The sequence below is a fragment of the Flavobacterium sp. MAHUQ-57 genome (genome assembly GCF_051908335.1).
Lineage (GTDB): Bacteria > Bacteroidota > Bacteroidia > Flavobacteriales > Flavobacteriaceae > Flavobacterium.
In genome coordinates this window covers 1,730,687-1,788,161 of record NZ_JBPZTE010000007.1, presented here as the reverse complement: position 1 = coordinate 1,788,161, position 57,475 = coordinate 1,730,687, and the positions used below count along the sequence as shown (strand labels likewise).

The window sequence follows — 57,475 nt, the reverse complement described above, 5'->3', positions numbered from 1 at the left end:
ACACAAAGTAGGCTTTTAGCAGGAGCGATGGCATGATTTTATATCCTTTACTAGTAGCCTAACACTACCTTAATATTACTTTGATACTACTTTGATATTACTTTAATATTACTTTGATACTACTTTGATACTACTTTGATACTACTTTGAACAATTCGATACAAACCTTATATCTTATTTAGGAATTATCATCATTGTAATTCTTGTGGCATGCTATTGAAATCACCGGCTTATCTAAGTTCTACTTTTGGAAGCAACCGCTGTCAGGGTTCAAAACCGCTGACAGGGTTAGCTACTTATTCGTTTCGAATTCTACACACCTATATATTTACTCCTATATATATAGGTGTACTTACTTTGAACCTAATGTTCGCGTGAGCGGGTGCAGTGGCATCCTTTTATCTATTGCCCAGAGTAGCGTTTGAACTTATCCAAATACAACCTATGGCAATAGATAAAAGATACAACGGAACACGCGACCCGGAGGAACGAAGGGGCACGCCATTATTTGGATTATACCTGTAGTAACTAGGTAAACTTGATTGCTTTAACTGGAGATATTTGGGTGATAATATACGATGGAATCAACAACACAAGTAAGCAGACAAAGATTGTTCCAAGGTTGAGTCCTATTATATAAAGAGGATTAATATCGACTGGCGCTACGTTTACGTAATAATTTTCAGGATTCAGCTTGATGATCCCGTAGTATTTTTGAATGAGAAGCAGACCAATTCCGATGACATTACCCCACAAAAGTCCTTTTGACATTAGATGAAACGCATTGTATAAGAAGATTTTTCGGACCGACCAGTTGTTCGCGCCCATCGCTTTTAGGATTCCGATCATTTGTGTTCGTTCCAGAATAAGCACCAATAATGCGACCACCATATTGATAGTTGCGACAATAATCATAATAATTAGGATAACTATAATATTCGTATCGAACAATTTGAGCCATTCGAAAATATAGAAATACTTTTCGGCGATAGTTTGCGTGTTGAGCGTTTTGGTCGGATCGATTTTGTTTTGTGTGTTATTGTACACTTCGGTTCCTTTTTCTTCAATTTGGTTGAAATCATTAAGAAAGACTTCGAAAGAACCCACTTGATCTGACTGCCATTTGTTGATACGTTGAATATGTCGGATATCACCGATTAAAAAAGTCGCATCGAATTCCTGGAATCCAGAGTTGTAAATCCCTACTATTTTGAAAACACGAAGGTTGGGCAGTTTGTTTTCGCCTTCCTTCATGAAGAACGTATTGCATTTATCACCCACTTTCAATTCCAAGCGATTGGCTAGGTATTCAGAAATAACAATTTCATTATTCAGTTCCGATTTCAGGTTAGGTATTTTCCCTACCTTAATATATTCTTGCAAGTTTTCCCAATCGTAATCTTTCCCCACTCCTTTAAAAACAATACCCTCGAATGATTTTTCGGTGCGGATGATACCTGCTTTGCTGGCTACCGCCTGAATATGTTTGATTCCGTCTACAGACGTAAACTTAGGATAAAAATCCTGATTTGTAGAAACCGGCTGAACACTGGCTTGGGATTGATTGTCTTCTAAGTTAGAGATAATAATATGTCCGTTAAAAGCAGAAACCTTTTGGCGTATTTTTTGCTGTAAACCAATACCGGTTGCTACAGAAACCATCATCATCGTTAGTCCGATTGCAATAGCAGCAATGGCAATTTTTATAATTGGCGAAGATATGCTACTTTTATGGCCTTTAGCTTTCGTTAATCGGTTAGCAATAAAATACTCTAAATTCAAAAGACAATGGTTTATAAATTGGTCCTCAAAAATACATTTTTATTCTTGTTTCTAACAATAGTGTCTTGCGGAAATTGCAAGAAGACAACAGAAACTAAAAAAGAAGCGATAGATTCTGCCTCAGTTGTTATCACAGAAAACGTTTCGATTGCAACTATACAAACCGGAGCCGACAATTACAAAGCCTATTTACCTGTATTGAAAGGTAAGAAAGTGGGCATTGTTACCAATCAGACCGGGATTTTGAGCAATAAAACCCATTTGGTTGATTTTTTGTTGGCACAGCAAGTCAATTTACAGAAAATTTACGCACCCGAACATGGCTTCAGAGGCACAGCTGATGCGGGAGAATTGATCAAAGACGGCAAAGACACCAAAACCGGATTACCGATAGTTTCCCTTTATGGCAACAACAAGAAACCGAAACCTGAGCAATTAGTCGGGATTGATATCTTGATTTTCGATTTACAGGATGTCGGTGCACGTTTTTACACCTATATTTCCTCATTGCATTATGTGATGGAAGCCTGTGCGGAGAACAACATTCCGTTACTAGTTTTAGACAGGCCTAATCCGAATGGCGGAATAGTTGACGGTCCGATATTAGAAAAAGAGTATACTAGTTTTGTGGGAATGCATGAAATTCCGGTATTGCATGGAATGACTATTGGTGAATATGCCAAGATGATCAATGGAGAAAGATGGTTGAAAAATAATGTACAGTGTAAATTGGAAGTAATACCATGTTTGAATTACAACCGAAACATGTCGTATAGCTTATTAGTAAAACCCTCTCCGAATTTACCGAATGACCAATCGATTAATTTGTATGCCAGTTTGTGTTTTTTTGAAGGCACCAATGTAAGTGTAGGGCGCGGAACGGAGAAGCAATTCCAAATTTACGGTTCGCCTTATTTAGAAAACCATGGATTTTCGTTTACACCGAAGCCAAATTTTGGTGCGAAAGATCCGGTGTGGAACGGAAAAGAATGTTTTGGAGAAGACTTAAGCCAAATTAAGAAAGTGAATCGTTTGGAATTACAATGGTTGATTAAAGCCTATCAAGAAAACAGTAAGACGAAAAATCCATTTTTCAATGACTTCTTTACCAAACTAGCCGGCACTAAAAAGTTGCAACAACAGATTGAAAGTGGTGTATCTGAAACTGAGATTAGAAATTCATGGACAAAAGGTTTGGAAGATTTTAAAGCGAAGCGAAAGCAGTATTTATTGTACCAATAACTAAAAATGCCTTTTACAAAGGCATTTTCTTTTTCATTTCTTCCACTATATTATAGGCTGCGGGACAGATAGCCACGTTTTTTAAAGTCAGATTGGATATTTGCTGAAACTTTTTACGGTCGGTATGCGGGAATTCTCGGCATGCTTTAGGGCGGACATCGTATATCATACAGTAATTTTCGGCATCTAGGAATGTACATGGAACGCTTTGCAACACATAATCATTGTCTTCATCAACACGCAAATACTGATCAATAAACTGTTGTGGTTTTTGACGGAAGTGTTTAGCAATGCGTTCGATATCGGCAGAAGTAAATAACGGGCCGGTTGTTTTGCAGCAATTGGCGCATTGCAAACAATCAGTACGTTTGAATTCGGCATCATGCAGCTCCTGCATAACATAATCGATATTCTTCGGAGCTTTCTTTTTCAGCTTGTCAAAATACTTTTTATTTTCGTTATGCTTATCTTTGGCTAACTTTTGTATTTCTTGTAATGAAGGCTTCAGCATTTAATTCAGTTTCAGAATGCAAAATTACTCAAATCAAATCAAGAAACAATCAAATTAACACATCAGCACCATGAAAGACCTTTTCGGAAAAGCCATATTAGATTACCAAACCAATAATTCGCCTGAGGATTTGATTACTGAGACCAACATTTCTGAGGCAGATGTAATGGATGTTGCATATTTGTTCAGAGATTTCTCGGAAATGCCAAAACTAGAACAAAAAGCGTTACAACTCGCTAAAGGAAAGGTATTGGATGTGGGATGTGGAGCAGGAAGTCATGCCATGTATCTTCAAGACAAAAGACAATTAGATGTACGTGCTATAGACATTTCTCCCAATGCGGTAGAAACCTGCAAACTAAGAGGAGTACAAAACGCGACAGTTTGCAATATTTTAGATCTTGAAGAAGAACGTTTCGATACCATATTATTATTAATGAACGGCACTGGTATTTTCGGCACCTTGAAAGAAACTACAAAATATCTACAGAAGTTAAAATCGCTACTCAATCCACAAGGTCAGATTTTGATTGATTCATCTGACATCATTTATATGTTTGATGAAGACGAGGATGGCGCATACCTGATTCCAGCTGATGGTTATTATGGCGAATTGGTCTTTACAATATCCTATAAAGAAGAAACCGAAGATATTTTTCCTTGGTTATATTTAGACTACAACACCTTACAAAATGCAGCTCATGCCAATGGTCTGAACTGCAAATTGATTATGGAAGGTGAGCATTTTGATTATTTGGCAAAAATCACACTATAATTAAATCGGTTGTTTCGATAATTTCTTTCAACGCATTATACAAACGATCTAAATCCTCTTGAGAATTATAAGCATTGATAGAATAACGGATATAAATTGCATCATTCAAAGGCATTACCGGTATTTGAATTTTATATTTGGTATATAAAACTTCTTTTAATTCTAAAGGTTTTGTTGTTTTGATGGGAATACTTGCCATTTGCCCCAAGAATTCTGAGGTAACTGGACAAATAGGATTCGTACCTACTAAATCGCAAAATTTTTGATAATTCTCCAATACAATTTGCTTACAAGTTTGTGAAATCTGTTTCCAATTATAGGATTCTAAAAAATCAACAACCTTAGGCGTACACAAATACGCCGAAATTTCATTAGTACCTTGATATTCGTGATAATCCAGAAACTGACTTTCACCCGGAGCTACACTTTCGTAACCCCAAGAAACCACTAAAGGTTCTAAGTCGTTTTGAAATTCCTTTTTCACATATAGAAAAGAACTTCCTTTGGGTGCCAACATCCATTTGTGCAACGTTCCTGTGTAATAATCAGGATTAAGATCTGTTATATTTAAGTCGATATGTCCCGGAACGTGGGCACCGTCAATAATGGTAATCAACCCTAGCTCTTGAGCCTTATCACAAATTTCTTTAACAGGAAAGATCAAAGCGGTAGCACTGGAAATATGATTTAAGAAAATAACCTTTGTTTTAGAAGTATAGCCACTCCAGAATTCTTCCAGTAGTTTCTCTTTAGAAACAATAGGTAGCGAAATAGACTGACGGACATACTTTGCTCCGACTTTCTTGAAATAGAAATTCCATGTACGATCCATGGCGCCATACTCGTGATTTGTACTTAAAATCTCATCACCAGGTTGTAGGTTTAGACTACGCATTATGGTATTTACTGCAAAGGTTGGATTGGGTGTAAAGTACAAATCTTGTGCATCACAGCCCACAAATGGAGCCAAATGTTCACGAGCTGTTTTTAAATATTGAGGTTGTTTTTTTTGGATAAAGACGACCGGATCAAATTCGAGTTCGGATTGAAACCTTTGGTATTCGTCGAAAATTGGTTTTGGACAAGAACCAAAAGAGCCATGGTTCAGAAAAGTAATGGAGTTATCTAACTGGAAAAGTGATTTCATTATATTGTTATTTCCAGTAAAAATAAAAAATCCCAACCGAAGTTGGGATGTAAATTATTTTATAATGATAGGAAAATTATATTCTACCGATACATTTTGCCCTTTCATACGACCGGGAGTCCATTTTGGACATTTCGACAGAATACGTTTTATTTCTTTACCTGCATTACCTACATCACGCAATATATTAACTTGAGATACAGAACCATCAGCACTAATAATAATACTAACCTGTACCGTTCCTGTTGGTATATTACCTTCTTCATCTTCTTGAATTTGGAAATTTTTCATCACAAACTGCATAAACTCAGACATGCCACCTGGAAACAATGGTTTCACTTCCACTGCGTCATACTGAATAGGAACTTCGATACCGTTAATTAGAGCTTTAGAAAAACTTAAATTAACACATAACATACTCAAGAATACTGCAATAATCTTTTTCATAATAATCTATTTTATGTGTTACTAATTGGGGACTAATCAAATAGCTTAAACAATAATACAAAATTGTCGTCAAAGGATGCAATAAAATCGATAAAGTGTTAAAAAAAGCTTAAAAAATACAACAATACGTACAAAAAAAACCTTTGCCATATTAAGCAAAGGTTTGATTGTCAGTATTTTATGTGTTATTTAATTTCGTAAAGTAATAGGAAGTGTATAAACTACACTTACTGGTTTTCCATCTTGATCTCCTGGAGTCCATTTAGGTGATAATGAAACCACTCTTTTGGCTTCTTCTCCAGTTCCGCTTCCAAGATCATTCAAGACTTTAATATCGGTTACAGCTCCGTTCGTATCGATTACAAAACTCACTTTAAGCACTCCACTCAGTCCTTCAACTTCAGGTGCTTTAAAATTTTTTCCGATAAATTTAATGAATTCATTAATCCCTCCAGGATAAAGTGGTCTATTTTCAACAGATTCGTAAGGAATTGGTGCATTTTTACTGATGGCACTGATTGGCGCTTGTGAAAACCCGAACTGAGTCACAAACAATACTGCGATTAGAAGTAGTTTTTTCATATTTACTGTGGTATTTTTAATTAGTAAAATAAACCAATACAGTATCTAAGTTTTTTGTTTTGGGACAAATAGCTTTTGAAAACTTCGCGTAAATGTATATAATTAATTTTTTATTAGCAAAATATTAACATTTATAATTTACACATCATTGCAATCAAAAGAAAACTTTAACAAATCATTGGTACGATAGTGAATTTTACATCTCTTTGAAACCATACTAAATAAAGGCTCTAGCTACTTCTACTCTCAACAACTATTTAGAATTAAAAAAAAAGGTTGAATTCTTGAATTCAACCTTTTGCTTTAGTTCACATTAATGTTAATAGGCAACAAAAATCTTGATCTGACTATACGTCCATTTTGTTCTCCCGGTTTCCAACGTGGAGATGCTTTTAAAACCCTAATCGCTTCCTCACCTGTACCATATCCAACATCACGTAACACCTTAATATCTCCAAGACTACCATCTCTTTCAACTACAAATTCGACAACAACCTTACCATTCAAGCCTTTTACATTTGGGTATTTGTAATTTGTACTTATATATTTACCGAATTCCGGAATACCTCCAGGATATTCAGGCATGACATCTATTCCAACAGAACTGTAAATGTTATCATCGTCTTTTGTATTATTTTCCTGAGCAAAGAAAGCAGATGAAAGAAATAGACATAGGATTAAGAACACAAACTTTTTCATTATGGTATATTTAAATATTTATGGGTTTGAAGTGAAACTCGCCATTTCGGGTTATTCATCACATAATCCACAATCAAAGGGGTTATCTCCTCTTTTTTACTCCATTCCGGTTGTAAAAATAAAATAGCATTCGGATTAACTTTTGCCGCTTGTTCTTCTGCAAAAATAAAATCATGTTTATTATACACTATAACCTTTAGCTCATTTGCAATATCGTAAGCCTCTTGAACAGGCAATTTGTTTTTCTTAGGTGACAAACAAAACCAATCCCAATCTCCCGAAATTGGATAAGCGCCAGAAGTTTCAATATGAACTCTTAAATTTTGGCTTTTCAAACGAGTGGTCAATTGGGTCATATCCCATGTTAATGGCTCCCCTCCTGTCACCACAACTGTTTCAGCGTATTTTTTGGCATTATCCACTATTTTGTCAATGCTTGTTGGTGGATGAAGTTCTGCATTCCAACTCTCCTTAACATCACACCAATGACAACCTACATCACATCCGCCGATACGGATAAAATAAGCGGCTGTTCCTGTGTGGTATCCTTCTCCCTGAATGGTGTAGAACTCTTCCATCAATGGAAGCATTTCACCTTTCTCTACTGCTATTTGTGTTTCTTTTGTAAGCATAATATTAAAATAGTCTGCAAAGATAAACAATTGATTTTAGTTTTATGCCGACAAAGTATTGCATAAATTGATGCCATCATAAGATAAAAAAACCGCTCCATATTGGAGCGGTTCATATTGCATTATAATTTAATATTATTTCAATGCTTTTTGAAGTGTTAACGCATCTGCATCAGCAGGATCTAACGCTAAGGCTTTTGTTACAAAATCCAAAGCTTTTACTTTATCCGTTTTACCGAAATATCTAGCCAATTCATTGTAAGATTCAACCATTTTACCTTTGAATTTCTCAACAGTTTCAGGACCTTTAGTGATTACCACTTTTGTGTACTCTTCATATGAAGCAGCCATTTGTTCTTTAGCTGTAGTCTCTGTCAACAATCCGTTTACTCTAGCTCTGTATAAATGAGCATCTTGAGTAGTTGGAGAAGCAGCAATCACATTTCCAAAAGCAACATCAGCTTTTTGTAATTCAGTAACATTCATATCTTTTGCATTCTTTTCAACGTTATTGAAATACAAAGAATACCCTAAGAAGAAATTATCATACAATCTGTTTTTTGATTCAGGATTCAACAAAGCAACTTCACAAACAGCAGCTGCTTCTGCATATAATTTCTTTTCAAATAATGCTTTACCATTATCACTTAATTCTCCAATTTGAAGTTTATCAATTGCAGCCGCTTTTTTGAAATTTTCCACACTCGATGCAAAAAGCGCTTGATCAACAACAGGCTTATCACTTGGAGTTGCACCATCTTTAATCGCTAATTTTTGTTGTGCAAAACCTAAATACATATAAGGACGTGCAAATTGTTTAGCTGCTGGGTTGTTAACATATTTTTCCAAATCTGCAACAGCTTCAGCATATTTTCCTTTTTCATACGCGGTATAACCTGAGAACAATACCACTTTAGGATCATTCACACCTTTACTTTTCAGATCAGCAGTCGCTTTTTCCAATGCATCAAATTCCTTAGTTACAAACAAGAAATCCATTTGACGTAATTTTGAAGACAAAGAGTAATCTGTAAGACTCATGTATTTTTCATAATTCTCCAAAGCTTTTTTCTTGAAATCTACACTATTCGCTCTATCGAAAGTTGACCATCCAAAATACGTTTCAGCTAATTCTCTATAAACAGGACCATAAGACGCATTGATTTTCACTACTTCAGCGAAGTTTTCAACTGCAGCGCTAAAGTTTTTAGAGTTTTTCAATAAAACTCCTTGTTGCATTTTTGCTCTAAGGAAACTGTTATTCGCGTCGAATGCATTTCTATAGTTTGCATAGGCGTCGTTTTGATTTTTATCAGCTGCATAAGCATCTCCTAAAGCTAATAAAGTTGCCGCATCATTTATATTAACAGCTTTTGCTTTATTCAAAACCTCGATCGCTTTTTTATAGTTTGGATTTGCTGAATTGGTATACGCTTGTCCGATATAAACCAACTGTTCAATATCTTTCTTTTTCATTCCGGCTGTAGCCTGATCAAAATTGAATTGCGCTGCTTGTGCATTTCCATTATCCAAATCAATCTGACCTAAACCAATATAGTTGAATACACCGCCTTCTTTAGCAGTTATCCCTTTTTGAAAAACAATTTTTGCAGAATCCTGCACATTTTGTTTTAGATAAATATTACCTAAGAAGAAAGCGGCACGTCCGTTTTCAGGAGATGTACTTACAATGTTTTTTAAAATAGATTTTGCTTTTTCATATTGTTCAGCATCAATGGCTTTTTTTGCTGACTCAACATCTTGAGCAAAAGCTGCATATCCTAGTGCTAAAAATGCAACGCTGAAAAATTTAGATTTATTCATTTTTATAACTTTTTTATTAGTTTTCTTTTACAATTTCTTTTCGGATGATTAGATTTCTGCTTGGCATTCTCACAGGTACTAAACCTGATTTAAGAATTATGCGTTGTCCAATCTCTCCTGCAACAAATGAAGCAAATCCCATGCCTAAACCGGAATAACCTTGATAATTTAACATTTTAATTTTTCTTGTTACAGGATAAAGTCCCGAAGCCATATGATCTTGAGTAGGCAAAGCAAATGTACCATTAATTGCTTTTACTTCCAAAACACTCACTTTATCAACAGTACTTTGAAAGTCAGGCAATGGTTGCATCAACCAATTCACACCAACAATCCCTATAGTACCTGGGTTCTCAGAGACAAATTTAATTACCTCATTATTTGTATTGAAAGAATAAATATTTTTAGTTGGCAAAGTAGTTACTTTGGCCATATCCATAAAATGCTTCACCGTACTTGAGTTGGCATTATCAAAAACCAAACCCTTAAATTTATTACTATCTCCCTTCATAAATTCAATTACGTCCTTCAAGTCAATTTTGGCACTCGAATTCCCTTTATCTGAAATAAAAGCAATTCCATCTGTAGCAAACGTTGTAACCTTAGGAGTTATTTTCTTTTGTTTGAAAAAATTACCTTCATTAGAACTTAGCTCTCTAGTCAAAATTGCCAAATCATTTTTCCCTTCTGATAAAAGTTTTACGATTTCGGTTTCCGATTTACCGATTAGAGTAACTTTAGCATCATATTGGTTTTCGAAAACCATCACTTGCTCTTCAATTACTGGTAAGATAGTTTCATCTACAAGTATAGACACTTTACCGGTTAAAATCGTATCCTTATCATTTTTAGCATTCTCCTTTAGATTACAGCTAAAAGCGCCGATAAATAGAACAGCTACAACAACCAGTACATATATTTTCTTCATATTATGATTTTTGAAAAAAGCGAATGAAACGCAGAAAAGCGTATCCTATAATAGCCACACCTAAAACCATACGGTAATTTTGAGGCATTTGTAACGGGAGTTTGTCCCAAAATAAAACAGCCAAGCCCATGGCAAGGTATATCAGAAAGAACAGTATACCTATAACGAGAAGAAATCGCTCTTTAAGCGATTTCTTCTCTAAATTATTTGAATAATTATTCATCTATTCAGCAGTAATAGTAACTGAGATTGGTAAGCTAAATCTTGCACGAACTTTTTTACCGTTTTGTTCACCCGGTTTCAATTTCGGCATTGTTTTTAAAACTCTGATTGCTTCATCTCCTGTTCCGTAACCTAAATCACGGATCACTTTAATATCTGTTAAACTACCGTCTTTTTCAACAACGAATTCAACGATAACTCTACCTTTCAAGTCCTGACCTGCTTTTTCAGCTATATCTTCAGTTCTATACTTAGAAGCTACATAAGCACCGAATTTACCCCAACCTCCTGGGTATTCAGGTTGTACTTCCAAACCAGCCGAGCTATATACGTTATTATCCACTACTTCTGCGGGCTTATCAGAATCTCCAGTTGGTTGATCGATAGTTACTTGTGCATCTTTATTCCCTTTTTGGTCTTTTTCTGCAATCGTTTTATCTTTCAATTCATCCATTGTTTTGATCTCTTCGGTAACCTTAGCAGCTTCAACTACTTTAGGTTTCACGAATTTCACCTCGTCGATTTTCGGTTTAGGTGGCTCCACTTTTTTAGGTGGTGGCGGTGGTGGAAGATTTTCTTTTGGTTTATTCAAGTCAATCAACACCACTTTTTCATCTATAGTGTTATCAGCAGAATCGCTACTAGGTAATAAATCTACTAATTTTGGTGCGCTTACAGCAATTGCAAACACAAATCCACCTAACAATAACGAACGTAATGCCGTTTTAGGATTATCTTTACGTAATTGGTATGCACCATACTTTTTATTACGTCCTTCAAACACCAAATCCAACCACTGCGTTTTAAATAAATCTAATTTCATTTTAAATAGTTGTTAGGATTATTATTTAGAAAGCAAATCTTTCTCTTCTGGTGATATATCTACTAGTGCATAAGTAGGCACTTTTGCAATTGCCATCTCATCCAAGATATCCACCATGTTTTTATAATTGGTTTTCTTGTCCATCTTGATGATAACAATTAACCCTTTCTTAGGATCGCCTGTCTCTACTGGAACAGATTTAACTTTTCCTAGTATCTCTTGACGAATACCTCCTTTACCGTAAGAAGAATCTTTTGGCCCTTCAAGAGGAGTTCCAAACTGCCCCATATACCACTTTACTTTGTTGTTGTCTCCCAACAAAATAGTCATGGTTCTATTATCAGCAACTTCGATATCCTGCTCTGGTGTATTTTTATCTTCTTTATCAGGCAAACCTAAATCCATTGATTGTGGCTTTGATAACGAGGTGGTTAACATAAAGAACGTAATCAAAAGGAAAGCTAAGTCAACCATCGCTGTCAAGTCCACCTTGGCATTCGACTTTTTACTTCTTACCTTCTTGTCGCCTTTTTTGCCACCACCGGCGTCGGTATTTAATTCTGCCATTTCTTAATTTTTATACTGTTAGAAATCTTTCCCACGTAAACCAGTTACCAAATTGAAACTGTTTACATCTTGGTCTTGTAAAATATCCATCACTCGTTTGATTTGAGGATATTCTAATTTAGCATCACCCTTGATTGCGAACTTCATGTCAGAGTTTTTTAACTCTGCACTAGCCGAACGGGCGTTATAAATCCATCTTGACAACTCATCCTTTTTCTTGTCAATAGAGTCCATTGGAATACCAGGTTGAAAACCTTCTTTGTTTCTGTCTGATCCACTCATTGCGATAATTTGTTTCAAACTACCCACTGGAACACCGAAACCATCGATTAAAGAAAAACGTTTTTTCTCTTCCTCAGAAAATTTTATATTGTACTCTTGTCCCATAAGTTCAAGAGTTCTTACTCTGATATCTCTGTCAACTAATCCAAAGAATACTTTTCCTTTACCTACTGTTAACGTAGCTAATCCTGTTTCAGGTAGTTTTGTTTGCACAGTTGAATTTGGCGTATCTACAGCCAAAGGCTCAGGTTGTTTTGCAGTAGCAGTCAAGATAAAGAACGTCAACAAAAGGAATGCTACGTCACACATAGCAGTCATGTCGATTGCTCCTGCTTTTTTTTGCGTTTTTACTGCCATATTATTTTTTTTATAATGCCGTCAAATAAATAACGACAAAAACTTGTTAGTTATTATTTTAAGCTTCCTTTGAAACGTCTGTAAGTATTTACAATCGTGTTTGCTGCTTCATCAATTGAATACGTTAATGTATCAATTTTAGAAGTAAAGAAGTTATAAACAACAATCGCCAAAGACGAAGTCGAGATACCTGTAGCTGTATTGATAAGTGCTTCTGAGATACCGTTTGCTAAGGCAGCCTGGTCAGGAGTACCTGAAGTTGCTAACGCACCAAACGCCTTGATCATACCTGTTACAGTTCCTAATAATCCTGCTAACGTACCTAAAGATACTAAAGTAGATAAGATTGTTAAGTTTTTCTCTAACATTGGCATTTCTAATGAAGTAGCCTCTTCGATTTCTTTGTGAATAGTTTCAGTAGCTTCTTCTGAAGAGAAACCTTCTGCTTTCACTTGGTTGTATTTTACTAAACCTGCTTTGATAGCATTAGCTACAGAACCTTGTTGTTTATCACAAGCTTCGATAGCAGCATCAATATCACCACCATTAACAGAAGCTTGCACTTTTTTCATGAATGTATCTAAACCACCTTTACCAGCAGCTTTGTTGATAACGAAGAAACGCTCGAAAGAAAAAACAACTACCATTAATAATAATCCCATCAATACTGGTACGATACTTCCTCCTTTGTAAACCATTCCTAAATAATTCCCTGGTAGTGGATGACCTTCTGGATTACCACCTTCGAAGTTAGAAGGGTCTCCCATAACGAATTTCCATATTAACCAACCTACGAAAATACATGCTACGATTACAAGACCAGAGAAAATATCTCCTCCATTTGAACCTTGTTCTTTTTTCTTTTGAACTTTAACGTTGTTTGCCATTTTTAATAAAATTTAAATTTTTTTTAATTGATTAATTCTATTGCTTTAAATAGTATAATGGGAGCAAATTTAACCTAATACTTGTAATAAAAAAATCTTTTTTAAACTTTTATAACACTTGAAATTATGATTTATCAAATAAAACATACTGCTTTATTGAGAATAATTAAATTTTAAATCGAAAAAAGAGAAAATAACAGATTTTTTTATTGTTCAAAAACCACATCACTGAAAATTTTTCAAGAAAGGCCTATTTAAAAACAATACAAATAAAATTTGTTTTATTTCTAAACACCCACAAAAATCAAGCCATTAAGCACTTGAAATACAAGAAAAACACTATATTGCATCTACTATTTTACATTATTTATGGAACGTATAAACGAATTTAAAAACGAAATAACACAAGGATATACCTGTAAAGGAGCATCAATCAACCTAGGAGGCGCCATCCTTGACAATGAAGCGCATGCAATTCCTGTTACTATCCCATTAAAAACAATGAACAGACACGGTTTAATTGCCGGAGCTACAGGTACCGGAAAAACCAAAACCATACAAGTGCTTTCAGAACAATTATCTCAAAACGGAATTCCCGTTTTAATGATGGATATTAAAGGTGATTTTTCCGGTATTGCCAAAGAAGGTGACGTTAAAGATTTTATTACTGAAAGACATTCTAAAATCAATATCCCATTTTCACCAAAAGCATTCCCTGTTGAATTATTGACACTTTCAGAACAAGAAGGAGTTCGACTTCGCGCCACAGTCTCTGAATTTGGACCTGTGTTGTTTTCCAGAATCTTGGATTTAAACGAAACACAAGCGGGTGTGATCGCTGTCATATTCAAATATTGTGATGACAAGAAAATGCCTTTATTGGATTTGAAAGACATTAAAAAGGTAATGAATTACATTACAGAGGAAGGAAAAGAAGAAATTTCAGAACTCTACGGAAAAATTTCAACCGCTACTACCGGTACTATTCTCAGAAAAATAATAGAATTGGAACAACAAGGTGCCGACATCTTCTTCGGAGAAAAATCATTCGAAATTGACGACTTGATGCGTATTGATGAAAATGGATACGGCTACGTTAATATTGTCCGTTTGAATGACATTCAAGATAAACCGAAACTATTTTCAACGTTTATGCTAAACCTTCTAGCAGAAATTTACAACCAAATGCCTGAAAAAGGTGATGTAGAACAACCTGAACTCGTCATTTTTATTGATGAAGCGCACTTGATTTTCAACGAAGCCAGCAAAGCTTTATTAGATCAAATCGAAACCATTATCAAATTGATTCGTTCCAAAGGAATTGGTGTTTATTTTATCACTCAAAATCCAACCGATGTACCAAAAGAAGTATTAGCACAATTGGGTCTGAAAATTCAACATGCTTTACGTGCTTTCACCGCTAATGACCGTCAAGCGATAAAACAGACATCCGAAAATTATCCGCTTTCCGATTTTTACAAAACAGACGAGATCATCACGTCACTCGGAATTGGGGAAGCTTTGGTCACTGCACTAAATGAAAAAGGAATCCCAACTCCTTTGGTTGCGTGCATGATGCGCGCTCCTGAAAGTAGAATGGATATTTTAACCGATAGTGAAATTGACAAAATCAATTCCAGTTCCAAACTTGTTGAAAAATACGAGGAAGAAATAGACAGAGAAAGCGCCTATGAAATTCTCAATAAAAAAATAGAGGAAATTTCAGAAGAGGTTGCCGAAAAAGAAGAGGAAAAAAGAGCCAGTAAAGAACCCGGCATGGGAGAAGTTATTGGAAAATCGGTGGTTAAGGTTGTAACAAGTGCCAGCTTTATTCGTGGTGCGTTTAATGTGTTAATGAAAGTCCTGAAAAAATAAAATGAAAGCATATTTAACTATTGGCCTTTTGGTTTTATCCAATATTTTCATGACACTCGCTTGGTATGGACATCTCAAATTCAAAGAACTGAAATGGTTTGAAAATGCAGGATTATTCACCATCATTTTAATCAGCTGGGGATTGGCCTTATTTGAATACTGCTTTCAAGTTCCAGCCAACAAGATAGGATTTCAGGGCAATGGTGGTCCCTTTTCATTATTAGAATTGAAAGTCATTCAAGAAGTGATCACCTTGATCATTTTCGTGATTTTCTCCTTGCTATTTTTTAAAAATGAAAGTTTAAGATGGAACCATCTGGTTGGCATGTGTTTTTTAGTGCTAGCAGTGTATTTTATTTTCAAAAAATGAGTCTATGAAAAAATTAACATTACTTCTAAGTACTGTTTTACTAATTAGCTGCAATCAACGAAGCAATACTGAAGCGGTTAAAGAAGAAATTAAAAATATCGAAAAAGCATTCAACGAACATGCTTCAACTAAAGGTATTGCAGCTGCCTTCTATGAATTTGCAGCAGAAGATGCAGTAATTAAAAGAGAAAACGATACCTTGATTAAAGGGAAAGAAGCCATTAAAAATTATTACAGTAATCCAAAGTATTCCAAAGCGAGTGTGACTTGGAAACCTGATTTGGTGGATGTGTCAGAAGATGCAACTATGGCGTATACTTATGGAAAATTCATCTGGGTAGCGACTGACTCATCAGGTACTAAAAAAGAATTTAAAGGCATCTTTCATACCGTTTGGAAAAAACAAACCGACGGAGATTGGAAATATGTTTGGGATTAAAAATCAACAATCATGAAAAAATATTTTATACAAAAATCACCTTTTGTGGTTCCTACCACTGACGGCAAACTAATTGAAGAACATCATGGTTTAGCGACTACCAATAACAGCGAGATATCCATAGCACATATGGTAGCACCTCCAGGTTGGAGCGAACCTTTTCAAACACCCGAATTTGACGAATACACGTATATCATTTCCGGCAAGAAACAATTTATTATTGAAGAAGATGTGGTAGTTTTAGAAGCTGGTCAATCGATCAAAATTGACAAGAACACACGAGTTCAATATTCCAATCCGTTTGATCAACCTTGCGAATACATCGCCATTTGCAAGCCAGCTTTTTCAATGGATTCGGTAAACAGAGAAGAGTAAAAAAAACTCCAAATTTCTAAATTGAGATTTGGAGTTTTTTTTTATGCATTTAGTAATTCAATAATTTTATCTTCTACTTCCTGGCTGTCCCAGATTTTTTCAATTTCGGGTATTGCCATAATTTGCTCCATAATTCTATTCTGAAACTCACCAATAGCTAAGGCTTCGGCATAAGGTTGTGTACTGAAAGTCACTCGGCTATACAATGGCATCCACTGCTCAGGATGTTTATCCGAAAATCTCTTTTCAATTTTTTTCTGAAGAAGAAAAGCAGAATCTGCAGTTTTGGTGCTCATTTCAATAAAGTTTCGCAATGATAATTCTGCGATTGCATCAGCATTGGGTTTTCTGGATTTTTCATACTCATTAAAAATAGTATTCCAATCATCCCCATATTGAGCAATCATTTCCATTAAAATGGTTATATCTTCAAAACCGGCATTCATTCCATGACCATAAAACGGAACAATCGCATGTGCGGAATCGCCTATTAATGCAACTTTGTCTTCAAATGTCCAAGGATAACACTTCATCATCACCAAGTAGCTCGTAGGATTCTTAAAAAAATCTTCCACCAAATCCGGAATTACATCGGCTGTATCGGGAAAATATTCAGCAAAAAACTTTACTAATTTGGATTCATCATTCAATTCATTAAACGAATTTTCTCCTTCAAAAGGCATAAAAAGTGTACAAGTAAAACTTCCATCTAAATTTGCCAAAGCCATCAACATAAAGTTACCTCTAGGCCATATATGTAAAGAATTCTTATCGATTTTATGCGTTTTGTCAGGATTGGCCGGAATATGCAATTCCTTATAGCCAATTTTCATAAACTCTTGCGAATAATCAAACATACTTTGTCGCTGCATGCGATGTCTGATTCGAGAGAAAGCACCATCTGCACCAAAAACCTTATCGTACTTTAACTCTGTCCACTCCCCTCTTTCCGAATCACCAATATGCAAGGTTGCATCCGCTAAAGTCACATCCCAAATTTTATGTTCAAATTTAAATTCGACTCCAGCTGCTTCAGCCAAATCAATCATTTTACGATTGAGAACACCACGCGATAAGGAAAATATGGCTTCACCTTCTTTACCATAGTTCTGGTAATTCAATTGACCGTCTTGCAAATGAATGGCTCTCTTATCTACAGGAATTCCGATTTGACGAATTTCCTCTTCCAATCCAATATCTTTCAACGCTTTCCAGCCTCTATTTGACATCACCAAATTAATGGAGCGGCCGGAAAACTCAACCGTTCTGATATCAGGACTACGATCGTACACATGAACAGTGTGACCTTTCTTTTTTAAATAGATTGCCAATAAGGTTCCAACCAATCCGGAACCTACAACAGCAATTTTCTGAGGACTTTGCATTGGTTTTTATTAAAGCGGTTTTGCAAATTTAGGGTTTCACAACGAATACGCACATGATTTTAAGTATTATTTTGGCTCAAAAACCAATTTCGTTGAAGAAGCTTCAATTTCTTTTTTATTCAATTTCATTTTTCGGAATTTCCCTTGAACATACAGTTCAGCCTGATCATTATAATGTGGACTCATTGGATTACCGGACTGCCCAGAAGGCAAAACACTCCATGAATTCTCAATATCCGAGAAATCAATTACACGTCGTGTGGACGGACCAGATTTCACCATATGAACGGGCTCATCCGACAATTCAAACATCGTATTATTGATTACCTCATTTCCTCCAGGAATTTCAAAAATACCAACATTGAACAAAGGACGAAGTATAGAAACACTACCCAAAGGATGCTTGTACTCTATTTTATGCACACGATTCCAAGTCCATCCATTCACATCATCACCTAGTTGATTTTGAAGACTTCCAACTGCTTCCTTAAAAGCTTTGGTCAAAATTTCAGCACGAGTTTCTTTTTTATCTTTGGTTGCGATGTTGTCCCACCATAACGACTTTTCATTTTTAGATTGATACGCAATCGTCTGTTTCATCACATAAGTCTTGATATATTGCTTGAAAGCATCGTCCCCCATCTCATCCTTAAATGTGTTAACCAAATAAAAATAAAGTAGTTTGTTATATACTGTTGGGGATACTTCCGACAAATCATTGTTTCCTTTCCATGACTTCAGCACTGACAAAGCTTCTTGTTCTTTTTGATTCAATTCAGAAACATTAATAGCTGAAACCATATTTTTAGCTACTTCTTGCGATTCCATAGAAGTATTGTCATTGATCATACTGCCTATTGATTCTTTATCCCATTCGTTCTTATTATCCAATAAATGAGTAATTCTTCGTGCTCTGTCTTTAGGCAAATAATATCCTTGATAGTTGTATCCATCTATAGCTTCTGGCATATTATTCGCAGAATACACATACCCCCAACTTGGATTTTGTGCATATGGGTTTTTGCTGAACTCCAAAAAGGTTTTCTTATCATCTCTTCCGTTAGTACCACTTAAAATGAAATTAGGATTCACTTCTTTCTCCAGTTTGTATAATTTTCCTGAGGTAAACCAACCCACATTATTCTTAGCATCTCCATACATAATATTCAATCCCGGAGCGGCAATCAATTCAATGTTTTTATGAAAGTCTTCGATATCTTTAGCATGACTTAAACTATAAACCGCTTCTAGAATATGATTCGGTTGCTGTGTATAAATCCAATGAAACGATACTGGTTTTTGTGGTTTGAAATCTTTCAAAATTCCGTTCATAACTGGCCCATGATCGGTTTCATTGATTGTCAATTTCACCTCAGCACTGTCTTTAATCTTGATTACTTCATTACGAACTTTAAAATCAGAATAACCTTTGGCTGTTTTGTATTGATTTACATTGGATGGATTATTTTCTTCTTGAAAAAAATCAGCATCGTCATTTTCGAACATCGTTAATCCATAAGCATAATCACGGTTATGCCCTAACAATGGGAAAGGTGTTCCTGCCAAATAATACCCATACATTTCATAATCCTGACATGATATATGCGCTTCATACCAGGTACCAGGTTGCGAATACTCAATGTGTGGGTCATTGGCAAAAATTACTCTGCCATTTTTGGTCTTTTGCGGACCTACCACCCAACTATTGCTTCCAATAAAAGGTGGCACAGGTGAACTTTCCATTAAAGCCGTTACCGCTTTTGAAGCCTCTATATACTGTTGTGTTTTATCTTCAGTAACTTTAATCTTTACCGTATTGAAGGAATAATCAATACCTAATTCTTTTAGATATTCATCACCCCATTTATTTCTCAAATCGGTCAACAATGGATCTGTACGTTGCGCCATAGCAAAACTAAAAGCCATATACCCGAATGTATTGTAAACATCTTTTAAAGTGAATGGTTTTTTCTCGATACCGAGTAGAGTAAACTCAACCGGAGTTTTACCGTTTTCAATGTATTGATTAATTCCATCCAAATAAGCATGAGCCAATTGATAGGCCGGACTATTCTTATCCAATTTTGCTATAGCTTCATCAGAATTTTTATCGATTCCCAAAGCCAAAAACAACTTATCATTATCCAAAGCTCTTGAACCAAATATTTCGGACAATTTTCCTGGCGCGATTCTTCGTAACAATTCCATTTGCCACAAACGATCTTGAGCATGAACATATCCTAAAGCTGTTAAAGCATCTTTTTGATTTTGGGCATAAATATGTGGTATACCGTAATCATCAAAATAAACCTGAGTTTCGGCAGTAAGGTTTTTCAATGACAACTCTCCTTCATAACTTGGTTTAGTGGAGTGTAAATAACCATAAATTCCGATGGCGATTAGTACAATCAAAGCCAACATCAACAGGAAAAATTGTTTAATTCTTTTCATTTGAAAAATTTTGTATCCAAATTTAACGAAATAAACATCGGTTTATAAAAAAAGTGTGCCTAATTTATTTAGACACACTTTTCCAACTTGGGTTAAAGTTTGTGGTAGTTATTATTTCTTACTTTCATCAATAATGGCACCTGTACCAGCACCTACACCAGCTCCAGCCAATCCGCCAATAATCGCACCTTCTCCTTTTTTATCACTAACAATCGCTCCGGTAACCGCACCTACACCAGCTCCAATCACTGCTCCTTTAGCTGCACCACTCCATTTTTTCTTCGCAGGCGCCTGATTCACAACAACAACTTCTTTCTCAACCGGACGTGCCTCTGTCGCACTTACCGCTTTCATCGAATCAATAATCCTTTGCTTTTCCATTTCCATTTTCATTGAATCAATGGTTGCTTGTTTCGCTTCTACTTCAAGATTTTCAACTGTTCCTTCCCTATTCGAATCCTTACATGAAATCATTGTCACTACTGTCACTATGGTTAAAGCTAAATTTTTCATAACATCTTGTTTTTAATTTATACCAACAAAGTAACTACGAATTAATATTCAGCGTGTTACACAATTTCAATTAAAGTTTACAGAATCTCAATTACATAAAAAAAGACGAGCAAAACTCGTCTTTCATTTATATTGAATCCTATCATCTATCCTCTTGGAAAACTGATTTTATTTCCGGTATTCAATCCATTGTTTTTGGCCAAAACTCCACACATGTGGAACAACATTCTTGCACCTACATTTCCATCCCAATCACTACCATCTTCACCTGGAGCAACCTCAACTAGATCGAAACCAATGATTTCTTTTCCGCTTTCTGCTAATTTATTGAATAAATAAGTTGCTTGTTCGAAAGAAAAACCACCTGGAACCGGCGTACCGGTATTAGGACAATACCATGGATACATTCCATCGATATCGAAAGAAATACATACTTTTTGCGGTAATGAAGCAATGATGGCCTCACATTGCTGTTCCCAAGTTTTTCCTTGGAATGCTTCCGCTTTTAAGTCGGCATCTGTGTTTACTAAAACTCTTCCGTTCGATTTTTGCACCACATCCACTTCCTGTTCGCAGAAATCACGGATTCCTACTTGAACAATTTTAGTCACTTGAGGAATTTGAAGTGTATTGTACATGATTGATGCATGCGAATACGTAAATCCTTCGTAGGCAATACGCAAATCCATGTGTGCATCTAAATGTAGGATACCATAGTTATCATGTTTTGAAGCCAATGCCTCATAATAACCAAGCGGCGTAGAGTGATCACCACCCAACAACACTACTTTTTTTCCTTTGTTCATCCAATACAGGACTTTTTCTTTCACCTCAGAGTGCAGTTCACGGCATACTTTGTTGATTTTATCCAAATCCGATTGCAGTGCAGGAAACGTTTCAATGTCTTCTCCACCTTCTAAAGCTTCAATGATAGGCTGTGCCAATGATTTGTATTTATTAGAATTGGATTTCCAATGTTTAGGCGCTTCGTCCATATAGATACCCAACTTCCATAATTCAGGGAAATCCTGATGATTCAAATCAACTTGAAAAGAAGCATCCATAATGGCATCCGGGCCTTCTGATGCGCCGGCACCATAACTTACAGTTACTTCCCAAGGCACAGGGATTACAATAATTTCAGAATCTTCAGTTGAGAAAGGCAATCCGAAAACGGTAGCATCTGCCAAACCCGGTTGAGACGGATCGAAGCTTTCTATAATTTGTTGTTTGTTCATTGTATTTTAAAATTTATTTTTTACCAATTTAAAATTGCCCAAAAAAAGGTCACTAATAATAAACAAAAGTACTATATAAATTATTCCTTTCATAGTAACAAAATCAGAAGTAACTGCGTAATTGATTACCTCATAAGTATTAAAGAGTAAAATCAGTAAGTTGATAACAAAAAGTAATTTGTATTTACGATTTTCCCTTATCTGTTTGAACAATGGAAGCGAAAGCATTAGGGATTGAAATACGGAAAAAACCAATAACAAGGCAATTTCCCATGGAAATTCCTCTTGCACAGACATTCCTAATACAACTCCCACGACATAGAGAACTGAAGGTACTAAAAGGATTAGCATAACTAGGTACGCCAATTTATATTTCGCTCTGTTAAACATTTATTTTAACGCCAGGATTCCTTGTTTCAGGATTTGCCCAAAGTTGTACATATCTTCAAAAGAGCAGTACAAAGGCACCGGAGCCAGACGGATTACATTCGGTTCGCGCCAATCGGTAATAACGCCGTTTTTCATTAGGTAATCAAACAGGTTTCGGCCTTGTCCGTGAAGGAAAACCGACAATTGGCATGCTCTTTCCTTAGGTTCTTTCGGTGTGATTACTTCGAATTCGGTTCCTTCGATTTCGTTATCAATTTCGTGCAGGATGAATTCTAAGTAGGCTGTTATTTTATCACGTTTTGCGATTAGTTTCTCCATACCCACTTCGGCAAACATTTCGGCGGAAGCCAAATAAGGAGCCAAAGACAGAATAGGAAGATTACTTACCTGCCAACCATCGGCGCCGTGAACCGGATCGAAATCAGGTTCCATTTTAAAGCGGCGTTCCTTGTTATGTCCCCACCAACCTGCAAAACGAGGCAAGTTCGTTTGGTGGTGCTTTTCATGCACGAAACAACCCGAAGCATTACCCGGTCCGGAATTCATGTATTTATAACTACACCAAGCGGCGAAATCAACATTCCAGTCGTGCAATTCCAATTTGATATTTCCGGCAGCGTGAGCCAAGTCAAAACCAACGATTGCACCTTGTTTGTGACCGGCTTCGGTGATGGTTTTCATATCGAAAACCTGTCCGGTGTAGTAATTCACTCCTCCGAAAAGCACTAACGCCAGTTCATCGCCCACTTCATTGATTTTAGCCAAGATATCTTCCAGGCGGATATTATGTTCTCCATCGCGACGTTTGATTTCGACGATAGCCTCTTTAGGATCGAAGCCATGGTGTCTTACCTGACTTTGGAACATGTACTGATCTGAAGGAAACGCTTTTTCTTCGCAAATGATTTTGTAACGAGTCGCAGTTGGGCGATAAAACGACACCATCAATAAGTGAAGATTAATCGTCAAGGTATTCATTACGGTAATTTCGGAAGGTTTTGCCCCAACGATACCACTTAATGGTGCCGCGAAACGTTCTTGATAATCCCACCAAGGTTTTTCGGCATAGAAATGACCTTCCACGGCAAGGTTTGCCCAATCGTTCATTACCTCATCGACATATTGTTTTGTTCTTTTAGGTTGTAATCCTAGAGAGTTACCGGTAAAGTAGATTACGTTTTGTCCGTTGTGTTGCGGGAAAATGAATTCGTTGCGATAGTTTTTTAATTCGTCTTGTGCATCAAGTTGTTGCGCGAAAGCGAGTGTATTTTGAAATGTCATTTTGGTTGTGATTAGTGCTGTAAAAGTATTGAAAAGTTATGAATTATGAATTATGAGTGATGAATTATGAGTGATGAGTTATGAGTTATAAATTATGAGTGATTAGTGAGTAGTACCAAGTCCATAGTCCTTAGTACCGATAAAAAAATGATTAGTACCACTTAAATAGTTCATAGTACCACCTAAACAATCATCTGTACCACTTAAACAATCATCAGTACCAGTTAAAAAGTCTTTGGTACCACTTAAACAACGACCAGTACCACTTACATAATCATCAGTACCACCTAAACAATCATCAGTACCAGTTAAAAAATCTTTGGTACCACTTAAACAACGACTAGTACCACTTACATAATCATCAGTACCACCTAAACAATCATCAGTACCAGTTAAAAAATCTTTGGTACCACTTAAATAACGATCAGTACCACTTACATAATCATCAGTACCACCTAAACAATCATCAGTACCACCTAAACAATCATCAGTACCAGTTAAAAAGTCTTTGGTACCACTTAAACAACGACCAGTACCACTTACATAATCATCGGTACCATTTAAACAATCATCGGTACCATTAGGAATAAAAAAAATCCCAACCGTGATGATTGGGATTTTAACTATTTAGTTGATGAACTCTATTAAAGAATTAACATTGCGTCTCCGTAAGAATAGAAACGGTATTTTTCTTTGATCGCTTCATCGTAAGCTTTACGCATCAAATCGTGACCACAGAATGCAGAAATCATCATTAACAACGTTGATTTTGGAGTGTGGAAATTAGTTACCATACAATCGGCTACGCTGAAATCATACGGAGGGAAAATGAATTTATTGGTCCATCCTTCGTACGGGTTCAATGTTTTGTTTGACGACACCGAACTTTCCATAGCACGCATGGTTGTAGTACCGATGGCACACACACGTTTTTTATTCGATTTGGCTTTGTTTACCGTATCACAAGCTTCCTGAGAGATACGTACCTCTTCAGAATCCATTTTATGTTTCGACAAATCCTCAACTTCAACTGGGTTAAAAGTACCCAAACCAACGTGTAGCGTTACTTCAGCAAAATCGACACCTTTAATTTCAAGGCGTTTCATTAAGTGTTTCGAGAAGTGTAAACCGGCAGTTGGCGCAGCAACTGCACCTTCTTCTTTAGCATAGATAGTTTGGTAACGATCAGCATCTTCTGGAGTTACTTCACGGTTGATGTATTTTGGGATTGGCGTTTCACCAAGGTCAACTAATTTTTGGCGGAATTCTTCGTAAGAACCATCGTATAAGAAACGAAGAGTTCTACCACGAGATGTTGTATTATCGATTACTTCAGCCACTAATGAATCATCATCACCGAAGTACAATTTATTACCGATACGGATTTTACGAGCAGGATCTACCAAAACATCCCAAAGACGTTGTTCTGCATTTAATTCTCTCAATAAGAAAACTTCAATACGCGCACCCGTTTTCTCTTTATTACCGTACAAACGAGCTGGGAATACTTTCGTATTGTTCACCACCATCACATCCCCTTCGTCGAAATAATCCAAAATATCTTTGAATAATTTGTGTTCGATAGTTCCTTTTTTACGGTCAACTACCATTAAACGAGACTCGTCACGATTTTCTGCCGGGAATTCAGCTAGTAATTCTACCGGAAGATTGAAATTGAAATTAGATAACTTCATTCTTTACTATTTAGAAGATTAACGTTTAAAGGTTTTGCGGCAGAGCCACTTACTTTTAAACAAGGTGCAAATATACTATCGCAGGATAGGCGTTGTCAAGTGTTTTGCTATTTATTTATAGAAAAGTTGGAAAGTTAGAATGTTCAAATGTTGAAATGTTAGTATTCTCGGTACTTTCAGACCTCTGTCATTTTAAAACCCACTTGTTGTAAATCCTTCCAAAAATCAGGATACGATTTTGAAACTACTTCAGCTTCTTCGATGATAATTGGAATACGTAGAGCAAGTGGCGCAAAAGCCATGGCCATACGGTGGTCTTGATAGGTTTTGATTGCTACTCCTTTATTGATTTCACCACCAGTTTCAAGGGTTAGTGAATCATTAGTCACTACGATTGAAGCTCCCAGTTTTTCCAGTTCAGCCTTCACTGCTTCCAAGCGATCCGTTTCCTTGATTTTCAGCGTATGCAATCCGGTGAGATGGCATCCGACACTCAATCCGAAGCACGTAACCGCAATAGTTTGGGCGATATCGGGACAATTGTTTAAGTTGTATTGTACCGTTTTCAATTGATTGTGGTTTATTTTACGAAGTGTGATTTTAGTATTTTTAAAACCAGTTTCCACTCCGAAATCCCTATAAATTGTTGCCAAAGCCGAATCGCCCTGCAAGCTATTTTGTTTATAGCTTGATAACGTTACCTCTGTACCGATTTCAGATAGTGCCACCATGGAATACCAATAGGACGCCGAAGACCAATCGCTTTCAACAGTTAGCTGCTGATTGCTTTGCATTAAAGGCTTTGGAGCTACTGTGATTTTATTTTCCGCGAAAGAAGTTGCCACACCGATTTCGTTTAACAAAGCCAAAGTCATTTTGATATATGGGATGGACGTTATTTCACCATCGAGAGTAAGTTCCAAACCGTTTTCCAATTTAGGAGCAATGAGCAGCAAAGCTGAAATGTACTGACTACTTACATTTGCCGGCAACGTCACTTTATTTTGCGTGATTTTTTGGCCTGTGATTTTCAAAGGCGGAAACCCTTCGTTTTCGGTGTATTCGATTACAGCACCCAATTGACGTAAAGCTTCTACCAAGATACTAATAGGACGTTCCTTCATCCGGGAAGAACCTGTCAACACTACCTCTTTCCCTTCCTGTGTAGCATAATAAGCCGTTAAAAAACGCATAGCTGTTCCGGCGTGATGAATATCTTTTATTGAGTTGTCGCTTATTAATGCTTTAGTCATCACTTCCGAATCATCGGAGTTAGACACATTCTCCAACGAGATCGATTTATATAAAGCCTGTAACAATAACAATCGGTTCGTTTCCGATTTACTACCTGATATTGCAATAGTCGATTGTTTGTGAAGTTGCGAAAGTGGAAGAAACAGTTTCATTATTTGGATACAAATTTCAATCCGATGATGGAAAGAATTAAGGTTGATAAAAAGAAAACGCGCCAGAACGTTGCAGGTTCTTTAAAGATGAATATTCCAACTAGCACACTACCAATAGCACCAATACCCGTCCATACTGCATAGGCTGTACCGATAGGCAATTCTTTGGATACTTTCACCAACAAAACCATACTAACAGTCAAGCACAGTAAGAATCCAATGTACCATAATATAGCGCTGTTTCCTGAAGCTTCTTTAGCTTTGCCGAGACAAGTAGCGAAACCCACTTCAAAAAGACCCGCGATAAATAGTAGTATCCAGTTCAATTTATTTTAATTTTTCGTTGTTATGATGGCGGTCGTGATCCCGTTTTGTTTTCAGGTCCATTTTTTTATCGAAAGCGGATTGCAAATCGACTCCGGTTTGGTTGGCCAAACACAGCACTACAAAAACCACATCAGCAAGTTCTTCTCCTAAATCTTTATTCTTGTCGCTTTCCTTTTCCGATTGTTCACCGTAACGGCGGGCGATGATTCGGGCTACTTCCCCAACCTCTTCGGTAAGCTGCGCCATATTGGTCAATTCATTAAAATAACGAACCCCATGATTTTTTATCCAGTTGTCAACGTCAAGTTGCGCATTTTTCAAATCCATAATTATGCTTTTTTAAGTACTACTTTTTCGGTTTGTTTTTTGATCATTTCGGAGAAAAAACTTTTTAGTTCATCGTAATCCTGAGGAGCAACTATACTCGTATTAATATCGAAAGTTGAAGAAACTTGAAGTTGCTTTCCCGTATTACTAATCATAAACTTATACGATAACGATTTATCACTTAATGTCAAACTCAACGATTGAGGTATTGATTCAACGACATACCCTTCAGGCAGATCAATTGTAAATAACATTTTTTCCTGATTCGGGAAATTAAAATCTATAGGATAGACCCTTTTTTCTTCCTTAAATGGATTTTCAGTATATGCCATAAATCCCAGAGGCAAAAAATAAATTTTATCTCCAATAGATTCATAATATCCATCATTCTTAAAAGAATACATTTCCACTATCGGTTTATTAACATCCTGTTTATTCTCTATTTTATAATCACTAATCTCTGTACCTTTCCAATCTTTTTCTAATTCAGCCAGATATGCATCTTGACTTTTCAACCCTTCATTTTGTCTAAATACCAATGCATTATAATCTGCGCGTACTTGTCTGACTTTCCCAGACACCGAACCATCCTTTTGGAACGTTCCAATCAAACTAACACTTTCTTTTGAGATTATTTTTGGCATCAAGTCTATTTCAACACAAGTCCCATCCTTTTTGATTAATTGACCGTTCCAGTTCAAATTATTAACTGGAAGCGAATAAATCGTTGTGTATTTGTCCGTTGCGTCCAGAAGAAATCGTTCTGTACCAATTTCAACTGAGGCTATTACAAAATTAATTTTTGATTTGTTGGGAAATAATGCAATGCCGTTGTCTTTCGTACTCAATAAAACAGGATTCGCATTCAATCCTGCCGTTCGCAACATCGATACCAATATCAGATTGATTTCTGCTGCATTTCCAACTTTTGATTCGTAAGCGTAATTCAAAGGCTGTTTTGGCATGTAACCATAGCTTTTATTCCAATTCATTCTGGCTTGAAGAGTCGTAAAAATTTTTTCAAGCTTACTTTTTTCGGAATCCAATTGAGTTAGCCAACTTTTCAAATCAGTATTATAATACGATTGTTTTTCAATTTCTTTTCCGAATTCACGCTTTCCGTAAATGGACAAAGCAACGTCTCCCCAAGTTTTGGAAATTTGCTCCGGCTTTTCATTTGGCATTCTAACTGTTTGGAGTTCATGTTCGATTTTGCCATAGTAATTATGAATATTCGTAACAAAAGCCTCCTCTTTTAATGCAGGAATATTTTTTATCGTATAAACCGACTTGATTTGTTTGTGATAGAATCCTGCTGAACTGTTATGTGAATCAATATATTTTGTGGCCGTTTCTTCAATTGTCTCTTTTAGGTCGACTTGCAAACTACCGTTCTTAATTCCTTTATAGATATAAAACTCCGGAATCTCGGTTATATACTCCGCAAAATCTACAGGAATATCATACTGAAACTGAAAATCTGGCAGCACTGCTGCATTTTGTGATTTAAGTATATACTTCAATTCTAGAATTGAGCCTTCCTCTGCATTAGGAAACAATACCGTTTTCGCTTTCCAAAATTCATTAACCTTCTCTTCAATCTTTCCCGTCTTGGTTACTTTTTCTTTCGTAATCTGGTTGTTTTTAAAATTGTATGTAAATGCCTTAACAATTTCCACAGTTTCATCTTCTAAATTATCGTATCCAACAAAATAGGGAATTTTAAAATTTGCCCATTCTAGACCTTCTTTCTTAAAAATCTTAATTTTCAAATCAACTTCGGTAAAGCTTACATATCCTTTATCTGCAAAATATTTGAATTTAGTCGTCGCCTTTTTAAACAAAATCCCTGCAGGTGCATTTGTCTCAGTTTGGTGAACTTTTTGATTTAATTGTTCAACAGTAACGGCATCGAGCTCTAGTTTTTGAGCCGATAAAGATGGACAAAACGAAACTACTAATACTGCAATAATTGCTTTAAAATTCATTTTTACGCTTTTTTAAGCACCACTTTTTCGGTTTGCTTTTTAATCATTTCTGCGAAGAAACTTTTTAGCTCTTCGTAATCTTCTGGTGACAACACACTTGTTTTAACATCAAAAACGGAAGAAACCTGAATTTGTTTACCATTCGAACTGATATTGAACTTATAACTCAACAACTCATCTGAAAAAACAATGGCTACTGCAGTAGGCATAGATTCTACTACATACCCTTCTGGAATATTGATGATATTTAAATATTTTGACTGACTTGGGAATACAAAATCAATTGGATACTCTCTCGTTTCCTGTTTAAAAGGATTTTCAGTTTGGGAGAAAAACAATAACGGAGAAAAGTACAATTTATCACCAATTACTTCAACTAAATTGCTGTTTTTAAACGAATAAGTTTCAATAATAGGCTTATTCAAATCACCAGTGTTTTCAACTGTATATTCTTCAACGACAGATCCGTCCAGTTCCTTTTCTTTCTTCTCAAGGTAAGCTTCTTTGGCCAACTTCCCATCGTTTTCTCTAAATAGAAAAGCATTGTAATCAAAATTTTGTGTTTTGATTTTTCCTTCGAATTCTCCTTTCGAATTCATACTTGCCATCAAGTTTGTGATTTCTTTTGATATAATACTAGATGACAGATCAATTTGGGCTGAAGTCCCATCTTTTCTGATAATTCTTCCCACCCAATTTAAATCGCGAATTGGAAGAATATTAGGCAATGCATTTTTATTCGTTGCGTCCAACAAAAGAAGCATATCAGGCAATTCGACACCTGCAATAACATAGTTAAAAGCACTTCTACTTGGATACAATGCGATACCATTGGCACGTGTACTCAAAATAACCGGACTTACATCGATACCTGCATAACGCAACATAGCCACCAACATCAAATTGATTTCAGCTGAATTTCCAATTTTATCTGTATAGGCAGAAGACACCCCTTTATCACATGAATAAGAATGCATACCGTCCCAATTCATGCGTGACTTTACATAATTAAAAATAATTGCAATTTTTTCATTTTTATCTGTTATACCTTCTAACAAAGCTTTTACATCATTCTCAAAATAGCCTGTTTTGTTCAATTGCGGACCGAAATCAGTATCTTCATAAATCTTTTTCACCACATTATCCCAATCTGTAGCAAAAAACTCATATGGAGCCTGAGGAAACTGAACACTTTGCAATTCGTGCTGAATGCTTGACATATAATTTTCAATGTTGTTCACATACGATTCGTCTTTAAGTGCCGGAACATTTTCTGCGATGTATATCGTTTGATCTTCATTATAAACAAAATCATATGCATCTCTAGAAGAACTAGTTACACTTCCTTGAAAATTTGCATGGGTTCTTGATTTGGAAATAAGAGCAACTGTCTTACTTGTTTTATTCTTCGTTTCTATAAGTGGCACAGTTCCTTTTCTGTACACATTGTATTTATAATATTCTGGAATACCAACTTTACATTCCGAGTACAGTACTGGTATTTCTCTTTGAAAACTCCACTCTGGCAACGTTGAAATATAAGGTGATCTTAATGTATACTTGTACTCTATAATTGAGCCTTCTTTTACATTAGGCAACGTAATTTTTTTAATTTTCCAGAATTTATTTTTTTTCTCTGTGAATTCACCTTCCGACTTCAGTTTTGTTTTCTCAATTTTACCCTCAACCAAATTGTAGGTTACTGCTTTAGAAATCATTACCGACTGATCACTTTTCCCACCAACATAATAAGCAATTTCTTTGTTCGCCCAGTCATAACCTTCTTTTTTGTAGATTTTAATCTTAGCTTCTACCTCAGTAATTACATCGAAACCTTCACCTTGTTTGTATTCGAAATAGGTACGCCCTTTTTCAAAAATAACCGAAGCTACTGCCGATGTATCTTTCGCATATTTTGTCTCTTTTAATTCCTCAATGGTTACTTCACCCAATTCTCTTTTCTGCGAAAAAGCCTGAAGCGAAATGATCGATAGTACAGCGATAAAAATGTTTCTCATATGTGTATGGACTTATTGATTCTCTTGTAAAATTATTTTAGAATTGTCTTGTTTTGCTATTTGCTCTCTGAATTTTCTATACTCTTCATATTCAGTTGCGGTGTACATTCCTTTTTTAATTAAAAGTGTTCTTTTGTACTGTAATGTATTTGGATTCAAAATTGAAACTTCTGCCTTATACGTCCCAAACTTTGTCTCGATGGTAGTGTTTTCAGGTTTAGCAGTTAATTTATTAGAAACAGGAAATTCGATTTCGATGGTATCTTCATCATAGAATCCTCTTTTAATTTCGAATCCGTTTTTTCTATTTCTATAGCGTTGCGGAATGTTATGATTCTGATTAAGAAGATTAATGTTTACCATTTTTTCCGAGCCCACTTTCTGTACAAAACCTGCCGCACTCAATTTCACTTCCTCCTTGAATTCTACTTTTTCTTTATTATTTGATAATTTCACCTCATCAACGAGTAAATTATTGATGTGTGACCATCTTTCTTTATAATTTTCCTTAATCTTATCGGGAGGTAGTTTTTCAATAGGCGCAACGTTATTATACTGAATCCCAGTATAGTTTACAGTTGCAATGGTTTGCATTGAACCATCATTGTTGATTTTAACTTTACCTGTAGTAATTTGGGCATTATCTGTATTGCTATATTGATTCGTTTTCACGATTTCACCACCATCAGGTTTGATAATTAAAGCCAATCGATCATCCGTAAAATCCCCTTCAAAACCGAAAGCCTGCGTTTGACTGGTACATTCTAAAAATGTCAATTTTTGATTGTGAGGAATGGCTAGTACGGCATGATTTCCTTGCATCGAAACAAAATCTTCTAAAATATCTCTCTTCTCATCGTCTCCGTAAATAATCGCATAGTAGGATGGCACTCCAACCAATTCCAGTAATGATTTTGTATAATTACTCAATGCCTTACAGTCGCCATACCCCAATCTGTCGACATCTTTAGCCAACATGGGTTTCCAACCTCCGATACCCATTTGAATGCTCACGTACCGTGTTTTATCCTGAACGTATTGGTAAATTTTTCTAGCTTTTTTAATCGGATCGGTTTCATCGCCAACCAAAGCTTTGACTTTATTTTGTGTCTCTAAAGGAATTTCATTGCTCCCTTTCAACAATTTTTCATTCATCCAAAGACCGAAATCCTTCCATGTTTTCGCATTCCCTTCAACGCCCTCCAATTGAAACTTTTCCAATCCGAATAACACATGGGTAAACTTAAATGGCGCTTGTTCTTCTTCTCTTTCCGCAAGAAGATTTTCGACAACATATTCTATAGAATTTGCGGTTTGTTCTTTGACAATTTTTTTTCCATCAAAATTTACTTCCTTGAATTTGAAACCCAAATCAGAAGGATAATTTATTCGAAATTTTGATTTTTGGATACTTTCATTAAAATCATCAACGGGATACCATCTTGGTATAAAAGCCGTGTTCGATGTCTGCGTTTCACTTTGATAGACAATTGTAAAAGGATATTCAGTTGGCACATAATTTAGTGATAACCTTCTGGAATCGTTAATTACAGAAAAACCGTCAGCCACACTTTGGTCAAAGAAATCCTTACGTCGTAACTTTTTAATCTCTTTCCCAAAAGCATTGTAAATAGTTGCTTCAATAGCATTAATACTTTCCGTTTTATCATAATGTTCGTAGGCATCTACGTTACGCAATCCTTTTTCATTATAAACTGTTACCACTTTTTTGGTCTTAACAATCATATTGGAAATCGATTTGATTTCAATCGAAATTTCCTGAGAACGAACAACACTATTGGCATTTTGTGAGAGTTCGGCTGGAATTCCAATCACTAATAGATCCATATTTTGCGCACTGAGTCTATTAAAAGACAGCAGAACTATCAGTAAAAAAAAGGAATGCAAACTCTTCATCTATTCTTTATTTTTTGTGTCAATTATTATTGTTACGGGACCATCATTAATCAAACTTACTTGCATATCTGCACCAAATTGACCTGTTTGTACTGGCTTTCCGATTTCTTTTTCCATCTGACTTACGAATTGCTCATACAGTGGGATGGCAATTTCTGGTTTTGAAGCTTTACTATAAGAAGGACGGTTCCCTTTTTTGGTTTGTGCGTGCAATGTAAATTGACTCACCACGATTACTTCTCCATCACAATCTTTCAATGACAGGTTCATAACTCCATCAGTATCGGCAAATATTCTCAAGTTCGCAATTTTCGCAGCCAACCAAATGATATCTTCTTGATTTGATACATCTTCAATTCCGATTAAAATTAACAATCCTTTACTGATTTCAGCAGTTTTTTCCCCCGAAATCGAAACAGATGCTTCTGAAACTCTTTGAATAACTGCTTTCATTATTCTACCTCTTCGTTGTTTTTTCCTTCTCCATAAATATCGGTTCGATAATGTTCTTCATCTCCTTCCAAAATCTGAATATAACTCTTATATCGCGACCATGCAATTTCGTCTTTATCCAAAGCCGCTTTAACAGCACAATGAGGTTCTTCTTTATGCAAACAATTATTGAATTTACACTGCTCTTTTAATGCAAAAAATTCGGGAAAATAATCCCCGATTTCCTGTTTTTCCATATCGACTACACCAAACCCTCGGATTCCGGGTGTATCAATAATTCGAGCATCAAAACTCAAATCAAACATTTCCGCAAAAGTAGTAGTATGTTGACCTTGGCTATGTGAATCCGAAATCTGTTTGGTTTTCAGATTCAATGTTGGCTCTAAAGCATTGACCAATGTCGATTTTCCAACACCGGAATGCCCCGAAAACATGGAAACCTTCCCAATCATCATTGCTTTCAGTTCTTCCAAACCTTTCTTTTCCTGCGCTGAAACTCGTAAGCATTTATAACCAATTGTAGAATAAATGTATTGCAGGTACAGTTGTTCATCCAGAACGGCTTCATCAAAAGTATCAATCTTGTTGAATACCAAAACCGCTTCAATCCCATACGCTTCGGCAGTTACTAAAAATCTATCGATAAAACTAGTTGTCGTTACCGGATTATTGATAGTTACCAACAGAAAAACCACATCAATGTTTGACGCAATAATATGTGTTTGCTTCGACAGATTAACAGATTTACGGACGATATAATTTTTTCGGTCATGAATCGTAGTAATCACACCAACGGTCACATCGGCAGAGGTATCCAAATCATAATCCACAACATCTCCAACCGCAATTGGGTTGGTACTTTTTATTCCTTTAATTCTAAATTTCCCTTTAATACGGCATTCTAAAAACACATTGTCTTTGGTTTTTACAGTATACCAGCTTCCGGTAGATTTATATACGATTCCTGTCATGGGGCAAATATACAAGAAACAAATTTTTTATTATTTTTATTACGACTTAAAAACTAACTAACTATGAAAAAAATCGTATCACTCTTTGCGTTTATTTGCTTTGCTAATTCCATTAATGCACAACAATATGAATTTAAAGTTGTCACTTGTGTTGAATCTATTGTTCCAAACGGATTAGGAAGATCCCGATTGATCGATGTTGAAGACAAAAGAAACCACAAAGATTTTACTTCTCAACATAGCGAAGGAAGAAACAAAAGTGATCGAGGCGACATTCGTGTTGAAAATTTTGAAGAAACGAAACTTTTAAATTTTTACAACATAGGCGGTATTCGATTTGAAAACATCGCGGCAAATGATGCCTTAATCACCTCTAAACTTAATGAATTATCCAATGAAGGTTGGGAATTATTCCAAGCCTTAAGTGGCGTTGAAAGCGATTCAGGCGACAAAGACGGCCAAGGGATTTACATTACCCGATTCATTTTTAGAAAATTGAAAAAGTAAGATAAAGCCGCTATTGGCTTTATCTTATTTATAAATCTTTTCTTGGTGATTGATACTTTCTTGGTGTATTGCTTTGAAAATTTTCAAAACAAATTCTTCACTTAAGCCTTTTGCTTCACCATCTAAAATCATTTTTCCCAATATTTCATTCCAACGTGTATTTTGTAAAATAGCCACGTTTTTTTCTTTCTTGAGTAAACCAATTTGATCGGCAACTTTCATTCTTTTCCCTAGAATTTCTAAAAGCTTACTATCAAACTCATCAATTTGTGTTCTCAATTTTGAAATACGCTGGTTGTAGTCATCTGTTTTATCATCTTCCTTACGAACCTTTAAATCCAAAAATATTTGCTTCAAGGTTTCAGGAGTTACTTGTTGCGCAGCATCACTCCAAGCCTCATCCGGAGTACAATGTGTTTCAATCATCAAACCGTCATAATTTAAGTCCAAAGCTTGTTGTGACACTTCTTCGATCATATCACGACGACCAGCAATATGTGAAGGATCACAAATAATAGGTAAATCCGGGAATTTATTCTGAAAATCGATAGCAATTTGCCATTCTGGATTGTTGCGGTATTTGGATTTATCATAGGTCGAAAAACCACGATGTATAACTCCTAATTTCTTAATTCCTGCGTTATACAAACGTTCTAAACCACCCAACCATAAAGACAAATCAGGATTGACAGGATTTTTCAACAACACAATTTTATCTGTATTTGCCAACACATCGGCTATTTCCTGTACCGCAAATGGATTTACAGTAGTTCGCGCTCCTATCCACAACACATCAATATCGTGTTCCAGAGCCAATTTTACATGTTCCGCTGTAGCAACTTCGGTGGCAACTAATAGTCCGGTTTCCTTTTTTACTCTCTGCAGCCATGGCAATCCTATTGCTCCTACTCCTTCAAATCCCCCGGGGCGGGTTCTCGGTTTCCAAATCCCAGCTCTGAAAATAGACACGTCAGAAGCTTTCAATTCATTGGCAACAGCCATAACTTGTTCTTCGGTTTCTGCACTACATGGCCCGGCAATCACCAATGGATGTGCCAGTTTGAAATCATCTAACCAAGTATGTAGTTCTTTTTTATTTTCCATAATATCAAATGATTACACAAATGTAATCGGTTTTAAAATCTATTAATTACTTCTTTTATTTTTTCTTCATCGACACAAAGCGAAAAACGAATATACCTTTCCCCATTCGTGCCAAAAACAGTTCCTGGAACGATAAACAAATCGTTTTCTCTCAAAATTTTATCTACAAAAATTTCGGATGACTCTTCAGTTTCAGGAATTTTAGCCCATACAAACATCCCAACACTTTCTTTATCACAATTGCAACCCAATTTTTCTACCAATTCATAAATTAGTGTTCTTCTTTTCAGATAAATTTGATTTTGCTTTTCAAACCAATTTTTACCCAATTTCAATGCTTCGACCGCGCCTTTTTGAATACCGTAAAACATGCCACTATCCATATTGCTTTTTACTTTCAAAATAGCTTCAATCAACTTTTCACTACCCGAAACCATTCCCACGCGCCAACCTGCCATATTGAATGTTTTACTTAACGAATTGAGTTCCAAAGCCACTTCTTTTGCTTCTTCAATTTGTAAAATTGACATTGGATTGTCATTCAGTACAAAACTGTAGGGATTGTCGTTAACTATCAGAATATCATGTTTTTTGGCGAAAGCAATCAATTTTTCAAACAACTCTTTACTTCCTCTTGCACCGGTAGGCATATGAGGATAACTCACCCACATTAATTTCACCTTTGTCAAATCGCGTTGTTCAAGCGCTTCGAAGTCCGGTTCCCAATTATTTGCTTCATACAAATCATAAAAAACTGAAGTCGCTCCGACCAAATTGGATACTGATTGATACGTTGGGTAACCTGGGTTTGGAATCAACACTTCGTCACCTTCATTCAAAAAAGCCATAGAAATATGCATAATTCCTTCTTTGGAACCCATTAACGGTAAAATTTCCTTATTAGAATCTAGTGAAATCCCAAAATGCACTGCATAAAAATCAGCCATTCCTTTTCTCAATTCTGGCAACCCCTGATAACTTTGATACTCGTGTGCTTTTTCATCAAATAAAGCCTTCTGAATAGCCAAAATCACTTTATCAGAGGGCGCCAAATCTGGACTTCCAATTCCCATGTTGATGATGGGTTTCCCATCCAAAATAAGTTGACGAACTTCTTTTAATTTCTGAGAGAAGTAATATTCATTGATACTCTTCAATCGATTCGCAGTTGCAATCATACTCTTCCGTTTTTATATTCACCTAATACTTTAAATTCTTTCGTTTTCAACTCCAAAATGGCTTTCGCCTTTCTATACTGATCATATTTATCAAACGTCACATCAATAAAAAACGAATATGTCCAAGGTTTTTCAATCACTGGCATGGACTGGATTTTGGTTAAATTCAAGCCACATTGATTCATCTCATTAAGTATATACGCCAAATTCCCTTGTTCGTCTTCCAACTCAAATTTCAATGAAGCCTTATTAATTTCGGTTTCAGGAATGATTTTATTCGTTGTTTTGACAATTACAAAACGAGTCGTGTTATTTTTAATCGTATGAATATCTGATGCCAACACATCTAAATCATACAATTTTGCCGCTACCGGACTCGCTACTGCTGCAATTCCTTTTAACTGATCTCTTTGAATTCTTTGTGCTGTTTCAGCAGTATCGGCACTTTCAACCAATTTGATATGTGGATATTGACTGAAGAAAACACCACATTGCAGCAAGGCGATTGGATGAGAATGTACCTCTTTAATGTCGGCGATAGTTTGTCCACTTAAAGCCATCAGTGTCATATTGATTCGGAGATAATATTCACCAATAATGTGAAGGTTGTTCTGATCAATAAGCGCATAATTAGGAATGATTGAACCAGCGATAGAATTCTCCAAAGCCATCACTCCTTTTACTGCTTTTTGATGCAATAAACTTTTGACCAAGTCGCCAAATGACATACATTCCTCCAAAGCTACTTCACTATCGAAATAGTGCTCTGCCACTTGATGGTGAAATGAACCTTTAATACCCTGAATTGCGATTTTAGTTTCCATAGGACAAAAAAAAATCCCGATGTAGGTTTTACATCGGGATTGTATTGTATAATTAACTTTATTTATTGCTTTAATTTAAGTTTACATAATAACAATCCCGCATCTGATACCAGAAGTAAAAGAAAAAATTGTTAAAATATGTAAATAAGTTGTTCATTGCTTTCTTATTGTATTTGACAAATATATAAAACTAATTTATGAATCTTAAAAAAAAATTACATTTTAAGATAATTGTGTAATTCTGTGATTTTTTGATCATTTTGAAAAACACCATCATAAAAACTAGTTACTGTTGCCGAACTTTCATCTTTAATTCCACGGGAAGACACACATAAATGTTTGGCATCTACAATAACTGCGACATCTTCCGTTTCTAAAATTTTTTGTAACTCCAAACCGATTTGCATCGTCAATCGTTCCTGAACTTGAGGTCTTTGAGCAAAATACTGAACAACCCTATTAATTTTTGATAGACCAATCACTTTACCTTTTGAAATATAGGCGACATGAATTTTACCATAAATAGGCACAAAATGATGTTCACAATTGGAATAAAACGTAATGTTTTTTTCCACCAACATTTGATTGTATTGGTATTTATTTTCAAAAAGTGCTACTTGGGGTTTATTCGCGGGATTTAATCCACAAAAAATTTCATCAACATACATTTTTGCAACACGTTGTGGTGTTCCTTTTAGAGAATCATCGTTCAAATCAAGACCTAAAACCTCCATAATTTCCCTAAAATGAAAAGCAATTTTTTCTTTTTTTTCTTCATCAGCCATAACAAATGCATCAGGCTTCATGGGTGTCTCAACGCTAGTAAACAAGTGATTGTCTCCAATTTCATCAATTGAAAAAGAGACTAACTTTGATTTATCTATTTCTGGATTTTTTGTCATGGGATATAGATGTATTGGTTTATAATTAATTTTATCTTTTTGCTATTTTATTTCCTGTGATTTGTCTTTGCAGGCTGCATTTAAATCGGTTAATTTCTGGATTGCGTTTGCGCAAATGTTTTTGGCTTACTCCTGAGTTTACTCTCTTGCGCCATAAATTAAATGACGAACGTTTTAATTCTTTTCGCATCAATTGAATTACCTCTTTTTCGGGTAGTCCAAATTGATATTCAATGGCTTCAAATGGTGTTCTATCTTCCCACGCCATTTCAATAATTCGATCAATTTCAGCTTCCTTCAACTCAGAATTTATTCTAGGCGCAATAATTTTCTCTATATTCATTTCATTTAACAATTTCTGGTTTGAATTAAAAATTGTGCTCTTTGATTTATTTTTTCTAATTCGTTTTTATCCATTTTGTTCAACAAAGCATACATCATTTTCATGCGTTGATTGTTTTCAAATCGATTTCTATTTCGATCTAAGAAATGCCAATACAAACTATTCAATGGGCAACTATCCTCCTCAATTTTGGTTTTTTTATCATAGGTACAATCCAAACAATAATTACTCATCTTATCAATATAATTACCAGAAGAGATATAAGGTTTGGTCGCCACAATTCCACCATCTGCAAACTGGCTCATTCCTCGTGTATTCGGCAACTGCACCCATTCTATTGCATCAACATACACACCAAGATACCAGGCATCGACTTCATCCGGATGTGTTTCCATCAATAGCGCATAGTTACCCAACACCATCAGCCTTTGAATGTGATGTGCATAGGAATTGTCCAAGGAGTTTTGCGCACATGTTGATACACATTTCATTTTTGATTTCCCTGTCCAATACACTGAAGGTAATGGATATTTGTTTTCTAAAAAATTACTAGTTTTTACTTCTTCAAATTTATTCCAGTACACCATTCTTACATATTCACGCCAACCTAATATTTGGCGAATGAACCCTTCCACCTGTGCTAATGCGATTGTATCTTGATGTTGATAAAAATAGTTTTCGGTTTCTTGGACAACTTCTTTAGGACTTATCATTTTCACATTCAGCGCAAAAGACAAATTAGAATGAAACAATAGCGCTTCCTCCGAATGCATAGCATCCTGATACGTCCCAAAATGAGGTAATAGAAACTTAAAAAAATAGTCCAATTGTTCTAATGCTTGTTTTCTTGATTTAGGATAATTTGAAACGGTTAGTTGTTTTCCAAAAGTGATGATTTCTTTTTCCTTCAAATCATCTAGTATATCTGTCACTTCATTTTTAAAAAGTAATGCGCAAGGAACGGTCACTTGGTTTTTCCATTTGTTTCTATTTTCCGAATCAAAATTCCATTTGCCTCCTATAGGTTTATCATTTACCACTAAAACATGGAATTTCTTCCGTAAGTACCGATAAAAATTTTCAAGCAAATAGAATTTCTTTTCCGCACCTAAGTCCGCAATTTCTTTTAAACTGCAATAAAAATGTTCGCTTTCAAATGCTTTAACTTCAAATGGAAAAAGTCCTTTGAAACTTTTAAATTCCTGATACAATCTATATTCATCCGGCAATTGATAATGCAGCGCTTCAACTTGAAATTGGGATTGTAAAAACTGAATATTTTTTTCAAAAGAATGATGATTAACCGCATCGTTAATTTTAAAATAATATACTTGAAAACCTTTGGATCTCAATTCTTCGGCAAAATTGCGCATCGCGGCGAAAAAAGCCACCACTTTCTGATGATGATGTAGCACATACTCGGTTTCAGACTTTACTTCCATCAAAACATACAAATAGCGTGACACATCCTCTTCTTGAAACCAAGAATGGTTGCTATTCAATTGGTCGCCTAAAATCAATCGCAAAATCATACTTTGACTATTTTATTTAATAAATCAAAAATTTACTCCAAATGATTTATTACTTTCCTTTTTCTACATGCATCGCTACAATATTTGACTTCTTCCCAGTTTTTCTCCCATTTTTTTCGCCATGAAAATGGTTTGTCGCAAGAGCTACATATTTTGAAAGGCAAGTAGGATTTATTTCCTTTATGATAAGTATTTTTCAAAGTCGTTGATTTTAATTTTCGCTTTGATATCAAACATTAAATTGTACAAGCCAAAGAAAGTTCGGTTTACATAAATAAAATGTTTTGAACCTCTATTCCCGTTCATTTTACGAAGCTGTTTGTCATTAGCAAATTTTTCACTTAATGAAGCAATTTTTCCAAAAAACTCTGGATTGGCAAAGTCAAAATCTACTTTATGAATCGGCTCGGTAAACACCGTTAACAATTCGTGAAACATGGCCGTAAAAAAATCCATTTCTGTTGGCGTATCGGTTGACTTTAAAATTTCCAATTCGAATAATTTTTTCTTAAAATAGTCCATATCCGCTAAAGCACTTGGTGTGGAAACTTCAAAATAAGGTTTGTAAAACCCTTCTGGAATTTGTTTCATACAGCCAAAATCTATCGCAATTAAATTCGCTTCTTCATCTACCAAAAAATTACCAGGATGTGGATCCGCGTGAAATTTTTTCAATTGATGAATTTGGTACATATAAAAATTCCACAACGTCTGTCCCACTTTATTCCTTTTTTCTTGTGAAGTTTCAGTTGCACAAAACTCAGACAAATGCACTCCATTCATCCAATCCATTGTTATAATCTTATCAGAAGAAAATTGCGGATAATAACTTGGTAGTTTTAAATTTTCAATTTGCTGACATTCTTTGCGAACAGTTTCGCTTTGTTGCAGTTCCAACTGATAGTCAGTTTCTTCTGTTAGTTTATCTTCCACTTCCTGAAAATATTCATCAGATGTACCTTGCAAATTAAACATCCGAATGGCAATTGGTTTGACTAGCGCAATATCTGTACTGATACTCTCTCTGACTCCTGGATATTGAATTTTTACAGCGAGCTCTTTTCCTTCTTTTTTGGCTCTATGTACTTGACCAATACTTGCTGCATTGATAGAATCTGCAGAAAATTCATCAAACAAATCTTCTGGATATTTTTTAAAATAATTTTTAAATGTTTTACGGACTAATGGGGCTGAAAGCGGCGGTACAGAGAATTGTGACAAAGAAAATTTTTCCACATACGATTGAGGAAGTAAATTTTTCTCCATACTCAACATTTGCGCCACTTTTAGAGCACTACCTTTTAATTCTTTAAGTCCGTCGTAAATATCAGAAGCATTGTTTTCATGTAGTTTTTCTTTCGTTAAACTAGGATTAACCACTTTCTCACCGTAATATTTAAGGTAATTCCCGCCAACTTTTACGCCAGTAGTTACTAATTTAGCTACTCGTTCTACTTTGTTCGTTGGAATTGAATCTATTTTTTTCATTTTCTCGAATTAAAGTTTCCAAATTTTTCCTTCCAGATGAATTTTCCGAAATCCAAAATACTTTCAACAGGTACATTGTAAACCATGTCGAAACTTGCTTTTATCGATTTCTCTATGAAAACATCTGTCTTTTCGAAACTAGGCGATTTATCTTCCGTCCAATAATTGAAAATAGATAAAAATTGTAACCACACACCTTCATGTATCACCCTATTTTGAAGATCTGTAATTCTTTGATTTTCAAATTTAAAAGGTGTATCCAAAACTGTTTTGACATAATTCAAGAAATCTTTTCTTAGGGTTTTAAGCTTCGATAGATTTTTTAGTGGCATTTTTTCCTGATGCAATAAATTCATTACAAAGCTTCTATTTGCTGTAGCTACTTCGAAGAACGTAAAATAAAAACAGGATAATTTTTGAGGTGCGTCATATTGCTCATACTCCGAAGTAGTAGACAATAATTCCAATGTATATTGCAACATGTCGGAGAAAAACTGTTCTTCTAAAGCTTCAAATGAGGCAAAGTACTTATAGAACTCTGCTTCTTCCAAGCCGATACTTTTAGCAAAATCATAAACTGAATGCGGTTTCTTACCCTGCGTCAATACATAATCGGTGTAATTTGACACTATGGTATCCTTTGAAATTTCTACTATCTTTTTCTTTGCCATGATTTATTTATTTTGTTTAACAAATTTAATAAAACAATAAACAAAAAACCGTTAAAGAACCATTAATTTACAATCAGGCTATAATTAAAATTTATTACTTTTGCTCTAAATACATTTTCCATGTCAATTGAAGTTCAGAATATTTCTAAAAGTTATGGCGCACAAAAAGCGTTAGACAATGTTTCATTCAAAGTTAATAAAGGAGAGATTGTAGGTTTTCTTGGGCCAAACGGAGCAGGAAAATCAACTTTAATGAAAATTTTGACTACCTATATCAATGCTGACGAAGGCCTTGCCAAAGTGAATGATTTTGATGTAAAAGAGAACACAATCAATGTACAGAAATCGGTTGGTTACCTTCCTGAGCACAATCCACTTTATCTGGATTTATATGTAAAAGAATACCTCACCTTCAATGCCGACGTTTATAAAGTAGACAAATCCCGCATTGAAGAAGTAATAACCCTGACAGGATTGACTCCAGAATCGCATAAAAAAATTGGCCAATTATCAAAAGGATACCGTCAACGCGTTGGACTAGCCACTGCATTATTACACAATCCTGATGTTTTGATTTTGGATGAACCCACCACGGGATTGGATCCAAATCAGTTGGTTGAAATTCGAGATTTGATCAAAAATATCGGAAGAGACAAAACCGTATTCCTATCGACTCACATTATGCAGGAAGTAGAAGCCATTTGTGACCGAGTAATTATTATCAATAAAGGAAAAATTGTAACCGATAACACTATTGAAAATTTAGTTCAAGAAGTGGTAGAGCAAGTTATTGAAGTAGAATTTGACTTACCTGTGAATGCAACATTACTTGAAGAGTTACCCAACTTAAAGGCATCTACCAACACGACTGAAAACAACTGGGAATTGATATTTACTACTGAAAATGATATGCGTCCTGCTGTTTTTGACTTTGCCCAACAAAATGGTTTAAAAACTTTACAACTATCATTAAAAAGCAAAAACTTAGAAAGTATTTTTAGAGAGAAGACTAAATAATTTCATGAAGGAAAATCTCAGTAAAAACATAGCAATCACATTCTTGATTGAATTTTTATTTGGTACAGTATTGATTTCAAATGAATATACAGATTCTCCTGCTTTTACATTGTGGTTTTTTGCGACATTCGTAATCAATACCATTGCCTTATTTCTTTTAATCCGATTTAGAACCAGATTTTATATACCACTTGCTTTACTTTGTCTAGTAAGTATTATTACTCCTCCAGTCTTTATATTTTCGTCACTTATGCGAATGCAATGCTAGTACTCACAATCGCAATATCAAAAAAGGCTGCAACTGCAGCCTTTTCTATTTAAAAAATTTCTTTGGCTATCGCCTTAATATTTTCAGCTTTACCCATAGAATAGTAATGCAATACAGGGATTCCTGCTTTTACTAATTCTTTACTTTGATTGATGCACCATTCGATACCAATTTGCTTCACCGCTTCATTATCTTTAGCTTTTACCACAGCCATAATTAAATCGTCCGGTAAATCCACTTTGAATCGGTGTGGAATCAAATTCAGTTGCTTTTTGGTGGCAATTGGTTTTAATCCCGGTATAATAGGAACAGTAATTCCAGCGGCACGACATTTTTCAACATATTCAAAAAACTTTTGATTATCGAAAAACATTTGCGTGATGATATAATCGGCTCCATTCTTAATTTTTTGTTTCATGAAGTAAATATCACTATCCATGCTGGGTGCTTCCATATGTTTTTCAGGGTAACCTGCCACACCAATACAAAAATCGGTAGCATTAGAATTTTGTAAATCGGCATCTAAATATAATCCATTATTCAGATCACTGATTTGTTTTACTAATTCGGAAGCATAGGTATTTCCATCTTTTTCAGGTTTGAAATAAATTTCACTTTTTACAGCATCTCCACGCAATGCCACCACATTATCAATTCCAAGAAAATCCAGATCAATCAACAGGTTTTCCGTATCTTCTTTGGTGAACCCACCACATAAAATATGAGGAATAGCATCTACATTGTATTTATTTTGAATACCTGCACAAATCCCTACTGTCCCGGGGCGTTTTTTTACAATTTTCTTTTGCAATAAACCATTTTCCAGTTCTTTGAATTCGTATTCTTCTCGGTGATATGTCACGTCTATAAATGGCGGTTTAAATTCCATTAGCGGATCAATTCCGTCAAAAATGCATTGAATATTCTGACCTTTTAAAGGCGGTAAAATTTCGAAGGAAAACTGTGTTCTTCCGTTGGCTTTTTCTATATGTTGCGTTACTTTCATTCTTGATTTTGAATTATATTTTATAAGTTCTTCCAAATATTCAATCGGCGATATTTGGTGAAAGCCATTTCATTGCTTCCTCTTTACTTATATTTCTTCTTTTAGCATAATCTTCGACCTGATCTTCTTTGATTTTTCCAAGACCAAAATATTTACTTTGCGGATTGGCAAAATAATACCCCGAAACCGATGCGGCTGGCCACATCGCCATACTCTCAGTCAATGTAACCCCTATATTTTCTTCTACTTTCAATAGTTTCCAAATAGTCGGTTTTTCCAAATGATCCGGACAGGCAGGATAACCTGGCGCTGGTCGAATGCCCTTATAATTTTCTTTGATTAATTCTTCATTCGTCAGATTTTCATCGGATGCATATCCCCAAATTTCTTTTCTCACTTTTAAATGCAAGTATTCGGCAAAAGCTTCTGCTAATCGATCCCCCAAAGCCTTCACCAAAATTGAATTATAATCATCCAATTGTTGTTCGAATTCAGTCGCTTTTTCATCCACACCAAAACCGGTAGTTACACAAAAACAGCCGATATAATCCTGAACTTCTTCAATAGGTGCTACAAAATCGGCCAAAGCAATATTAGGTGCACCCGCCGTTTTTTGAGATTGTTGACGAAGCGTTAAAAATTGCACCAATTCTTTTCCATTTTCATCACTCACCAAGATATCATCGTCATTGACTTGATTGGCTGGAAAAATTCCTAAAATACCTTTAGCAGTAAACCATTTTTCGGCAATAATCTGAGACAGCATTTTTTGAGCATCTTCAAATAAGGAAGTCGCTTGTTCGCCCACTACTTCATCAGTTAAAATGGCTGGAAATTTACCATACAATTCCCACGATTGAAAGAAAGGTGTCCAATCAATGAAATCTACCAATTCAGATAAATCAATTGCTATCGTTTTAGCGCCAATGAAATTAGGTTTAATTGGTCGATAACTTTCCCAATCCGTTTTGAACTTGTTCTTTCTAGCCTCTGCAATTGACAGAAAGTTTTTCTCACGACTTCTGTTCAAATAGCCTTCACGCAAGGTATCGTATTCATCACGAAGAGATTTTGCATAAGTCAACTTTGTATCCGTTTGCAATAAATTAGTTGCAACTGTTACAGCTCGAGATGCATCATTGACATGCACGACTGTTTCCTTATATTCAGGAGCAATTTTCACCGCAGTGTGCGCGCGGGAGGTCGTAGCTCCACCAATCATCACCGGGATTTTTATATTCAGTTTATCCAATTCTTTGGCCAGATATACCATTTCATCCAATGATGGAGTTATCAAGCCGCTCAAACCAATGATATCCACCTTTTCTTTAACGGCAGTTTCAATGATTTTTTCAGGCGGCACCATTACGCCCAAATCAATGATTTCAAAGTTGTTACATGCCAACACCACCGAAACAATATTCTTTCCGATATCATGTACATCACCTTTAACCGTAGCCATTAATACACGTCCTGCGCTTGATGATTTTCCGTCTTTTTGTGCTTCGATAAATGGGAGCAGATATGCCACGGCTTTTTTCATTACACGAGCTGATTTTACCACCTGCGGCAAAAACATTTTTCCGCTTCCGAACAAATCACCAACCACATTCATTCCGTTCATCAAGTGATTTTCGATAACTTCTATAGGACGGCTTACTGAAAGGCGTGCTTCTTCCACATCGATTTCGATAAATTCATCCACTCCTTTCACCAAAGAATGCGTCAAACGTTCCTGCACCGAACCATTTCTCCACTCTTGTCCGGCACGTTCCGCTGTTTTTACTTCACCTTTTACACTCTCAGCAAAATCCAAAAGTCTCTCGGTTGCATCATCACGGCGGTCTAAAATAACATCTTCTACATGTTCCAATAAATCCTTAGGAATATCATCATAAATGGTCAACATTTCCGGATTTACTATCCCCATCGTCATACCATTTTGAATGGCATGATATAAGAAAACCGAATGCATGGCTTCGCGTACCGTATCATTCCCTCTAAACGAAAAAGAAACATTACTTACGCCACCACTAATATGTGCATGAGGTAAATTTTCTCTAACCCATTTCGTACCTCTGAAAAAATCCAAAGCATTCAAGCGGTGTTCCTCCATTCCTGTTGCTACAGGAAAAATATTCAAGTCAAAAATGATATCCTGAGGTGGAAAATTCACCTTGTTCACTAAAATATCATACGATCTTTGACAAATCTCGATTCGACGCTCGTAATTATCTGCCTGACCAACTTCATCGAAAGCCATCACAATAACTGCTGCACCGTATCTTTTAATCAATTTGGCATGTTCAATGAATGTTGCTTCTCCTTCTTTCAACGAAATAGAATTCACAACACACTTCCCCTGTACTACTTTCAAACCTGCTTCAATAATTTCCCATTTCGAGCTATCAATCATGATAGGAACTCTGGAGATATCGGGTTCGGCAGCAATAAGATTCAGAAATCGGGTCATGGCTTGTACACCATCCAGCATTCCTTCATCCATGTTAATGTCAATAATCTGAGCTCCCCCTTCCACTTGCTGTCTAGCAATATCGAGAGCCTCATCATATTTCTCCTCTTTTATTAATCGAAGGAATTTTCTTGAACCCGTAACATTGGTCCGCTCACCAACGTTTACAAAAACACTAGTTGGCGTAATAATTAAAGGCTCTAATCCTGATAATAGTAAATTTCTTCTTTCCTCACTCATTGTATCAAACTACTTCTTGTGTTGTTCTTGGCTTATAATTTTTAGCGATTTCTGCCATTCTTCTAATGTGATCTGGGGTTGTTCCACAGCATCCACCTATTATATTCACTAAATTTTCTTCCAGGTATTCTTTGATAAATGCCTGAGTTTGTTCTGGAGTTTCATCGTATTCACCAAAGGCGTTGGGCAAACCAGCATTGGGATGAGCAGAAACATTGAATGATGTATTGTGTGCTAACGTTTTCAGATAAGGTTTTAGCAAATCTGCTCCTAAAGCACAATTAAAACCTACGCTTAATAAAGGAATGTGCGAGACAGAAATCAAGAAAGCTTCAACTGTTTGTCCGGAAAGAGTTCTTCCAGAAGCATCAGTGATAGTACCTGACACCATGATAGGCACGTCAATATTTCGTTCTTCTTTAACCTCTTCAATTGCAAAAAGGGCTGCCTTTGCATTTAAGGTATCAAATATGGTTTCCACCAATAGTACATCGCAACCACCATCCAACAAGGCTTCTACCTGTTGTTTGTAGGCAATTCGCAAATCATCGAACGTTACCGCTCTGTAACCTGGATCATTCACATCAGGCGACATGGATGCTGTTCTGTTTGTAGGCCCGATGGAACCCGCTACAAATCGAGGCTTATCGGTAAACTCATCAGCGACTTCACGCGCTATTTTTGCGGATTGGTAATTCAGTTCGTAGACTAAATCCTCCATATGATAATCAGCCATACCAATAGTTGTACCGGAAAATGTATTGGTCTCAACAATATCGGCACCAGCCTGAAAATACAAACGATGCACTTCTTTTACAGCTTCAGGTTGGGTCAACGAAAGCAAATCGTTATTCCCTTTTAACGGATGTGGAAAATCTTTGAAACGTTCTCCGCGAAAATCATCTTCCTCGAATTTGTAACGTTGCAACATAGTTCCCATGGCACCGTCGAGCACGAGAATTCTATTTTTAATTTCGGATTGAATTTTTGACATAATTTGTAACATAATAGGCAATACATGCCTGATTTGGGGCACACAATTCCATTATGTTATCTAAAAAGAGAGAGAAAACTACTCTAGTTATCTTTGCCTTACTGTACTAAAAAATAGCATAGAGGCTAGAATGCAGCACCTTCTACAAGCGTAGGGTTGCTAAGCGTTCACAGGGTCTATTCCCTCCCGCTTTCTTGATAACGATACTAAAATTATGAACGATGCAAAAGTACTAATAAAAAATGGAAAAAGAAATATTTTCCGTTTTTTATTAGTAATATGATTTGAATTGGATTTTTATTCTATGCTTCTTTATTTAAACAGAAAATTACCCGTCAATTCTTTCGTATTCTAAAAAATGGTAAAAATACCATTTCTTGGAAGCACTACTTAAACAAAGTAGAACCAATGAATTAAGCATTACGAAAACAAGTAGCCAACTATCTATTTGATGACTGCAAAGCATCGTAAAGAAAAATAATCTGAAAATTTCAAGGTAGTAAATCCATTTTTTTTGTTCTAGCAATGCGCCGATATTAATTAACGTTACAATCACTATTCCTGTGAAATTAAATTTTTCAAAACCGTCCAAATCAGCAAAAGAAAATGTGATAAAAGTCAACAATAAGAACACAAAAAACAATTGGCTATTTACGTATTTCTTCAAATTCTCGCTCAAAGTCGTTTCCTTTCTTTCCTCAAAAAAAGTTTTCTCTAACTCTGGTCGAATATTCTGATCCATAACTTCCGGGCTCCCAAAAATTATTCTCAACTTACCTTTAATTGTTGCTTCCCTTCTAACACCTTCAATAATTTCAAGATAATAATGAAAATGCTGCCACAAAAAACTGTATCTGTTTAAAGGATGAGTAATACCATAAACTGGCTTTTCCTCTTCTTGTTGAAAAGTCCCGAAGAGTTTATCCCAAAAGACAAAAACATCGCCAAAATTTTTATCTAAATATTTTTCATTCGAGGCATGATGAACACCGTGAAGTGAAGGCGTAATTAAAACATATTCCAACCATTTAGGCGCATTGATTACCTGAGTATGTGTAAAAAAAGAATACATCCCATGCAAAACCAAAACCAGCATTACCTGATCCGGATGAAAACCCAACAAAGGCAATAAACACCAGAAAGGCGTTCTGATAAACGCCTGAATGGTGGTGATACGGGTTGCTGCTGTAAAATTAAACTCATCACTATGATGGTGAACAATATGCGCTGCCCAAAATAAGTTGATTTGATGCCCGAATCTATGGTACCAATACCAAACAAAATCGGCAATTACAAGCAACGGCAAACAAACATACCACATTTTGGTAATTTCAAATAAGGCAAAGTTTTCATAAACAAATACAAAAACAGCATAAAATAACCCACCAACAAACAAATTGATGAAACGTTCGGCAATTCCAATAGAAATATTCGAAACCGAACTACCATATTTAAACACTTCTTGATTTCTTTTTTTGGCGATATAATATTCCAATAGAAGAAAAACCAAAAACAGCGGCGCTGCAAGTATCACTAATTTTGAACCCATTTACATTATTTCATTTACAATTATTAACTTTTATCGGCGATTCTTAAAATATCACCAAAAACGCCACGAGCAGTAACCGAAGCTCCTGCACCGGCACCTTGAATCACTATCGGGCGTTCGCCGTACGATTCCGTATAAATTTCGAAAATCGAATCAGAACCTTTCAATTGGCCTAAAGCGGAGCTTTCCGGCACAGAAACCAATTTCACTTCCAAATTCCCTTTGTCCTGTTGCAAATCACCTGAAAGTTCACCCACATAGCGCAAAACATTTCCGGCACTTTGTTTATGCTTTACCTCTTCATAAAACGCATCCAATTCAATAAGATTGCCTAGAAACGCTTCGGTTGAAATAGCGCGCAAGGTTTCAGGGATTAAATTCTGAATCTGGATTTCGTCAAACTCATTTTGCAAATCCAATTCTCGTGCCAAAATTAACAATTTTCTCGCAACATCGTTACCACATAAATCTTCTCTTGGATCTGGCTCTGTGTAGCCATTCAAAATTGCACCTTTCAACACTTCACTAAACGGCTTATCTTCCACAGAAAAATGATTAAAAATAAAGCTCAGAGAACCTGAGAAAACCCCTTTAATTTTGGTGATATTTTCACCTGACAAATGCAGCAATTTTATAGTATCAATCAATGGAAGCCCGGCGCCAACATTGGTTTCATACAAATACGACTTTTGGTTTTTTTCAAGTGCATTACGAAGTTTTTTGTAAAAATCATAACTCAGCGTATTGGCCACTTTATTGGAAGAAACCACATCAAAACCATTTTCAATTAATTCTACATAGTTTCGAACAAACTCTTTGCTTGCTGTATTATCAACAACAATTAAGTTTTCCAAATGATTTTCATCGGCAAACTTGACCACGTCCTGAATCGTGTAAGATTTTCCATTTTCGGCAATTTCGGTTTTCCAATTGTCACTCACTCCATTTTTTTTCAAAATTAATTGTGTTGAATTCGCAATAGCAAAGACATTCAGTTTAATCCCTTTTTTCTCTTCAATAGCTTTGGCAGAAGACAAAATTTGATCAATCAATGTACCACCTACCAATCCGTGTCCGAAAACAGCAATATTGATTTTTTTGGAAACACCGAAAATTTCACCGTGAATTACATTCAGTGCACGTTTCAGATCGGGTTTTTTAATCACCAAACTGATATTTCTTCCCGTACTAGTATTGTTCAACAAAATGGGAACGATTTTATTTCGAATTAAAGCAGTATATGGCTTATGAAACGTACTCAAATCCTGCCCAATGATTGAAATTACCGAAACATTATCATCCACAGTAATAGCATTCACATCGCGGGTATAAAAATCGGTTTCAAATTCTTTTTTTAGTCCTATTAATGCATCCGAAGCTCTATCAGCATTAACCACAATCCCAATTCCTCTTTCCGAAGAACCTTGCGAAATGATACTCACGCTAATTCCGTAATCTGCCATTACCCTAAAAATACGAGCATCGATACCGGTTTTACCCAGCAATCCTCTGCCTTCCAAATTAATCAAAGAAACAGTATCTAAGATCGACAAAGATTTAATACCTTCATCGGTTTGTTCGGCAGTGATTAATGTTCCCTGATTATCCGGATTGAATACATTCAGTATACGCAATGGAATATTTTTTTCCACCAATGGAATAATCGTCTTCGCATGCAAAATATTGGCGCCAAAATTAGCCAGTTCATTGGCCTCACTGAATGACAGTCTTTCAATTTTTTTGGCATCAGCAACTAAATCTGGGTTCGCGGTATAAATTCCGTCAACATGTGTGAAATTTTGAAATTCTTCTGCATTTAAATAATTAGCCAACAAAGAAGCAGTATAATTACTTCCATTGCGTCCCAAAGTAGTTGTTTCACCATCGACTGTAGAGGCGATAAATCCGGTTACAATCGAAATCGCTTCGTTATTTTCAAACGATTTTTGAATGTTTCTTTGAGTTAAAGAATCAATAGGTTGTGCATTACCAAAATTCGCATCGGTTTTAATCAATTCTCTCGCATCGACAAATCTCGCTTTCAAACCTTTTTCATTCAAAACAGAAGTCACATATTTCGCAGATAGAATTTCTCCAAAAGCAACCACCTGATCTTTTATTTTCTCACTATAATCTCCCAACAAACTCACACCTTCGAAAAGTTTTTCCAGAGTTGAAAACTCCGAAATAAACAAATCAGCATTGGTAGCGTTAGTTTGATATTCTTTGAATTCGGCAAAACTTAGCGAATAATCATTTCCGTTTTTGGCATTCTCCAAAATAGCCAAAAGTTGATCTGTGGCATTACCTCTAGCAGAAACAACTACAGAAATGCGTTCTCCGTCAAAATATTTTTTGGCAATAATTGCAATTACCTGTTCAATTCCTTTTCCGTTTCCAAGAGATTTTCCTCCGAATTTTAAAATTTTCATCGTTGCATTGTTTTAAATAGCCGGTAAATCAAAAAAAATGAACTTACCGGCTTATTGTGTTGTGTTTAGTTATTGTGTATTATAAAAATCGATCTTAAAATAGCATTGAGCTGTTCGTATTCAATCAAAAAAGCGTCGTGCCCATGAATCGATTCAATTTCTGAATACCGAACCTTATCATTTACGGATCGCATTAATTGATGTGTATTTTGGTTTTCATCTGGCGTAAAAAAACAATCGGTTGTAATAGCTATTTGATGAATTACTGCATTCGTATTTTGTGCAAAAAACAATAAATCTTGCTTGTCGATATCCTGACCGATAGTTTTCAAAAGATGATTCATCAACTTATAAGATGACAGTGAAAAACGATTTTCTAATTGCTTTCCATGATGCAACAACCATGATTCCACCTGATACAAACCTTCATTATGACTTGTCTTGAATTTAGCCTGAAATGATTGTGGCGTTCGATATAACAACATTGCATGCAAACGTGCATCGTGTATTGGTTGCTTGGAATTATTCAGAATTTGATCCTGTACTAAAACATTTGCAATTAACCAATCTGTTGCTTTATAATTTGTCGCTATGGGTATAATGTACTCAATGGCTTGCGGTTTCAAAAATCCCATTTCCCAAGCAATCGCTCCACCCAAACTTCCTCCTATAACTGCAAAAAGTTTTTCGATACCAATGCAATTCAATCCTTCCCAAAACAGATTTGCAATGGTTTTTGTTGTAAACTCTTTATAATTGGCTAGTAAATTTTCTCTTTTTCCATCAAATCCGTTTCCAGGTATATTAAAACAGATTATGGTAAATTTTTCGGTATCTATAACTTCATTCTCACCAATCAACCTTTTCCACCATCCATTTTCACCCGCCACATTGGAGTTGCCTGTCAAAGCATGATTAACCAACACCGCTGGAGCCGTTCCTATCGGTTGACCAAAAATTTGGTAGGTAAGTTCAATTCCACCATTCACAATTTCCGATTTAAGCACGTAACTTTCATCTATGTAACACAAATCTCCCATACTTTTTTTTAAAAGACTGCCTTCGGGAGTAAAACCAAAGACAGTCTTAACAAACAAAAAACAAAATTATAGAGCTGTAATCATGAGATTACGGAACTTAGAATTCAAAAAAAAACCTCTGTTTTTAAGCAGAGGTTATATTGACATTTTATATAAAACAATTATGCAATAGAATCCTCTGCGGCATACAGCCACATCATGATTGTCATATAACACATTGTTGTTTTCATATCTAATTATTTACAGGGCAAATGTAGAATTATTTTCTAATTAAAAAAATATAATAGATTATTTTTCTAAATTTTACTTAAGAAATAATAATTTTAAGAATAATATTCTAAATTAACCCGCTTCAAACTAAAATAATTCTAATAATAATCCTTTTCACGTAATATTCTCTTTTATAACCTTCTTATCTTAATGTATTCACTTAAAAAAATCACTCTTAAAAACCTATTTGCAGCTCTATGTTATCGACAGGTTTTACTACAGTTGAATTTAGCTATTAGTTCCTTCAAAAAATTAACCCAAATAAAAAGGGGTATATTTAGACAAAAAAGTTCTACAAATTGACTGTATCAAAATCATCAATGTTTTTTAGCTTTGAAAACAATAAAACAAACATTCAAAATAAAAAAAGTCAATTAATTCATTTTAAGGCTGTTTATTAATTATTTTGTAGTATTTTTATTACAATTAAATTTTAAACAAAAAACAAAATGAAAACAAAATTGGTAAATGCCCTTAAGGGGTTAGTAGTGCTTTCTGCATTACTACTGAACGGTTGTCAACATGACAACAATGATTCGGCAGGAGAAAATTCTGTGGAAAAACAATTAATTGAGGAGTTAAAAGAAAAATTAACACCTGCAACTTCTCAAGAATTACCTGAGGCTGTTCAAAATCAATTGAATCTCTCAAAAGCCAACCTTTCCCGTTATCTAAACGATGAACTACAAATTACTGAAGTAGAGGTATTAGGAAAGATTTCCAATGCCGAAGGAATAACAACGGCACAAAATGTTATTTCAAATGAGGAGAGCACAATTGCTTTTGGTAATATTAAAGATAAAAAATCAGTTGTTGTTGGAAAAATGAAAAAAATCCATTCTGGTAATGAATTAGCAACAACTAAAAAAAATATCAGCGAACAAATTAGTAAAGAAATACAATTGGAGGACAACCTACTAAAATTAACTTGGACAAGAAATGGCCAAAATTATACATCACTTTGTGTGTATAGAAACTCAGGAATTATTTGGGACAACATCTTAACCGGGTTAATTATGATGGATACTGAAGGAAAAGTGGAAACTTCCAACAATTCACAAGCAAAAATTACATCTAAATGGTACAAACAATGGTGGACAGCAAGCTGGCTTTGGGGTTCAGACAGAGGTGAAGTTGGTTATCAAATTACTATTTACTACACTGGATCAACCGTTTCTAACACAGACGTTAGCGACTGGGGCTATATGTCATTAGGATCAGCTCGAAGTGAAAGCAAAGTAACTAAAGAAACTGGCGCTTATGGTCAATGCAGATATGCTTTAGGTCTATGTACACCAACAGGTTCATTAAGCTTTAGCTACAGTTCTTTTTCGGTATCTTTTTCTGGACTAGGTAGTAACATTGTGAGTAACGGAAACAAATCACTTTATCCTTGATTTATTTTAAACAAAATACGAAAAACTCCTGAGTATATAACTCAGGAGTTTTTTATTAAATCGATGTAGCAATAATCTATCGTAAAAAACTACACAATTTTAAATAATGTTCTTACACTAAATACTATGACTAGAAAAGCCACTAATAATAATGCAGTTTTTTGAGGTAATTTACCCGCCAGCTTAGCTCCAATAGGCGCCGCAACCGAACCACCCAAAATCAACCCTAATATGATATACCAATGACTAATACCTAGCGATGCAAAAAAAGTAATGGAAGCAGCGAGTGTTACAAAAAACTCAGCCAAACTAACGGTCCCGATAACATAACTAGATTTTCTCCCTTTAGCTAATAAAGTAGATGTTACAATCGGACCCCAACCGCCTCCACCAAATGCATCAAAAAAACCTCCATAAAAACCTAAAAAACCCGTATTTTTTAAAGGCTTTCTTTCGATTTTTTTTCTAAATGCCAGAATGATTAAACGAATTCCAATCAACAAAGTATAGCTCGCCAATAATCCATAAGTAATCGCTTCATATTTGTTTCCTAAATAAATCAACAACAAAGCACCAACTACCGCTCCGATTACACCAGGAATGGCTATCCAGAAAAACAACTTCTTGTTGACATTTCCAAATTTATAATGTGAAAAACCACTAATTCCACTGGAAAACATTTCGGCAGTATGAATACTTCCGCTAATTGCTGGCAATTTAATACCGAGTAACATCATACTTGTAGAACAAGTGACTCCATACCCTAAACCTAAAGCGCCATCTACCAGTTGCGCAAAAAAACCAACCAACAACATTCCAAAGAAAACATTGGGTATTTGATTAAAATAAGACGCTGCCTCATCGAACGTGATAAACTTCGAAACACCAAAACCAACAAAGAAAACCATAAACAGCAATGTAATCTCTAGAACCATTTTCTGATATTTCTTGGCCGCCTTCTTTTCCTTTTTTTTAGGTGATAGACTTTCAGTCACTTTATTTAAATCGGCCAATTTCTGACCAAAATCACCTTTATGTTCTTTTCGGTATAAATTCAATTGTTCAATACTATTATCAATTCCGTCTGGAATTACATCGGTAAAATATTCGCGCAT

54 protein-coding genes and 1 riboswitch (1 of these 55 only partly in view) are annotated in these 57,475 nt (G+C 35.6%); of the genes, 9 read left to right on the top strand and 45 right to left on the bottom strand.

The features are described 5' to 3' along the window. Positions 1 to 528: 528 nt before the first annotated feature. Positions 529 to 1,782 (bottom strand): ABC transporter permease, encoded by a 1,254-nt coding sequence (locus tag ACS8MM_RS15965; RefSeq protein WP_379718957.1) that lies wholly within the window; start codon positions 1,780 to 1,782, stop codon positions 529 to 531. A 6-nt stretch (positions 1,783 to 1,788) separates the two neighbouring features. Here ACS8MM_RS15965 and ACS8MM_RS15960 point away from each other — a divergent pair, with 6 nt between their 5' ends. After that, on the top strand, positions 1,789 to 3,024 hold the full coding sequence (locus tag ACS8MM_RS15960; protein WP_379718954.1) for an exo-beta-N-acetylmuramidase NamZ family protein: 1,236 nt from the start codon (positions 1,789 to 1,791) through the stop codon (positions 3,022 to 3,024). A gap of 13 nt (positions 3,025 to 3,037) precedes the next feature. Here ACS8MM_RS15960 and ACS8MM_RS15955 read toward each other — a convergent pair whose 3' ends face one another. After that, the gene (locus ACS8MM_RS15955; RefSeq protein ID WP_379718951.1) at positions 3,038 to 3,535 is read right to left on the bottom strand and encodes a YkgJ family cysteine cluster protein; all 498 of its coding nucleotides are present in this window, start codon (positions 3,533 to 3,535) and stop codon (positions 3,038 to 3,040) included. A 70-nt stretch (positions 3,536 to 3,605) separates the two neighbouring features. On the opposite strand from ACS8MM_RS15955, the gene ACS8MM_RS15950 reads away from it, so the two are divergent. Then, positions 3,606 to 4,310, top strand: coding sequence for a class I SAM-dependent methyltransferase (locus ACS8MM_RS15950; protein WP_379718948.1), 705 nt, complete (start codon positions 3,606 to 3,608; stop codon positions 4,308 to 4,310). Here ACS8MM_RS15950 and ACS8MM_RS15945 read toward each other — a convergent pair. From ACS8MM_RS15945 to ACS8MM_RS15890, 12 genes are all read right to left on the bottom strand, one after another. After that, a complete protein-coding gene (locus ACS8MM_RS15945; protein ID WP_379718945.1) occupies positions 4,300 to 5,457 on the bottom strand; it encodes an aminotransferase class V-fold PLP-dependent enzyme in 1,158 nt (385 codons plus the stop codon). The genes ACS8MM_RS15950 and ACS8MM_RS15945 overlap by 11 nt on opposite strands. A gap of 54 nt (positions 5,458 to 5,511) precedes the next feature. Then, the gene (locus ACS8MM_RS15940) at positions 5,512 to 5,904 is read right to left on the bottom strand and encodes an energy transducer TonB (RefSeq protein WP_379718942.1); all 393 of its coding nucleotides are present in this window, start codon (positions 5,902 to 5,904) and stop codon (positions 5,512 to 5,514) included. Between the two features lie 189 nt (positions 5,905 to 6,093). After that, positions 6,094 to 6,486 carry an energy transducer TonB gene (locus ACS8MM_RS15935; protein WP_379718939.1) on the bottom strand — a complete coding sequence of 131 codons (393 nt, stop codon included), beginning with the start codon at positions 6,484 to 6,486 and terminating at the stop codon, positions 6,094 to 6,096. 303 nt (positions 6,487 to 6,789) lie between these two features. Continuing rightward, positions 6,790 to 7,185, bottom strand: a complete 396-nt coding sequence (locus ACS8MM_RS15930; protein ID WP_379718936.1) for an energy transducer TonB — start codon at positions 7,183 to 7,185, stop codon at positions 6,790 to 6,792. Beyond that, positions 7,185 to 7,817 carry a 7-carboxy-7-deazaguanine synthase QueE gene (locus ACS8MM_RS15925; protein ID WP_379718933.1) on the bottom strand — a complete coding sequence of 211 codons (633 nt, stop codon included), beginning with the start codon at positions 7,815 to 7,817 and terminating at the stop codon, positions 7,185 to 7,187. The genes ACS8MM_RS15930 and ACS8MM_RS15925 overlap by 1 nt, the downstream gene beginning before the upstream one ends. A 135-nt stretch (positions 7,818 to 7,952) precedes the next feature. Then, positions 7,953 to 9,641, bottom strand: coding sequence for a tetratricopeptide repeat protein (locus ACS8MM_RS15920; RefSeq protein WP_379718930.1), 1,689 nt, complete (start codon positions 9,639 to 9,641; stop codon positions 7,953 to 7,955). Between the two features lie 16 nt (positions 9,642 to 9,657). Beyond that, complete coding sequence (locus ACS8MM_RS15915; protein WP_379718927.1) at positions 9,658 to 10,569, bottom strand: PstS family phosphate ABC transporter substrate-binding protein; 912 nt, start codon at positions 10,567 to 10,569, stop codon at positions 9,658 to 9,660. Between the two features lies 1 nt (position 10,570). Then, positions 10,571 to 10,792: a hypothetical protein gene (locus ACS8MM_RS15910; protein WP_379718925.1), complete on the bottom strand. Its 222-nt coding sequence runs from the start codon at positions 10,790 to 10,792 to the stop codon at positions 10,571 to 10,573. Beyond that, complete coding sequence (locus tag ACS8MM_RS15905; protein WP_379718922.1) at positions 10,793 to 11,614, bottom strand: energy transducer TonB; 822 nt, start codon at positions 11,612 to 11,614, stop codon at positions 10,793 to 10,795. 21 nt (positions 11,615 to 11,635) lie between these two features. After that, positions 11,636 to 12,181 (bottom strand): ExbD/TolR family protein, encoded by a 546-nt coding sequence (locus ACS8MM_RS15900; protein ID WP_379718920.1) that lies wholly within the window; start codon positions 12,179 to 12,181, stop codon positions 11,636 to 11,638. Positions 12,182 to 12,199: 18 nt separating this feature from the next. Then, complete coding sequence (locus ACS8MM_RS15895) at positions 12,200 to 12,820, bottom strand: ExbD/TolR family protein (RefSeq protein ID WP_379718917.1); 621 nt, start codon at positions 12,818 to 12,820, stop codon at positions 12,200 to 12,202. Positions 12,821 to 12,873: 53 nt separating this feature from the next. Beyond that, complete coding sequence (locus ACS8MM_RS15890) at positions 12,874 to 13,707, bottom strand: MotA/TolQ/ExbB proton channel family protein (protein WP_379718914.1); 834 nt, start codon at positions 13,705 to 13,707, stop codon at positions 12,874 to 12,876. 369 nt (positions 13,708 to 14,076) lie between these two features. Here ACS8MM_RS15890 and ACS8MM_RS15885 point away from each other — a divergent pair, with 369 nt between their 5' ends. From ACS8MM_RS15885 to ACS8MM_RS15870, 4 genes are read left to right on the top strand one after another with little or no spacing between them, the layout of a single operon-like run. Then, entirely contained in the window at positions 14,077 to 15,582 is a 1,506-nt protein-coding gene (locus ACS8MM_RS15885; protein ID WP_379718911.1) for a helicase HerA-like domain-containing protein, read from the top strand. Position 15,583: 1 nt separating this feature from the next. Beyond that, the gene (locus ACS8MM_RS15880; RefSeq protein ID WP_379718908.1) at positions 15,584 to 15,952 is read left to right on the top strand and encodes a DMT family protein; all 369 of its coding nucleotides are present in this window, start codon (positions 15,584 to 15,586) and stop codon (positions 15,950 to 15,952) included. Between the two features lie 4 nt (positions 15,953 to 15,956). Further along, a complete protein-coding gene (locus ACS8MM_RS15875) occupies positions 15,957 to 16,391 on the top strand; it encodes a YybH family protein (RefSeq protein ID WP_379718905.1) in 435 nt (144 codons plus the stop codon). 12 nt (positions 16,392 to 16,403) lie between these two features. Further along, positions 16,404 to 16,766: a cupin domain-containing protein gene (locus ACS8MM_RS15870; RefSeq protein WP_379718902.1), complete on the top strand. Its 363-nt coding sequence runs from the start codon at positions 16,404 to 16,406 to the stop codon at positions 16,764 to 16,766. Between the two features lie 41 nt (positions 16,767 to 16,807). Here the strand turns inward: ACS8MM_RS15870 and ACS8MM_RS15865 are convergent, their stop codons facing one another. The 15 genes from ACS8MM_RS15865 to rsgA form a co-directional block, all read right to left on the bottom strand. Continuing rightward, a complete protein-coding gene (locus tag ACS8MM_RS15865) occupies positions 16,808 to 18,151 on the bottom strand; it encodes an FAD-dependent oxidoreductase (protein ID WP_379718899.1) in 1,344 nt (447 codons plus the stop codon). Between the two features lie 66 nt (positions 18,152 to 18,217). After that, complete coding sequence (locus ACS8MM_RS15860; protein ID WP_379718896.1) at positions 18,218 to 20,602, bottom strand: penicillin acylase family protein; 2,385 nt, start codon at positions 20,600 to 20,602, stop codon at positions 18,218 to 18,220. A 111-nt stretch (positions 20,603 to 20,713) separates the two neighbouring features. Continuing rightward, on the bottom strand, positions 20,714 to 21,115 hold the full coding sequence (locus ACS8MM_RS15855) for a glycine zipper family protein (protein ID WP_379718893.1): 402 nt from the start codon (positions 21,113 to 21,115) through the stop codon (positions 20,714 to 20,716). Positions 21,116 to 21,261: 146 nt separating this feature from the next. Beyond that, positions 21,262 to 22,353: an agmatinase family protein gene (locus ACS8MM_RS15850; protein WP_379718890.1), complete on the bottom strand. Its 1,092-nt coding sequence runs from the start codon at positions 22,351 to 22,353 to the stop codon at positions 21,262 to 21,264. 390 nt (positions 22,354 to 22,743) lie between these two features. Further along, a complete protein-coding gene (gene kynU, locus ACS8MM_RS15845; protein WP_379718887.1) occupies positions 22,744 to 24,024 on the bottom strand; it encodes a kynureninase in 1,281 nt (426 codons plus the stop codon). A gap of 102 nt (positions 24,025 to 24,126) precedes the next feature. Next, positions 24,127 to 24,612 carry a hypothetical protein gene (locus ACS8MM_RS15840; RefSeq protein ID WP_379719048.1) on the bottom strand — a complete coding sequence of 162 codons (486 nt, stop codon included), beginning with the start codon at positions 24,610 to 24,612 and terminating at the stop codon, positions 24,127 to 24,129. A 56-nt stretch (positions 24,613 to 24,668) separates the two neighbouring features. Beyond that, a complete protein-coding gene (gene queA, locus ACS8MM_RS15835) occupies positions 24,669 to 25,718 on the bottom strand; it encodes a tRNA preQ1(34) S-adenosylmethionine ribosyltransferase-isomerase QueA (protein WP_379718884.1) in 1,050 nt (349 codons plus the stop codon). A 176-nt stretch (positions 25,719 to 25,894) separates the two neighbouring features. After that, entirely contained in the window at positions 25,895 to 27,124 is a 1,230-nt protein-coding gene (gene aroA / locus ACS8MM_RS15830) for a 3-phosphoshikimate 1-carboxyvinyltransferase (RefSeq protein WP_379718881.1), read from the bottom strand. Continuing rightward, positions 27,124 to 27,450 (bottom strand): DMT family transporter, encoded by a 327-nt coding sequence (locus ACS8MM_RS15825; RefSeq protein ID WP_379718878.1) that lies wholly within the window; start codon positions 27,448 to 27,450, stop codon positions 27,124 to 27,126. The genes aroA and ACS8MM_RS15825 overlap by 1 nt, the downstream gene beginning before the upstream one ends. 1 nt (position 27,451) lies before the next feature. Continuing rightward, the gene (locus ACS8MM_RS15820; protein ID WP_379718875.1) at positions 27,452 to 27,778 is read right to left on the bottom strand and encodes a nucleotide pyrophosphohydrolase; all 327 of its coding nucleotides are present in this window, start codon (positions 27,776 to 27,778) and stop codon (positions 27,452 to 27,454) included. Between the two features lie 2 nt (positions 27,779 to 27,780). Then, positions 27,781 to 29,766 carry a hypothetical protein gene (locus ACS8MM_RS15815; protein ID WP_379718872.1) on the bottom strand — a complete coding sequence of 662 codons (1,986 nt, stop codon included), beginning with the start codon at positions 29,764 to 29,766 and terminating at the stop codon, positions 27,781 to 27,783. Positions 29,767 to 29,768: 2 nt separating this feature from the next. Beyond that, positions 29,769 to 31,784: a DUF3857 domain-containing protein gene (locus ACS8MM_RS15810; RefSeq protein WP_379718869.1), complete on the bottom strand. Its 2,016-nt coding sequence runs from the start codon at positions 31,782 to 31,784 to the stop codon at positions 29,769 to 29,771. A gap of 12 nt (positions 31,785 to 31,796) precedes the next feature. Further along, on the bottom strand, positions 31,797 to 33,632 hold the full coding sequence (locus ACS8MM_RS15805; RefSeq protein WP_379718866.1) for a DUF3857 domain-containing protein: 1,836 nt from the start codon (positions 33,630 to 33,632) through the stop codon (positions 31,797 to 31,799). A gap of 69 nt (positions 33,633 to 33,701) precedes the next feature. Continuing rightward, positions 33,702 to 34,154, bottom strand: a complete 453-nt coding sequence (dtd, locus tag ACS8MM_RS15800; protein WP_379718863.1) for a D-aminoacyl-tRNA deacylase — start codon at positions 34,152 to 34,154, stop codon at positions 33,702 to 33,704. Then, the gene (gene rsgA / locus ACS8MM_RS15795) at positions 34,154 to 35,125 is read right to left on the bottom strand and encodes a ribosome small subunit-dependent GTPase A (protein ID WP_379718860.1); all 972 of its coding nucleotides are present in this window, start codon (positions 35,123 to 35,125) and stop codon (positions 34,154 to 34,156) included. Before rsgA ends, dtd begins: the two co-directional genes overlap by 1 nt. A gap of 63 nt (positions 35,126 to 35,188) precedes the next feature. On the opposite strand from rsgA, the gene ACS8MM_RS15790 reads away from it, so the two are divergent. Further along, positions 35,189 to 35,632 (top strand): hypothetical protein, encoded by a 444-nt coding sequence (locus ACS8MM_RS15790; protein WP_379718857.1) that lies wholly within the window; start codon positions 35,189 to 35,191, stop codon positions 35,630 to 35,632. A 24-nt stretch (positions 35,633 to 35,656) separates the two neighbouring features. Here ACS8MM_RS15790 and ACS8MM_RS15785 read toward each other — a convergent pair whose 3' ends face one another. From ACS8MM_RS15785 to ACS8MM_RS15745, 9 genes are all read right to left on the bottom strand, one after another. Then, positions 35,657 to 36,736, bottom strand: a complete 1,080-nt coding sequence (locus tag ACS8MM_RS15785) for a chorismate mutase (RefSeq protein ID WP_379718854.1) — start codon at positions 36,734 to 36,736, stop codon at positions 35,657 to 35,659. A 32-nt stretch (positions 36,737 to 36,768) separates the two neighbouring features. After that, on the bottom strand, positions 36,769 to 37,914 hold the full coding sequence (locus ACS8MM_RS15780) for a pyridoxal phosphate-dependent aminotransferase (RefSeq protein ID WP_379718851.1): 1,146 nt from the start codon (positions 37,912 to 37,914) through the stop codon (positions 36,769 to 36,771). Next, positions 37,911 to 38,738 carry a prephenate dehydratase gene (locus ACS8MM_RS15775; protein ID WP_379718848.1) on the bottom strand — a complete coding sequence of 276 codons (828 nt, stop codon included), beginning with the start codon at positions 38,736 to 38,738 and terminating at the stop codon, positions 37,911 to 37,913. The genes ACS8MM_RS15780 and ACS8MM_RS15775 overlap by 4 nt, the downstream gene beginning before the upstream one ends. Before the next feature lie 215 nt (positions 38,739 to 38,953). Beyond that, positions 38,954 to 39,640 carry a GTP cyclohydrolase I FolE gene (folE, locus tag ACS8MM_RS15770; RefSeq protein ID WP_379718845.1) on the bottom strand — a complete coding sequence of 229 codons (687 nt, stop codon included), beginning with the start codon at positions 39,638 to 39,640 and terminating at the stop codon, positions 38,954 to 38,956. 31 nt (positions 39,641 to 39,671) lie between these two features. After that, positions 39,672 to 39,983, bottom strand: a complete 312-nt coding sequence (locus ACS8MM_RS15765) for a TIGR03643 family protein (RefSeq protein WP_379718842.1) — start codon at positions 39,981 to 39,983, stop codon at positions 39,672 to 39,674. Between the two features lie 5 nt (positions 39,984 to 39,988). Beyond that, a complete protein-coding gene (locus ACS8MM_RS15760; protein WP_379718839.1) occupies positions 39,989 to 41,515 on the bottom strand; it encodes a cryptochrome/photolyase family protein in 1,527 nt (508 codons plus the stop codon). 32 nt (positions 41,516 to 41,547) lie between these two features. Beyond that, positions 41,548 to 41,679, bottom strand: coding sequence for a DUF2256 domain-containing protein (locus ACS8MM_RS15755; protein WP_379719045.1), 132 nt, complete (start codon positions 41,677 to 41,679; stop codon positions 41,548 to 41,550). Positions 41,680 to 41,695: 16 nt separating this feature from the next. Then, on the bottom strand, positions 41,696 to 43,003 hold the full coding sequence (locus ACS8MM_RS15750; RefSeq protein WP_379718836.1) for an ABC1 kinase family protein: 1,308 nt from the start codon (positions 43,001 to 43,003) through the stop codon (positions 41,696 to 41,698). Then, positions 43,000 to 43,674, bottom strand: a complete 675-nt coding sequence (locus ACS8MM_RS15745; protein WP_379718833.1) for a TetR/AcrR family transcriptional regulator — start codon at positions 43,672 to 43,674, stop codon at positions 43,000 to 43,002. Before ACS8MM_RS15745 ends, ACS8MM_RS15750 begins: the two co-directional genes overlap by 4 nt. Before the next feature lie 120 nt (positions 43,675 to 43,794). On the opposite strand from ACS8MM_RS15745, the gene gldA reads away from it, so the two are divergent. Further along, positions 43,795 to 44,691 (top strand): gliding motility-associated ABC transporter ATP-binding subunit GldA, encoded by an 897-nt coding sequence (gene gldA / locus ACS8MM_RS15740; protein ID WP_379718830.1) that lies wholly within the window; start codon positions 43,795 to 43,797, stop codon positions 44,689 to 44,691. A 317-nt stretch (positions 44,692 to 45,008) separates the two neighbouring features. On the opposite strand, the gene metF is transcribed toward gldA, so the two are convergent. The 6 genes from metF to ACS8MM_RS15710 form a co-directional block, all read right to left on the bottom strand. Further along, positions 45,009 to 45,965, bottom strand: coding sequence for a methylenetetrahydrofolate reductase [NAD(P)H] (metF, locus tag ACS8MM_RS15735; protein ID WP_379718827.1), 957 nt, complete (start codon positions 45,963 to 45,965; stop codon positions 45,009 to 45,011). 40 nt (positions 45,966 to 46,005) lie between these two features. Next, positions 46,006 to 48,678: a methionine synthase gene (gene metH / locus ACS8MM_RS15730; RefSeq protein WP_379718824.1), complete on the bottom strand. Its 2,673-nt coding sequence runs from the start codon at positions 48,676 to 48,678 to the stop codon at positions 46,006 to 46,008. Positions 48,679 to 48,682: 4 nt separating this feature from the next. Further along, positions 48,683 to 49,672 carry a homocysteine S-methyltransferase family protein gene (locus ACS8MM_RS15725; RefSeq protein ID WP_379718821.1) on the bottom strand — a complete coding sequence of 330 codons (990 nt, stop codon included), beginning with the start codon at positions 49,670 to 49,672 and terminating at the stop codon, positions 48,683 to 48,685. Positions 49,673 to 49,756: 84 nt separating this feature from the next. After that, positions 49,757 to 49,876, bottom strand: a riboswitch (SAM riboswitch). A 124-nt stretch (positions 49,877 to 50,000) separates the two neighbouring features. Further along, positions 50,001 to 51,221 carry a sterol desaturase family protein gene (locus ACS8MM_RS15720; protein WP_379718817.1) on the bottom strand — a complete coding sequence of 407 codons (1,221 nt, stop codon included), beginning with the start codon at positions 51,219 to 51,221 and terminating at the stop codon, positions 50,001 to 50,003. A gap of 23 nt (positions 51,222 to 51,244) precedes the next feature. Next, positions 51,245 to 53,653, bottom strand: coding sequence for a bifunctional aspartate kinase/homoserine dehydrogenase I (gene thrA / locus ACS8MM_RS15715; protein ID WP_379718814.1), 2,409 nt, complete (start codon positions 53,651 to 53,653; stop codon positions 51,245 to 51,247). 65 nt (positions 53,654 to 53,718) lie between these two features. Beyond that, positions 53,719 to 54,693 (bottom strand): alpha/beta fold hydrolase, encoded by a 975-nt coding sequence (locus ACS8MM_RS15710; protein WP_379718811.1) that lies wholly within the window; start codon positions 54,691 to 54,693, stop codon positions 53,719 to 53,721. A gap of 719 nt (positions 54,694 to 55,412) precedes the next feature. Here ACS8MM_RS15710 and ACS8MM_RS15705 point away from each other — a divergent pair. Next, positions 55,413 to 56,360 carry a hypothetical protein gene (locus tag ACS8MM_RS15705; RefSeq protein ID WP_379718808.1) on the top strand — a complete coding sequence of 316 codons (948 nt, stop codon included), beginning with the start codon at positions 55,413 to 55,415 and terminating at the stop codon, positions 56,358 to 56,360. 89 nt (positions 56,361 to 56,449) lie between these two features. Here the strand turns inward: ACS8MM_RS15705 and ACS8MM_RS15700 are convergent, their stop codons facing one another. Beyond that, positions 56,450 to 57,475 carry the 3' portion of a TSUP family transporter gene (locus ACS8MM_RS15700; protein ID WP_379718805.1) on the bottom strand. Its footprint extends 429 nt past the window's final position, so the window shows 1,026 of its 1,455 coding nt (coding positions 430–1,455); its start codon lies beyond the right edge, outside the window; its stop codon occupies positions 56,450 to 56,452.

Excerpts from the sequence above, each read along its gene's own strand:
- ACS8MM_RS15960 (WP_379718954.1), top strand. The coding sequence starts at position 1,789 with ATGGTTTATAAATTGGTCCTCAAAAATACATTTTTATTCTTGTTTCTA.
- ACS8MM_RS15955 (WP_379718951.1), bottom strand. The coding sequence starts at position 3,535 with ATGCTGAAGCCTTCATTACAAGAAATACAAAAGTTAGCCAAAGATAAG.
- ACS8MM_RS15950 (WP_379718948.1), top strand. The coding sequence starts at position 3,606 with ATGAAAGACCTTTTCGGAAAAGCCATATTAGATTACCAAACCAATAAT.
- ACS8MM_RS15945 (WP_379718945.1), bottom strand. The coding sequence starts at position 5,457 with ATGAAATCACTTTTCCAGTTAGATAACTCCATTACTTTTCTGAACCAT.
- ACS8MM_RS15940 (WP_379718942.1), bottom strand. The coding sequence starts at position 5,904 with ATGAAAAAGATTATTGCAGTATTCTTGAGTATGTTATGTGTTAATTTA.
- ACS8MM_RS15935 (WP_379718939.1), bottom strand. The coding sequence starts at position 6,486 with ATGAAAAAACTACTTCTAATCGCAGTATTGTTTGTGACTCAGTTCGGG.
- ACS8MM_RS15930 (WP_379718936.1), bottom strand. The coding sequence starts at position 7,185 with ATGAAAAAGTTTGTGTTCTTAATCCTATGTCTATTTCTTTCATCTGCT.
- ACS8MM_RS15925 (WP_379718933.1), bottom strand. The coding sequence starts at position 7,817 with ATGCTTACAAAAGAAACACAAATAGCAGTAGAGAAAGGTGAAATGCTT.
- ACS8MM_RS15920 (WP_379718930.1), bottom strand. The coding sequence starts at position 9,641 with ATGAATAAATCTAAATTTTTCAGCGTTGCATTTTTAGCACTAGGATAT.
- ACS8MM_RS15915 (WP_379718927.1), bottom strand. The coding sequence starts at position 10,569 with ATGAAGAAAATATATGTACTGGTTGTTGTAGCTGTTCTATTTATCGGC.
- ACS8MM_RS15910 (WP_379718925.1), bottom strand. The coding sequence starts at position 10,792 with ATGAATAATTATTCAAATAATTTAGAGAAGAAATCGCTTAAAGAGCGA.
- ACS8MM_RS15905 (WP_379718922.1), bottom strand. The coding sequence starts at position 11,614 with ATGAAATTAGATTTATTTAAAACGCAGTGGTTGGATTTGGTGTTTGAA.
- ACS8MM_RS15900 (WP_379718920.1), bottom strand. The coding sequence starts at position 12,181 with ATGGCAGAATTAAATACCGACGCCGGTGGTGGCAAAAAAGGCGACAAG.
- ACS8MM_RS15895 (WP_379718917.1), bottom strand. The coding sequence starts at position 12,820 with ATGGCAGTAAAAACGCAAAAAAAAGCAGGAGCAATCGACATGACTGCT.
- ACS8MM_RS15890 (WP_379718914.1), bottom strand. The coding sequence starts at position 13,707 with ATGGCAAACAACGTTAAAGTTCAAAAGAAAAAAGAACAAGGTTCAAAT.
- ACS8MM_RS15885 (WP_379718911.1), top strand. The coding sequence starts at position 14,077 with ATGGAACGTATAAACGAATTTAAAAACGAAATAACACAAGGATATACC.
- ACS8MM_RS15880 (WP_379718908.1), top strand. The coding sequence starts at position 15,584 with ATGAAAGCATATTTAACTATTGGCCTTTTGGTTTTATCCAATATTTTC.
- ACS8MM_RS15875 (WP_379718905.1), top strand. The coding sequence starts at position 15,957 with ATGAAAAAATTAACATTACTTCTAAGTACTGTTTTACTAATTAGCTGC.
- ACS8MM_RS15870 (WP_379718902.1), top strand. The coding sequence starts at position 16,404 with ATGAAAAAATATTTTATACAAAAATCACCTTTTGTGGTTCCTACCACT.
- ACS8MM_RS15865 (WP_379718899.1), bottom strand. The coding sequence starts at position 18,151 with ATGCAAAGTCCTCAGAAAATTGCTGTTGTAGGTTCCGGATTGGTTGGA.
- ACS8MM_RS15860 (WP_379718896.1), bottom strand. The coding sequence starts at position 20,602 with ATGAAAAGAATTAAACAATTTTTCCTGTTGATGTTGGCTTTGATTGTA.
- ACS8MM_RS15855 (WP_379718893.1), bottom strand. The coding sequence starts at position 21,115 with ATGAAAAATTTAGCTTTAACCATAGTGACAGTAGTGACAATGATTTCA.
- ACS8MM_RS15850 (WP_379718890.1), bottom strand. The coding sequence starts at position 22,353 with ATGAACAAACAACAAATTATAGAAAGCTTCGATCCGTCTCAACCGGGT.
- kynU (WP_379718887.1), bottom strand. The coding sequence starts at position 24,024 with ATGACATTTCAAAATACACTCGCTTTCGCGCAACAACTTGATGCACAA.
- queA (WP_379718884.1), bottom strand. The coding sequence starts at position 25,718 with ATGAAGTTATCTAATTTCAATTTCAATCTTCCGGTAGAATTACTAGCT.
- aroA (WP_379718881.1), bottom strand. The coding sequence starts at position 27,124 with ATGAAACTGTTTCTTCCACTTTCGCAACTTCACAAACAATCGACTATT.
- ACS8MM_RS15820 (WP_379718875.1), bottom strand. The coding sequence starts at position 27,778 with ATGGATTTGAAAAATGCGCAACTTGACGTTGACAACTGGATAAAAAAT.
- ACS8MM_RS15815 (WP_379718872.1), bottom strand. The coding sequence starts at position 29,766 with ATGAATTTTAAAGCAATTATTGCAGTATTAGTAGTTTCGTTTTGTCCA.
- ACS8MM_RS15810 (WP_379718869.1), bottom strand. The coding sequence starts at position 31,784 with ATGAGAAACATTTTTATCGCTGTACTATCGATCATTTCGCTTCAGGCT.
- ACS8MM_RS15805 (WP_379718866.1), bottom strand. The coding sequence starts at position 33,632 with ATGGATCTATTAGTGATTGGAATTCCAGCCGAACTCTCACAAAATGCC.
- dtd (WP_379718863.1), bottom strand. The coding sequence starts at position 34,154 with ATGAAAGCAGTTATTCAAAGAGTTTCAGAAGCATCTGTTTCGATTTCG.
- rsgA (WP_379718860.1), bottom strand. The coding sequence starts at position 35,125 with ATGACAGGAATCGTATATAAATCTACCGGAAGCTGGTATACTGTAAAA.
- ACS8MM_RS15790 (WP_379718857.1), top strand. The coding sequence starts at position 35,189 with ATGAAAAAAATCGTATCACTCTTTGCGTTTATTTGCTTTGCTAATTCC.
- ACS8MM_RS15785 (WP_379718854.1), bottom strand. The coding sequence starts at position 36,736 with ATGGAAAATAAAAAAGAACTACATACTTGGTTAGATGATTTCAAACTG.
- ACS8MM_RS15780 (WP_379718851.1), bottom strand. The coding sequence starts at position 37,914 with ATGATTGCAACTGCGAATCGATTGAAGAGTATCAATGAATATTACTTC.
- ACS8MM_RS15775 (WP_379718848.1), bottom strand. The coding sequence starts at position 38,738 with ATGGAAACTAAAATCGCAATTCAGGGTATTAAAGGTTCATTTCACCAT.
- folE (WP_379718845.1), bottom strand. The coding sequence starts at position 39,640 with ATGACAAAAAATCCAGAAATAGATAAATCAAAGTTAGTCTCTTTTTCA.
- ACS8MM_RS15765 (WP_379718842.1), bottom strand. The coding sequence starts at position 39,983 with ATGAATATAGAGAAAATTATTGCGCCTAGAATAAATTCTGAGTTGAAG.
- ACS8MM_RS15760 (WP_379718839.1), bottom strand. The coding sequence starts at position 41,515 with ATGATTTTGCGATTGATTTTAGGCGACCAATTGAATAGCAACCATTCT.
- ACS8MM_RS15750 (WP_379718836.1), bottom strand. The coding sequence starts at position 43,003 with ATGAAAAAAATAGATTCAATTCCAACGAACAAAGTAGAACGAGTAGCT.
- ACS8MM_RS15745 (WP_379718833.1), bottom strand. The coding sequence starts at position 43,674 with ATGGCAAAGAAAAAGATAGTAGAAATTTCAAAGGATACCATAGTGTCA.
- gldA (WP_379718830.1), top strand. The coding sequence starts at position 43,795 with ATGTCAATTGAAGTTCAGAATATTTCTAAAAGTTATGGCGCACAAAAA.
- metF (WP_379718827.1), bottom strand. The coding sequence starts at position 45,965 with ATGAAAGTAACGCAACATATAGAAAAAGCCAACGGAAGAACACAGTTT.
- metH (WP_379718824.1), bottom strand. The coding sequence starts at position 48,678 with ATGAGTGAGGAAAGAAGAAATTTACTATTATCAGGATTAGAGCCTTTA.
- ACS8MM_RS15725 (WP_379718821.1), bottom strand. The coding sequence starts at position 49,672 with ATGTCAAAAATTCAATCCGAAATTAAAAATAGAATTCTCGTGCTCGAC.
- ACS8MM_RS15720 (WP_379718817.1), bottom strand. The coding sequence starts at position 51,221 with ATGGGTTCAAAATTAGTGATACTTGCAGCGCCGCTGTTTTTGGTTTTT.
- thrA (WP_379718814.1), bottom strand. The coding sequence starts at position 53,653 with ATGAAAATTTTAAAATTCGGAGGAAAATCTCTTGGAAACGGAAAAGGA.
- ACS8MM_RS15710 (WP_379718811.1), bottom strand. The coding sequence starts at position 54,693 with ATGGGAGATTTGTGTTACATAGATGAAAGTTACGTGCTTAAATCGGAA.
- ACS8MM_RS15705 (WP_379718808.1), top strand. The coding sequence starts at position 55,413 with ATGAAAACAAAATTGGTAAATGCCCTTAAGGGGTTAGTAGTGCTTTCT.